At 56.3% G+C, this 57,671-nt stretch carries 50 protein-coding genes, 2 tRNA genes and 1 pseudogene (1 of these 53 running past the window's edge); 34 read left to right on the top strand and 19 right to left on the bottom strand.

The features are described from left to right. Nucleotides 1-388 precede the first annotated feature (388 nt). The 7 genes from QPL95_RS16980 to QPL95_RS17015 all read left to right on the top strand — a co-directional run bounded on the left by QPL95_RS16980 (nt 389) and on the right by QPL95_RS17015 (nt 3,864). The gene (locus tag QPL95_RS16980; protein WP_247062703.1) at nt 389-667 is read left to right on the top strand and encodes a type II toxin-antitoxin system RelE/ParE family toxin; all 279 of its coding nucleotides are present in this window, start codon (nt 389-391) and stop codon (nt 665-667) included. Continuing rightward, entirely contained in the window at nt 667-960 is a 294-nt protein-coding gene (locus QPL95_RS16985) for a HigA family addiction module antitoxin (RefSeq protein ID WP_247065344.1), read from the top strand. The genes QPL95_RS16980 and QPL95_RS16985 overlap by 1 nt, the downstream gene beginning before the upstream one ends. A gap of 422 nt (nt 961-1,382) precedes the next feature. Beyond that, nucleotides 1,383-1,682, top strand: coding sequence for a DNA-binding transcriptional regulator (locus QPL95_RS16995; RefSeq protein ID WP_303292117.1), 300 nt, complete (start codon nt 1,383-1,385; stop codon nt 1,680-1,682). 4 nt (nt 1,683-1,686) lie between these two features. Next, nucleotides 1,687-1,932 (top strand): type II toxin-antitoxin system RelE/ParE family toxin, encoded by a 246-nt coding sequence (locus QPL95_RS17000; protein WP_303292118.1) that lies wholly within the window; start codon nt 1,687-1,689, stop codon nt 1,930-1,932. Nucleotides 1,933-2,058: 126 nt separating this feature from the next. After that, the gene (locus QPL95_RS17005) at nt 2,059-2,445 is read left to right on the top strand and encodes a VOC family protein (protein ID WP_303292119.1); all 387 of its coding nucleotides are present in this window, start codon (nt 2,059-2,061) and stop codon (nt 2,443-2,445) included. 343 nt (nt 2,446-2,788) lie between these two features. Next, nucleotides 2,789-3,418, top strand: a complete 630-nt coding sequence (locus tag QPL95_RS17010) for a hypothetical protein (RefSeq protein ID WP_303292120.1) — start codon at nt 2,789-2,791, stop codon at nt 3,416-3,418. Between the two features lie 44 nt (nt 3,419-3,462). After that, entirely contained in the window at nt 3,463-3,864 is a 402-nt protein-coding gene (locus QPL95_RS17015; RefSeq protein WP_303292122.1) for a GFA family protein, read from the top strand. Nucleotides 3,865-3,934: 70 nt separating this feature from the next. Here the strand turns inward: QPL95_RS17015 and QPL95_RS17020 are convergent. Further along, nucleotides 3,935-4,213 (bottom strand): annotated as a pseudogene (locus tag QPL95_RS17020) (methyl-accepting chemotaxis protein); the annotation flags it as partial. Between the two features lie 120 nt (nt 4,214-4,333). Between QPL95_RS17020 and QPL95_RS17025 the strand changes: the two are divergent. Then, nucleotides 4,334-4,627 carry a YkgJ family cysteine cluster protein gene (locus QPL95_RS17025; RefSeq protein WP_303292123.1) on the top strand — a complete coding sequence of 98 codons (294 nt, stop codon included), beginning with the start codon at nt 4,334-4,336 and terminating at the stop codon, nt 4,625-4,627. A 61-nt stretch (nt 4,628-4,688) separates the two neighbouring features. On the opposite strand, the gene QPL95_RS17030 is transcribed toward QPL95_RS17025, so the two are convergent. The 3 genes from QPL95_RS17030 to QPL95_RS17040 are packed head-to-tail and all read right to left on the bottom strand — an operon-like array spanning nt 4,689 to nt 9,026. After that, nucleotides 4,689-5,897, bottom strand: coding sequence for an efflux RND transporter periplasmic adaptor subunit (locus QPL95_RS17030; RefSeq protein ID WP_303292124.1), 1,209 nt, complete (start codon nt 5,895-5,897; stop codon nt 4,689-4,691). 26 nt (nt 5,898-5,923) lie between these two features. Further along, the gene (locus QPL95_RS17035; RefSeq protein ID WP_303292125.1) at nt 5,924-8,302 is read right to left on the bottom strand and encodes an ABC transporter permease; all 2,379 of its coding nucleotides are present in this window, start codon (nt 8,300-8,302) and stop codon (nt 5,924-5,926) included. Nucleotides 8,303-8,306: 4 nt separating this feature from the next. Further along, entirely contained in the window at nt 8,307-9,026 is a 720-nt protein-coding gene (locus QPL95_RS17040; RefSeq protein ID WP_303292126.1) for an ABC transporter ATP-binding protein, read from the bottom strand. 132 nt (nt 9,027-9,158) lie between these two features. Here QPL95_RS17040 and yghU point away from each other — a divergent pair, with 132 nt between their 5' ends. Genes yghU through QPL95_RS17055 form a run of 3 tightly spaced genes read left to right on the top strand, consistent with a single transcriptional unit; the run spans nt 9,159 to nt 13,299 of the window. Continuing rightward, nucleotides 9,159-10,031: a glutathione-dependent disulfide-bond oxidoreductase gene (gene yghU / locus QPL95_RS17045; RefSeq protein WP_303292127.1), complete on the top strand. Its 873-nt coding sequence runs from the start codon at nt 9,159-9,161 to the stop codon at nt 10,029-10,031. A 9-nt stretch (nt 10,032-10,040) separates the two neighbouring features. Then, nucleotides 10,041-12,452, top strand: coding sequence for a Lon protease family protein (locus QPL95_RS17050; protein WP_303292128.1), 2,412 nt, complete (start codon nt 10,041-10,043; stop codon nt 12,450-12,452). Continuing rightward, on the top strand, nt 12,430-13,299 hold the full coding sequence (locus QPL95_RS17055; RefSeq protein ID WP_303292129.1) for a universal stress protein: 870 nt from the start codon (nt 12,430-12,432) through the stop codon (nt 13,297-13,299). Before QPL95_RS17050 ends, QPL95_RS17055 begins: the two co-directional genes overlap by 23 nt. A gap of 14 nt (nt 13,300-13,313) precedes the next feature. On the opposite strand, the gene ftsH is transcribed toward QPL95_RS17055, so the two are convergent. Beyond that, nucleotides 13,314-15,203 (bottom strand): ATP-dependent zinc metalloprotease FtsH, encoded by a 1,890-nt coding sequence (gene ftsH, locus QPL95_RS17060; RefSeq protein WP_303292130.1) that lies wholly within the window; start codon nt 15,201-15,203, stop codon nt 13,314-13,316. A 15-nt stretch (nt 15,204-15,218) separates the two neighbouring features. Then, complete coding sequence (ggt, locus tag QPL95_RS17065) at nt 15,219-16,979, bottom strand: gamma-glutamyltransferase (RefSeq protein ID WP_303292131.1); 1,761 nt, start codon at nt 16,977-16,979, stop codon at nt 15,219-15,221. 143 nt (nt 16,980-17,122) lie between these two features. Here ggt and purU point away from each other — a divergent pair, with 143 nt between their 5' ends. The 12 genes from purU to pyrF all read left to right on the top strand — a co-directional run bounded on the left by purU (nt 17,123) and on the right by pyrF (nt 31,493). Further along, nucleotides 17,123-17,977 (top strand): formyltetrahydrofolate deformylase, encoded by an 855-nt coding sequence (gene purU, locus QPL95_RS17070; RefSeq protein WP_303292132.1) that lies wholly within the window; start codon nt 17,123-17,125, stop codon nt 17,975-17,977. A 126-nt stretch (nt 17,978-18,103) separates the two neighbouring features. Further along, nucleotides 18,104-20,713: a DNA gyrase subunit A gene (gene gyrA, locus QPL95_RS17075; RefSeq protein ID WP_303292133.1), complete on the top strand. Its 2,610-nt coding sequence runs from the start codon at nt 18,104-18,106 to the stop codon at nt 20,711-20,713. Beyond that, the gene (serC, locus tag QPL95_RS17080) at nt 20,710-21,792 is read left to right on the top strand and encodes a 3-phosphoserine/phosphohydroxythreonine transaminase (protein ID WP_303292134.1); all 1,083 of its coding nucleotides are present in this window, start codon (nt 20,710-20,712) and stop codon (nt 21,790-21,792) included. The genes gyrA and serC overlap by 4 nt, the downstream gene beginning before the upstream one ends. Before the next feature lie 2 nt (nt 21,793-21,794). Further along, a complete protein-coding gene (pheA, locus tag QPL95_RS17085; RefSeq protein ID WP_303292135.1) occupies nt 21,795-22,892 on the top strand; it encodes a prephenate dehydratase in 1,098 nt (365 codons plus the stop codon). 32 nt (nt 22,893-22,924) lie between these two features. Next, the gene (hisC, locus tag QPL95_RS17090) at nt 22,925-24,049 is read left to right on the top strand and encodes a histidinol-phosphate transaminase (protein ID WP_303292136.1); all 1,125 of its coding nucleotides are present in this window, start codon (nt 22,925-22,927) and stop codon (nt 24,047-24,049) included. 1 nt (nt 24,050) lies between these two features. Beyond that, nucleotides 24,051-26,279, top strand: a complete 2,229-nt coding sequence (locus QPL95_RS17095; RefSeq protein ID WP_303292137.1) for a bifunctional prephenate dehydrogenase/3-phosphoshikimate 1-carboxyvinyltransferase — start codon at nt 24,051-24,053, stop codon at nt 26,277-26,279. Continuing rightward, the gene (gene cmk / locus QPL95_RS17100; protein ID WP_303292138.1) at nt 26,279-26,959 is read left to right on the top strand and encodes a (d)CMP kinase; all 681 of its coding nucleotides are present in this window, start codon (nt 26,279-26,281) and stop codon (nt 26,957-26,959) included. The genes QPL95_RS17095 and cmk overlap by 1 nt, the downstream gene beginning before the upstream one ends. Nucleotides 26,960-27,090: 131 nt before the next feature. Beyond that, entirely contained in the window at nt 27,091-28,782 is a 1,692-nt protein-coding gene (rpsA, locus tag QPL95_RS17105; RefSeq protein ID WP_303292139.1) for a 30S ribosomal protein S1, read from the top strand. Between the two features lie 132 nt (nt 28,783-28,914). Next, complete coding sequence (locus QPL95_RS17110; protein WP_303292140.1) at nt 28,915-29,211, top strand: integration host factor subunit beta; 297 nt, start codon at nt 28,915-28,917, stop codon at nt 29,209-29,211. Between the two features lie 68 nt (nt 29,212-29,279). After that, the gene (locus QPL95_RS17115; protein ID WP_303292141.1) at nt 29,280-29,582 is read left to right on the top strand and encodes a LapA family protein; all 303 of its coding nucleotides are present in this window, start codon (nt 29,280-29,282) and stop codon (nt 29,580-29,582) included. Then, entirely contained in the window at nt 29,582-30,751 is a 1,170-nt protein-coding gene (gene lapB, locus QPL95_RS17120; protein WP_303292142.1) for a lipopolysaccharide assembly protein LapB, read from the top strand. Before QPL95_RS17115 ends, lapB begins: the two co-directional genes overlap by 1 nt. A gap of 31 nt (nt 30,752-30,782) precedes the next feature. Further along, complete coding sequence (gene pyrF / locus QPL95_RS17125; RefSeq protein WP_303292143.1) at nt 30,783-31,493, top strand: orotidine-5'-phosphate decarboxylase; 711 nt, start codon at nt 30,783-30,785, stop codon at nt 31,491-31,493. A gap of 487 nt (nt 31,494-31,980) precedes the next feature. Here pyrF and QPL95_RS17130 read toward each other — a convergent pair. Beyond that, nucleotides 31,981-32,056, bottom strand: a tRNA-Asn gene (locus QPL95_RS17130). A gap of 70 nt (nt 32,057-32,126) precedes the next feature. Then, nucleotides 32,127-33,311, bottom strand: a complete 1,185-nt coding sequence (locus QPL95_RS17135) for a pyridoxal phosphate-dependent aminotransferase (RefSeq protein ID WP_303292144.1) — start codon at nt 33,309-33,311, stop codon at nt 32,127-32,129. A 187-nt stretch (nt 33,312-33,498) separates the two neighbouring features. Between QPL95_RS17135 and uvrB the strand changes: the two genes are divergently transcribed. Next, nucleotides 33,499-35,556 carry an excinuclease ABC subunit UvrB gene (uvrB, locus tag QPL95_RS17140; RefSeq protein ID WP_303292145.1) on the top strand — a complete coding sequence of 686 codons (2,058 nt, stop codon included), beginning with the start codon at nt 33,499-33,501 and terminating at the stop codon, nt 35,554-35,556. On the opposite strand, the gene rimI is transcribed toward uvrB, so the two are convergent. After that, nucleotides 35,557-36,672 carry a ribosomal protein S18-alanine N-acetyltransferase gene (gene rimI, locus QPL95_RS17145; protein WP_303292146.1) on the bottom strand — a complete coding sequence of 372 codons (1,116 nt, stop codon included), beginning with the start codon at nt 36,670-36,672 and terminating at the stop codon, nt 35,557-35,559. 199 nt (nt 36,673-36,871) lie between these two features. On the opposite strand from rimI, the gene QPL95_RS17150 reads away from it, so the two are divergent. Next, the gene (locus tag QPL95_RS17150; protein WP_303292147.1) at nt 36,872-38,371 is read left to right on the top strand and encodes a RimK family protein; all 1,500 of its coding nucleotides are present in this window, start codon (nt 36,872-36,874) and stop codon (nt 38,369-38,371) included. A 16-nt stretch (nt 38,372-38,387) separates the two neighbouring features. On the opposite strand, the gene QPL95_RS17155 is transcribed toward QPL95_RS17150, so the two are convergent. Next, a complete protein-coding gene (locus QPL95_RS17155) occupies nt 38,388-39,551 on the bottom strand; it encodes a cation diffusion facilitator family transporter (protein ID WP_303292148.1) in 1,164 nt (387 codons plus the stop codon). Between the two features lie 407 nt (nt 39,552-39,958). Between QPL95_RS17155 and QPL95_RS17160 the strand changes: the two genes are divergently transcribed. After that, nucleotides 39,959-40,996: a quinone-dependent dihydroorotate dehydrogenase gene (locus QPL95_RS17160; protein ID WP_303292149.1), complete on the top strand. Its 1,038-nt coding sequence runs from the start codon at nt 39,959-39,961 to the stop codon at nt 40,994-40,996. Nucleotides 40,997-41,167: 171 nt separating this feature from the next. On the opposite strand, the gene rmf is transcribed toward QPL95_RS17160, so the two are convergent. After that, nucleotides 41,168-41,380, bottom strand: a complete 213-nt coding sequence (gene rmf / locus QPL95_RS17165; protein WP_303292150.1) for a ribosome modulation factor — start codon at nt 41,378-41,380, stop codon at nt 41,168-41,170. A 322-nt stretch (nt 41,381-41,702) separates the two neighbouring features. Here rmf and rlmKL point away from each other — a divergent pair, with 322 nt between their 5' ends. Then, nucleotides 41,703-43,877 carry a bifunctional 23S rRNA (guanine(2069)-N(7))-methyltransferase RlmK/23S rRNA (guanine(2445)-N(2))-methyltransferase RlmL gene (gene rlmKL, locus QPL95_RS17170; protein WP_303292151.1) on the top strand — a complete coding sequence of 725 codons (2,175 nt, stop codon included), beginning with the start codon at nt 41,703-41,705 and terminating at the stop codon, nt 43,875-43,877. Nucleotides 43,878-44,043: 166 nt separating this feature from the next. Here the strand turns inward: rlmKL and QPL95_RS17175 are convergent, their stop codons facing one another. Both QPL95_RS17175 and QPL95_RS17180 read right to left on the bottom strand, forming a co-directional pair. Next, entirely contained in the window at nt 44,044-44,646 is a 603-nt protein-coding gene (locus QPL95_RS17175; RefSeq protein WP_303292152.1) for an outer membrane beta-barrel protein, read from the bottom strand. A gap of 104 nt (nt 44,647-44,750) precedes the next feature. Continuing rightward, entirely contained in the window at nt 44,751-45,236 is a 486-nt protein-coding gene (locus QPL95_RS17180; RefSeq protein WP_303292153.1) for a hypothetical protein, read from the bottom strand. A 114-nt stretch (nt 45,237-45,350) separates the two neighbouring features. On the opposite strand from QPL95_RS17180, the gene QPL95_RS17185 reads away from it, so the two are divergent. Then, the gene (locus tag QPL95_RS17185; RefSeq protein ID WP_303292154.1) at nt 45,351-46,640 is read left to right on the top strand and encodes a M18 family aminopeptidase; all 1,290 of its coding nucleotides are present in this window, start codon (nt 45,351-45,353) and stop codon (nt 46,638-46,640) included. Nucleotides 46,641-46,693: 53 nt separating this feature from the next. Here QPL95_RS17185 and QPL95_RS17190 read toward each other — a convergent pair. Continuing rightward, nucleotides 46,694-46,769: transfer RNA gene (locus tag QPL95_RS17190), tRNA-Asn, on the bottom strand. 73 nt (nt 46,770-46,842) lie between these two features. Here QPL95_RS17190 and QPL95_RS17195 point away from each other — a divergent pair. Next, entirely contained in the window at nt 46,843-47,808 is a 966-nt protein-coding gene (locus QPL95_RS17195; protein ID WP_368389761.1) for a YheT family hydrolase, read from the top strand. A gap of 171 nt (nt 47,809-47,979) precedes the next feature. Here QPL95_RS17195 and QPL95_RS17200 read toward each other — a convergent pair whose 3' ends face one another. Beyond that, nucleotides 47,980-48,612: an arylesterase gene (locus QPL95_RS17200; protein ID WP_303292155.1), complete on the bottom strand. Its 633-nt coding sequence runs from the start codon at nt 48,610-48,612 to the stop codon at nt 47,980-47,982. A gap of 67 nt (nt 48,613-48,679) precedes the next feature. Here QPL95_RS17200 and QPL95_RS17205 point away from each other — a divergent pair, with 67 nt between their 5' ends. Beyond that, on the top strand, nt 48,680-49,399 hold the full coding sequence (locus tag QPL95_RS17205) for an ABC transporter ATP-binding protein (RefSeq protein WP_303292178.1): 720 nt from the start codon (nt 48,680-48,682) through the stop codon (nt 49,397-49,399). Further along, nucleotides 49,399-51,885, top strand: a complete 2,487-nt coding sequence (locus QPL95_RS17210; protein WP_303292156.1) for an ABC transporter permease — start codon at nt 49,399-49,401, stop codon at nt 51,883-51,885. The genes QPL95_RS17205 and QPL95_RS17210 overlap by 1 nt, the downstream gene beginning before the upstream one ends. Before the next feature lie 22 nt (nt 51,886-51,907). Here QPL95_RS17210 and QPL95_RS17215 read toward each other — a convergent pair whose 3' ends face one another. From QPL95_RS17215 to QPL95_RS17230, 4 genes are all read right to left on the bottom strand, one after another. Then, nucleotides 51,908-52,687 (bottom strand): ABC transporter substrate-binding protein, encoded by a 780-nt coding sequence (locus QPL95_RS17215; RefSeq protein WP_303292157.1) that lies wholly within the window; start codon nt 52,685-52,687, stop codon nt 51,908-51,910. A gap of 170 nt (nt 52,688-52,857) precedes the next feature. Beyond that, nucleotides 52,858-54,045 (bottom strand): iron-containing alcohol dehydrogenase, encoded by a 1,188-nt coding sequence (locus QPL95_RS17220; protein WP_303292158.1) that lies wholly within the window; start codon nt 54,043-54,045, stop codon nt 52,858-52,860. After that, nucleotides 54,045-54,590, bottom strand: a complete 546-nt coding sequence (locus QPL95_RS17225) for a hypothetical protein (protein ID WP_368389764.1) — start codon at nt 54,588-54,590, stop codon at nt 54,045-54,047. Before QPL95_RS17225 ends, QPL95_RS17220 begins: the two co-directional genes overlap by 1 nt. Nucleotides 54,591-54,759: 169 nt before the next feature. Continuing rightward, nucleotides 54,760-55,995, bottom strand: a complete 1,236-nt coding sequence (locus tag QPL95_RS17230) for a M48 family metalloprotease (protein WP_303292179.1) — start codon at nt 55,993-55,995, stop codon at nt 54,760-54,762. A gap of 167 nt (nt 55,996-56,162) precedes the next feature. Here QPL95_RS17230 and QPL95_RS17235 point away from each other — a divergent pair, with 167 nt between their 5' ends. The 3 genes in view from QPL95_RS17235 to QPL95_RS17245 are tightly spaced (at most 18 nt apart) and all read left to right on the top strand, a layout consistent with a single transcriptional unit that may run on beyond the window. Continuing rightward, nucleotides 56,163-56,903: a DUF599 domain-containing protein gene (locus tag QPL95_RS17235; protein ID WP_303292160.1), complete on the top strand. Its 741-nt coding sequence runs from the start codon at nt 56,163-56,165 to the stop codon at nt 56,901-56,903. Nucleotides 56,904-56,921: 18 nt separating this feature from the next. Then, a complete protein-coding gene (locus tag QPL95_RS17240; RefSeq protein WP_303292161.1) occupies nt 56,922-57,392 on the top strand; it encodes a PaaI family thioesterase in 471 nt (156 codons plus the stop codon). After that, nucleotides 57,389-57,671: the 5' portion of a PaaI family thioesterase gene (locus tag QPL95_RS17245; RefSeq protein WP_303292162.1), read on the top strand. 152 nt of this gene lie beyond the right edge of the window; the window shows 283 of its 435 coding nt (coding positions 1-283); it begins with the start codon at nt 57,389-57,391; the stop codon falls past the right edge of the window. The genes QPL95_RS17240 and QPL95_RS17245 overlap by 4 nt, the downstream gene beginning before the upstream one ends.

Genomic DNA, 57,671 nt, shown 5'->3' on the forward strand with positions numbered 1-57,671 from the left:
GCGGCGTTGGTAGGGCTTGGTTACGCTTAAGTCGTTCATGTTAAGTGTCCACTAGAAAATAAGTGGACACTATCCTGACGGCGGCAGCGCCTGGCTCAAGATGGGATTACCGGACGCTTACGGTTCAGTTTCAGAACAGTGTAGCTACTGTGGCAAGAGTCCAGCTTATAAGTCTACTGATCAATATTGGGTTTGTCGGTCGTGCGCCCTCAGAGCTCTGGCGGCTGCAAGAGATTGGTACAAGTGGCAAAAGTAGGTGGATTGCGCTTAACCAATGTAGGCACGGCGACGCCCATTACATTGCGCCTTCGGCTCCATTCCACGGGCGCGCATGCTGCAGGCGTTAAGCTTGGTTGTTGCGCGGTGCGCAACATGCTAGCATTCCCTTATGATTAAATCATTCCGTCACAAAGGACTGAAGCGGTTCTACTCGACCGGCAGCACGTCTGGCATACAGCCCGATCATGAAAAGAAACTGCGCATGCAGCTGGCAGCGCTGGATACCGCCACTTCGGTGGATGATATGGATATCCCTGGTTTTCGGCTTCACTCATTGAAGGGGCGAGACAAAGGGCGGTGGTCGATTCGTGTTAACGGAAATTGGCGCATGACGTTCGAATTTCAGGACGGCAACGCCTACATTCTTGATTATGAGGATTATCACTAATGACTATGCATAATCCGCCGCATCCTGGTGAATTCATTCGCGAGGTGTACCTGGAGCCTTTTGGTATCAGCTCTCGTCAGCTTGCTTCCAGTCTGGGCGTTTCACCTTCCACTTTGTCTCGGCTGCTCAAAGGGGATAGTGGTATTAGCCCGGAAATGTCTCTTCGGCTGTCCAAAGTTCTTGGGCGTACTCCTGAGAGCTGGTTGGCGATGCAAGATATGTACGATCTATGGGTGGCCCGCCACACGGTCAACCTGGATGGAATCCATCCCCTGGACTTCGAGGCAGCTTAACCAATGGCTTTTGTCGGACGCGCCTGCGCTGGCGCTCCGGCACGCCGCAAAGCCAGGCGTTAACCCTTCCATCCGCCACCTTGCAAAACTCCGTCAATGACGTATATTAATCGTCATGTTTACCATCATCGAAACCCCTACATTCGAAGCAGATGCCAGAAAGATTTGGACTGAGGAGGAACGGAATGCGTTCTTTGCCTGGCTGGCAGCCAATCCGGAAATTGGCGATCCCATTCCAGGTAGCGGCGGATGTAGAAAGGTTCGATGGTCGGTGGCGGGTTCAGGGAAGCGTGGTGGAGTGTGAGTCATCTACTTCACCAGATTGGCAAATGGTGAGATCTGGCTGTTGGTGATCTACAAGAAGGCCGTCAAGGAGAACATATCCGCGCATATCCTGAAGTCGATTCGTGAGGTACTGGAAAATGAGTAATGAGACTCTGAGTGCTGAGGAGCTTGGCAACAAGCTGCTCCAATCCGTTAAAGAAATGAAAGCGGGCAAAGCCGCACGGGCCAGTTGTGTGGAGCCAAACGAGGTCGCAGAGGCGCGCGGCAAGACTGGCCTCACACAGCGAGAGTTTGCCGAGGCACTCCATATATCTCCACGTACGTTGCAGGAATGGGAGCAGGGGCGACGTAAACCTTCCGGGCCGGCAAAGGCGCTCATTGAGATTGCGTTTCGCCATCCGGAGGTTATTCGGGAAGACCTCGAACTCAGGGGTTAACAAGGTGGCCAACGGGACGCCAACTACGCTGCGCTCCGTTGCCGCTCATGCCAAGAGGCTTCGGCTCATTTTCGGTAGACTGAATGCAGCGGCGAATGCCAAAGATATGGACTTACCCGGTCTTCGTTTGCACGAACTCTCTGGCAATCGGGTCGGCATCTGGTCAGTGACAGTCAGTGGTAACTGGCGAGTGACCTTCCAGTTCGAAGACGGAGATGCCGAGATTGTGAACTACGAAGATTATCACTGAGGTACCGTCAATGTTAATGCACAACCCTCCGCACCCGGGTGAAGTACTGCGAGAGCTTTGTATTGAGCCCCTCGGCCTCTCTGTCACCGGTGATGGCGGGCGTTATGTTGCTAGGAGAGCCTCGTTGTGATCTTGAAACTTGACCATTTTGTACTCACTGTGCGCAGCATAGAGGATACGGTTCGCTTTTATACGGATGTCCTCGGTATGGAGCAGGAAATTTTTGGTGAGGGAAGAGTTGCGCTGAAATTTGGTGCCCAGAAGATCAATCTGCACCAATCGGGTAAGGAGTTTGAACCAAAAGCTCGCATTCCCACGCCGGGTTCGGCAGATGTATGTTTTATTACCGATCTGCCTATCCACGAGGCTTACGATCGAGTTTCAGAAAAAAAGGTTCAAATCGTAGAAGGCATTGTTTCGCGCACAGGGGCGGTAGGGCCAATACAATCCTTTTACTTCAGAGATCCGGATCAAAATTTGATCGAGGTTTCGTCGTACGGAACCGCAACATAACCAGTTATTCAAGTTCGTTCCCGGCCTTCGGCCTACACCGGACGCCCGTGTCAGGGCGCCGAACAGGAACCCGATACGAGGTGTGGTACATCCGGGGTGAGCGGGCACGTGACCGCGAAGCCGAAGTACTGAGCCCGCTGCGGGACCTGGACAAGTGGATACGGCGGAGAATGAGAAGTTACGTGTGGAAGCAATGGGGCCGAAGGGGGTATCGTGAGGTGCCTCCCTATCCCGATTAGGCACTGACAGGGGATGCTTCTTGGATAGTAAACTTATGAGCTTAGTCCAACGGTTACAGGTACCTGACCGACCCCAAAAAAACAGCCGCTATTCCGGTCCACGAGTGGCGGTGATTTATGGCTTTATGGCCCGACGACTGATGCAACGCAATTTGCTGCATTACCTCAGAAGCAAGGGCCTGTCAGATGTGACAATGTACGGTCACCTGCACTCGGTTGATTCGATATCAGATGACTTACAAACATCATTTAGCGAGGGGCGAAGTCTCGTGATTCTCGGGTATAGTCAGGGCGGGTTCCAAGCGGTCAAGGTTGCACGCGAGCTTGAGCAGCGAGGTGTGGATGTTGCCCTGCTCGTCAGCATCGCCGCAGGAGGGCTGGGTCGAGTATTCCCAGGACGGTGGGGTTTCGATCCTCGCACCGTACCGACAAATGTTGATGTGTGCCTTAACTTCTTCTCGAAGGGTGACCTGCTCGGGTGCGACCGAAGTCACCAAATGAACGAGGCTGTTGGGAGCAGAGCCTCGCAACGGGTCGAAAACCACATGTTTCATGCGCGGGAGGGCATCAGTCATATTGATCTTGTGAGGTGCTATCCGGAAAAAGAGATCAAACCTGCTGTGCGAACACATGTAATTGAAAGGATCATGACGGAGATTAGCGGGCTCGAAGGGTCCGGCGCCCAACCAGGCGCTCAAGCGGACAGTCCCGCGTTCAGCCAGCCTACCGCTTAGCTTCGCTACATGGACTCCCCCTTTAGGCCACGGAAGAGGTTCTAATGACTGATCATTTCGGTTCTTGTTTGTGTGGCATGGTGAGTTTTCAGGTAGAAGGTGATTTCGATAGCTTCTACCTGTGCCATTGCCGGCATTGCCAAAAGGATACGGGTTCGGCCCATGCGGCAAATCTATTCTCTCATTCCGCTAAGTTGGTCTGGCAATCGGGTGCAGATGCTGTAGCTTCTTTTACGCTTCCAGGTACTCGTCACAACAAGAGCTTTTGTAAGTTGTGTGGTTCAGCATTGCCAAATACACAGATCGCGGGTTTACTTGTCGTTCCTGCAGGGTGTTTGGACTCTCAAATAACGATGTTGCCTACGGCGCATATCTTCTCATCCGGCAAAGCTGTTTGGGATGAGCGGTTGGAGGAGGTGCCAAAGTTCGAGGGTCTGCCAACGTAGCCGGCACCACATAACCCGTGCATTGAATTCGTTCCGGGCCTGATGACCCTCCACCTACTTTAACCGACCGCTACTGCAGTTCGTTAGCAAAGCGCTCGACAGCTTCTACCACCTGTTTTGCGCCTTCCTGGATTTCTACAATCACTGCACCCGCCTGGTTGGCTAATTCAAGACCTTGCTCTGCTTTTTCGCGGGTGCTGAACATCTCGCGCATTACATCATCTGAGAGCACCTGGTTCTTTTCGACGACACCGACTATCTCTTCTGTGGCTTTGCTGGTACGAGCGGCCAACTGCCGCACTTCGTCAGCAACCACCGCAAATCCGCGCCATTGTTTCAGAGCGTTGGCCACGCCATTCACCCCTGCGACATCAACAGGATTGAAGTGGGGGGTGGTTTGGAGGGTGTGTCGCGCATAAACTGGCATCAATGAAGCCCTGTGCAATCAACGAGACCTGTATAGTTAGCCATGACCATCCCGATCAAGAACGTATCGAGCCCTGAGGTTTCCTGCTCAAACTGTCAGGCTTGTTGTTGTCGTTTAGAAGTGATGATTATCACAGACACAGGCGTGCCTGAGCGGCACATCGCGTTCGATGAGTGGGGCGGCGAAACCATGCTGCGTCTGGAGGACGGTTGGTGCTCGGCTTTAGACCGTGACACGTTTATGTGCACCATCTACGAGAATCGCCCCTGGATTTGCCGGGAATTTGAAATGGGTTCCTATGAGTGCCGTGAGGAACGAGCAGAAGGTTTGTGGTAGCGCCTGCTGCTAACCCAATGGAATTTTGCCGGGGTTTTGCTGTTGGGCTTGAGTAGGCCCGTTACCGAACCCTGACCCGGTCGCCATCGTTCAAGCCCCGCCTCGGGTGCCTCACTACACGATCACCAGCTTTCAGCCCATCAGTTACAACGGTTGCGAGACCGCTACTGGCACCAATGTCGACTGACTGTATGTTGGCAACATCGCCATTCACCAGGAATACTGCGTGGCCGCCTTCGTGGCGGAACAGCGCCGACGCGGGTACCTGCAGGGTGTCTTCGGACTGCCAGAGGATGAATTCGGCGTCTACCCGGTAGCCATCGCCCAGAAGTTCCCATCGTTCGTGTTGGCTGACCATGTCGACAATCACTTTCACTCGTTGCTCTTCCACGCCCAGTGCGGAAACGTCTACGAAACCTACTGGCTCCACGCGTTTGATCACCGCCTGCAGCTCCGGTCCGCCCCAGCCGGTCAGGCGAGTTTGCAGGCCGGGCTTCAGTTTGATGGCATCAAAGCTCAAAACGTCGACCACCACGTCCAGCGCGCCGGGGTCGCCCACTTCCAGAATGGCTTCGCCGGTGTGAATGACCCCTTCGCTTTTTCGAACGATGTTGAGAATGGCGCCACTGACCGGCGAGCGGATTGCCACGCGCTCGGCAGGCCTGTCGCCGTTCTGGCTTGCGGACGACAACTGCAGCCGGGTGCGGGCGGCTGCCAACTCATGGACGGCGACTTCTTCATCAAACGTTGCCGAGCGCAGAATGGCCTGCGCCCTGGCGGCGGCGGTTCTGGCCTGCTGGAGCTGTTCGCTGGACACAAAACGGGAGGCTTCCAGCGATTGCAGGCGTTGGTATTCCTGCCGGGCAAATTCCGCATCGGCCTGAGCGGCGGCGACTTGCTGCCGGATCGATTGCACCATGGCGTTGGCCGCCGCAACACGGGCTTCGGCCTCGGCACGGCTGCGGGTATCGAGAATGCTGGCTGGTATGGGCGCCAGGTAGGTCAGCAGTTCACCGGGGATGACTGGGTCACCCACTTCCATTGGTAACCGGTGCAAGTAGCCAGTGACCGGGGCGGAAATCTGGTATCGATCTTTTACCCGGGTTTTGCCTTCTTCAAGGACGGTTACCTCCATCGGACCACGTTCTACCGTAGCCAGATCTACCCAAACCGGGTCGGGGCGCAAGATGAAGAAAAAAACGGTGATGGCGAGCAAGGCAATGACAGACCAGAAAATCCATTTTCCTAACGCGCTTGTGTGTGTTGCCATGGCAGGCCTCTTTCTTAAGCGATCGGTTATTCCCGGGTTTTGAGTACGGCGACGAGATCCAGCTTGCGGAGCCTCAGCCAGGTAATGAAACCTGATAACAGGGCGGACGCCACCACGACATTGGCGGCCAGCGCGAGGGTTTTCCCTGTGATGACCAGCGGCACCCGGTACAGCTCCGTTTGCAGTGCTGTAATCACGAGGTTTGCCAGGCCAAAGCCGATGCCCCAGCCCAACGGTATACCGAGGATGAGCAGAATCGCCAGCTCGCCTAACAGAATGTGGGACACCTCGTTATGGCTGTAACCCAATACTCGCAAACTGGCCAGGTCTCGTCCCCGTTCGGCCAGGGAGATTCGGGCGGTGTTGTAGATCACACCAAAGGCAATGATGCCTCCCAGCAGGCTGATGATAAAGGTGTAGGTAAGGAAGGTACTGGCCAGGGTTTCAAAAAAGCTGTCCAGCATGGCCTGGCGCAGGGCAGTGCCGAGAACTCGGGGGGTGTTGCGAAGGTCTCGATACACCGTATCCACGAGGTCGGGGTCGAGGTTGAGTAGTACCTGGTTGACCACGGGGCCTTCTCGCAAGGCCTGGTTCATCGCGGCTAGGCTCATGTAGGCACCGACACCCAGAAACTCACTGCTGATGCCCGCCACTGGAAGTTGCAATGAGAGGCGCTGGCCGTCAAGTACACGCACCTGTACCTGGTCCCCTGGGCTGATGTTAAGCGCGACCGCCAGATAATCGGTAAGCAGCAGGCCGACCGGGGGTATGCTGACGGTGTTCAGGTTTTTGTCCACAACAAACTGGAGCTCTGCGTGCTCGGGAATGCCGGTGAGCGCCGTGCGCCAGCGTCGGTGCCCGTTAACCAGTTCAATCGCAACCTGGCGTCGGCCTTCGGTATAGAGCACCCCGGGTTGTCTGGCCATGGCATAGAGCGCGGACTGGTTGACCGGATCGGTCAGGGTTACCGTCAGGTCCTGTTGCTGAACTCGGCCGAACTGGGTGTGAACCATCAAAGACACCGAGCTGAACTGGAAATTGCCCACCACCACAATCGCCGTGGCCATTGCGATTCCGGCAATAGACAGAGCCGTGCGGCCCGGGCGTCGGGCCAGTTGTCGCACAATCATACGTGACGGTTGTTGGAATCGTACCCAGGACAGCCAACGCTCGGGGAGGGTGACCTGGTATCTGGCGGGCGCCTCTGGTTGCATGGCCTCGGCCGGTGGCAAGGAGGCGGCTTGACGGATAGAGCGCCAGCCGCCGAGCCAGGCCGCACTCAGGCTTACGAAGGCCAGTGCGAGTACCCAGAGTGGGCTGATCCGGAATAGCAGTTCCGGAAAGCGGTAGTACTCGATGTACAGCCCACCCAACATACGGCCAAGCCAGAGCCCGGCCAGGGTGCCGATGAGCAAGCCGGCCAAGGCAATGCTGAGCACCAGCTGACTGTAATGCCAGCCAATCTGTCGGTTGCTGTAGCCAAAGGCCTTAAGTACCGCAATGACTTCCCGTTGGGTGCTGATCAGGCGGCCAACCACCACGTTAAGCAGGAACATGGCCACGCCCATGAAAATGGCGGGGAAAATTATTGCCATGGCTTTTAGTTGTTCCAGCTCATCGCTCAGAAAACGATGGGAGAACTGATCCGCCCTGGCGTAGGCGCCGGTAGTGCCGTAACGCTCTAGCAAGCGGTCCAGCTGGTCAATCACGTCCTCCACGGGGCGGTTGGGCGCTGTCTGCAACACCAGGCTATTGAACGCACCTTTCATGTCCATGGCCGCTGCCAGGCCCGCCTGCGACATCCAGAGTACTCCGAAACGCTGATAGTCTGGCAGCATGCCGCCTGGGGGGATCACGTAGATGAATTCGGGAGATTCGGCGATACCGACAATGGTGAGGGTCTGTCGGCGGCCGTTGATGATGGCGTTTAATTGATCGTCCAGTTGCAGGCCGTGGGCGTCTGCAAAGCTGCCGATGATGGTGACCTCATCACTACGGCTGATCTCAGGTAGGCGGCCGTGGCGCAAGTAGAGCTGGTTCACTTCAGGCTGACCTGTTTCCGGAACTGAGACCAGGTGCGCCGATACAGGATCATCAAAGCCCGCAACCTCGAGTTTGGCGCCGCCTTCCACCCGGCCACTAACCCGGGTAACGCCGGGGATCTGGGTTACCTGTTGCAGCAAATGGCGAGGAGCCCGTTTCAGCGAGACAAACACATCGGCAAACTGGTGCTGCTGATAGTATTGGCTTCGGGTGGCGCTGAGCGACGAGTAATTCACCAGTGACATCAGGCACACGGCAATGCCACCGGCGATTACCAGGGCAATCGCCAGCATCTGGCCGCGCATCTGCCAGAGCTCCCGTCGGAGTTTGGTGTGCAGCACGCTGGTGCGGAAGCCCGGCACGGAATTACCAGCTCAAGGAGCGCGGATCTTGCCGCGTTGCGTTGTGATGCTCACCACTGATGGTTCCGTCAGAGAGGGTGATGACTCGATCGGCCATCTGCGCAATAGACGCGTTGTGGGTAATGATAACGGTCGTAGTGCCGGTTTCTCGGTTGGCTTTTTCCAGTGCGGCCAGAACCAGAATGCCAGTGGCGGAATCCAGGGCGCCGGTAGGCTCATCACACAGCAGTACGTTGGGCTGTTTGGCGATGGCCCGGGCGATTGCGACCCGCTGTTGTTCGCCGCCAGAGAGCTGGGCCGGAAAGTGATCCGCCCGGTTGGCCAACCCGACCAGTTCGAGCGCGGCATCCGGCTCCATCGGGTTGCGGGCTATTTCGGTCACGGCGATTACATTTTCCCGCGCAGTCAGGCTGGGGATCAGGTTGTAGAACTGGAACACGAAACCCACATAATCCCGTCGGTAGCGGGTGAGCTCTTTGTCGGTAGCCCGGGTGAGGTCGGTGTCCAGGTATTTCACTTCGCCGCTGGTGGGTACATCCAGCCCGCCTAATATATTCAACAACGTGGATTTGCCGGAACCCGACGCACCCAGCATCACCACCAGCTCACCGGCGTAAAGATCTAGATCCACGCCGCGCAGGGCGTGCACTTGTACCTCGCCCTGATGGTAGGTCTTCGTCAGGCCGGAAGTGTGGAACACAGGTTGGTTCGGCTGGGTGATCATGGGGTTGAGTATAGCCCAGCGCCAGAACCCCGGTTTGAGAGGGCTCAATAAAACGGCAAACGTGCGCAGGCATGGGGGATTCAGGTAAAGTCAGTGAAACGCGTATCCACACCCACGTACTAGAGGTATTCCATGAGCGATCCGACTTACACCCCGCCCCAGGTCTGGAAGTGGAATCCGGGAAATGGCGGAAGGTTTGCCAACATCAACCGCCCGATAGCCGGCCCGACTCACGACAAAGAGTTGCCGGTGGGTGAGCATCCGTTCCAGCTGTATTCCCTGGCTACACCCAATGGAGTCAAGGCCACTATCATGCTGGAAGAGCTGCTGGAAAAAGGCATCAAAGACGCCGAGTACGATGCCTGGTTGATCCAGATTATGGAGGGCGATCAGTTCAGCAGCGGCTTTGTGGACGTTAACCCCAATTCCAAAATACCGGCGTTGCTTGATCGCAGTGAAAGCCCGGCTGTGCGGGTTTTCGAATCCGGCTCAATCCTGTTTTATCTGGCCGAAAAGTTTGGTGAGTTTTTGCCGACCGGTCGTGCTCAGCGCTCGGAAACAATGAACTGGCTGTTCTGGCAGATGGCCAGCGCGCCAATTCTGGGCGGCGGTTTCGGGCACTTTTACGCCTATGCGCCGGAAAAATACGAATACCCGATCGACCGCTACACTATGGAGGTGAAGCGGCAACTGGATGTGTTGGATCGCCAGTTAGCGAAAAACGAATACATTGCCGGTGATGAATACACCATTGCGGATATGGCGATCTGGCCCTGGTACGGCGCTTTGGTGAAAAACATGGTGTATGAGGCGGCCGAATTCCTGGAGGCCCACACCTACACCAACGTTGTGCGGTGGACTAATGAGCTGGCCCAGCGGCCGGCGGTTAAGCGCGGCCGGATGGTCAACAAGGCATGGGGCGAGCTGTCCTCCCAGTTGCATGAGCGCCATGATGCCAGCGATTTTGAATTGCGCACCCAGGACAAACTGGGCGGTGGTGAATAAGGAGCAATAATGGTTGTGCCTGCGGCGTTAACAGAAGACCAGATTTACCACCGCTGTCCGCCTGAGATGCTGGACTTTGACACCACTGAGGCTCTGGAGAATGTGGACCTGCCGTTTGGGCAGGAGCGTATGCTTCGTGCTCTGGAATTTGGTGCGGGCATGCGCGCCAGCGGTTTTAATCTGTTTGTTCTGGGGCCGTCCGGCGCAGGTAAGCATGAACTGGTCAAACGGTTCCTGGCCAGTCATGCCGCAGGCAAACCGGTGCCTTCAGACTGGTGCCATCTCTTTAACTTTCAGCAGTCAGACAAGCCTGTGGCGATCACGCTACCTCCGGGTGAAGGCAGGGTCTTCAAAAGTGACATGAGCATCCTCGCCAGTGAGCTGAAAACCGCGATTCCGGCTACGTTTGAAAGTGAGGAATATCAGGCCCGCATTCAGGAGTTGCAGGAAGAGGTCACCCGGCGTCAGCAAAAGGGCCTGTTTGCCATCCAGGAAGAGGCTAACGCCAACCATATTGCCATGCTGACAACCCCCGCCGGATTTACCTTTGCGCCGATGCGTAACGGCGAGGTGATCGAGCCCGAGGAATACAAGACCTTCTCCGATGAAGAAAAAGAGCTGGTGGAAGCCAAGGTGGAAGATCTTCAAAAGAAACTCCAGCAGGCGATCCAGCAGGTGCCGAGATTGCGCAAGGAAGTTCGCGAGCGAATACACGAGCTGAATGAAGAAATGGTGCAGCTGACGTTGGGCGGCCCGATTGGTGAGCTGCGCGAGAAATGGTCTCATGTCCCGGCGGTGGTCGCGTATCTGGATGCTGTGCGCGAGGATGTCGTGGAGCACGCTGAAGCGTTCCAGGACAACGAAAACGGTGCCCCCGCAGGGCTGCTGAACCGCTACCGCGTTAATCTGCTGGTCGATAACGCCGATACCCGCGGTGCCCCGGTGGTCTACGAGGATTTGCCCAACCACCAACATTTGACCGGGCAAATCGAACATCGGGCCCATCAGGGTAACCTGTATACCGACTTCACGTTGATTCGCGCCGGCTCTCTGCACAGGGCCAATGGCGGATATCTGGTACTGGATGCCCGCCGTATTCTGACCCAGCCCATGGCCTGGGAGAGCCTTAAACGCATCTTGTTCTCCGGCGAGATCCGCATTGAATCGCTGGAACGATTGTATGGCCTGGCGACCACCGTCAGCCAGCAGCCGGAGCCGATTCCCCTGAATGTGAAAGTGGTGTTGCTGGGCGATCGCACGCTGTATTACCTGTTGTCCCATTATGATCCCGACTTCCTGGACCTGTTCAAGGTAGAAGCGGATTTTGAGGATGACCTGGAACGGGACGACGACAGTTACCTGCTGTATGCCCGCATGATTGCCACCATGGCTCGGGCATCCGGCATCAAAGCGCTGGACCGCGCGGCCGTTGCCCGGGTGATCGAACATGCCAGCCGCCTGGCTGGGGATCAGAAAAAGCTGACCGCCCACGACCGTGTGCTGAAGGATTTGCTCAGCGAGGCTGACCATTGGGCCAGCGAGGCCGGCAGTGCCCGTATTGAGGCCTGTCACATACAGCAGGCCATCGATGAGCGGGAGTATCGCGCCAGTCGAATCCGGGAACGCAGTCTGGAGCAGATTCGCCGCGGCTTGATGATGATTGCCACGACAGGCGAGCAGGCCGGGCAAGTGAATGGTTTGTCGGTATTGCAGATCGGTGCCACCCGGTTTGGCCAGCCCACCCGCATTACGGCCACCGCACGCCCGGGCAAAGGGCAGGTGGTGGATATCGAACGAGAAGCGAAGCTTGGCGGCCCGATCCACAGCAAGGCGGTGATGATCCTCTCGCGCTTTCTGGCCAATCGGTATGCCCCGATGGGGGAGTTGTCGTTGTCTGCCAGCCTGGCATTCGAGCAGTCCTACGGAGGTGTGGAGGGCGATTCGGCCTCGGTCGCAGAAACCTGCGTGCTGCTGTCGGCCATAGCCGGCGTGCCGCTAAAACAGTCGCTGGCGGTTACCGGTTCGATGAATCAGCACGGCGAGGTGCAGGCAGTGGGGGGCGTGAATGAAAAAATCGAAGGTTTCTTCAACGTCTGCCAGCAGGCAGGAGGTGTTAACGGCCAGGGTGCCCTGCTACCGGCCAGCAACATTGAACATTTAATGCTGAACGACGATGTCCGTGGCGTGGTGCGCGACGGGCGCTTTGCCATTTACCCGCTTACCCGAATCGATCAGGCCATTGAGTTGCTGACCGGGATGGAAGCCGGCGAACCGGATGCCGATGGCCAGTTCCCCGAGAACAGCTTCAATCGCCTGGTGGCTGAGCGTTTGGCGAAGTTTGCCGAAGTCGGCAAGAAAAAGGATTCGGAACAGGAGAACGGTAACGGAGGCAATGGCGATGGCAGCGACGGAGATCGCTGAATCAAAGTCGACGGCGAAGGCTGCAGGCCGGGTTCTGATCTTGCTGGACGGCTCCCGCCTGAGCCTCGCCGCTCTGGAGGCTGCGGCCGAGATCGCGGCCGCCCGCAAGGCCGAAGTGCTGGGTATCTTTGTGGAGGAGGTTAACCTGTTGCGCAGCGCGGGCTACGGCTTTGCCCGCGAAGTTGGCGGCAGCTCCGGGTTGGCCCGTCCCCTGGATGTAGCCGCGTTGGAGGCACGAATGCATTCGTTGGCGCAACAGGTGCGTCGCTCTCTGGAGCAGGCTATGGCGCGACGGGGCTTGGTGCAGGCGCTGAAGTTGTGCCGAGGACGTGTGGCGGATGAGGTGCTGAGCCTGGTCGGGCCGGAGGATCTGGTGGTCATGGGCCGGGTGGGCTGGTCCGGGATTCCTGGTGCCCGTCTCGGCTCTACTGCTCGCATTTTGGTGCGACAGGCGCCGGGAGATGTGCTGCTTTGGGTGGAGCCCCGGCCACGCCGGCAGGAGCGTGTGGTGGTATTGCTCAACCACGATCAGGGTGCCAATCACCGGGCGGTCAAAGTGGGTGCAGAGCTAGCCCGGAGACACCATCAGCCACTGACGGTGCTGGTTCGGATGGCAGCTGGTAAGGGTCAGCCGATTACTGAAGATTTGATGGCCTATCTGCGCCACGAAGGTATTACCGCCAGGGTGAAACTGCTGCCGATGGCCAGTGCCGTTGCGGTGGCAAGAGCAATGCGGGAGGAGGGGATGGCACAGTTAGTGATCAGTCGCCAATGCAGTTTGTTTGGCGAGCAGGGCGCAGAGGCCCTGCTGGCGGCCATGGATGTGCCGGTGACGGTAACGCCTTGACGCTGGTTTGAAGGTCAGGCAATTTCCCGGTCGCCGGCTTTATTAAGTACCTGCGCAATGGCATCTGCCTCCAGCGTTTCATGCTCCATGACCGCCTTGGCCAGCGCTTCGAGCTCTTTGCGGTGCTCTTGCAGGAAGTTGACTGTGAAGGCTTCCAGCTTCAGTAACTGGGTCTGAATTTCGGAATCAATCATCTCGGCCAGTTTTTCACTGTATTCCCTGGGCGCCCCCATTTCCCGGCCCAGGAAAACGTGCTCTTCACCAATCCCCAGGCCCAGTGGCCCGACAGTTTCACTCATGCCCCATTGGCCGATCATACGGCGCAGTAACTTGGTAGCTTCTTTCAGGTCGTTCTGGGCACCGGTACTCACTTCTCCATAGATGATTTTTTCCGCCGAACGGCCGCCCAGCATCACCTTGATGCGATCCCTCAGATAGCTTTCTGTATAGTTGTATTTGTCTTCTTTGGGCGTCTGTTCGGTAACGCCCATGGCCATGCCGTGGGGGATGATGGTGATTTTGGTGAGTGGGTCGGCCTTGGGCATGTAATGGGCCATCAATGCGTGGCCGCATTCGTGGTAGGCCACCACTTCTCGTTCTTCCGGTGTCAGATGGGCATCACGCTCTTCTCCGAGAATAATGCGATCTCGCGCCAGCTCGAAGCAATGGGCATTCACCTCCTCCAGATTTTCCCGGGCAGCCGTGAGGGCTGCTTCGTTTACCAGGTTTTTCAGGTCGGCGCCGGAGAAGCCGGTGGTGCGGGCCGACAACTGCTCCAGGTTTACATCGTGGGCCAGGGGTACTTTGCGCACGTGGACCTGCAAGATGGCCTCCCGGGCCTCTTTGTGGGGCAGATCCAGAGTGATCTTGCGGTCAAAGCGGCCGGGCCGAAGCAGGGCAGAGTCCAGTACGTCCGGGCGGTTGGTGGCAGACAGCACCAGAATGTTTTCGTGGGCCTCAAAACCGTCCATTTCGGTGAGAATCTGGTTCAGGGTTTGTTCCCGCTCGTCGTGGCCACCGCCCAGACCGGCCCCCCGTGAGCGCCCGATGGCGTCCAGTTCGTCGATAAAGATCAGGGCCGGCGCCTCTTTTCGGGCGGTCTGGAACATGTCCCGCACCCGGGCCGCGCCGACGCCGACAAACATTTCGATGAATTCCGAGGCGCTGATGCTGAAAAATGGCACTTCGGCTTCTCCGGCAATGGCTCTGGCCAGGAGTGTCTTGCCTGTGCCTGGCGGGCCCACCAACAGCACGCCTTTGGGCATGACCGCGCCCAGTCGGCGGTATTTTTCCGGCGCTTTCAGGAAATCAATGATCTCGGCAATGTCTCGCTTTGCGGATTCGATGCCGGCGACGTCTGCCAGTGTGGTGCTGGAAGTTTCTTTGCGGGCCCGCCGAGCTCTGGATTTGGCGTAGTCAAAGGGGCTGCCGCCGCCTGTCATACGCTTTTGAGCGGCCCCCCAGAACCAGAACATCAGTCCCAGCAACAGAATCCAGGGTAGAAAGCCCAGGATCAGCTCTTGCCACCAGGGCCGCCCGGATGCGGCTCCGCGGATGAGCACTTGTTGCTGTTCCAGCAGCGACAACAGGTCTGGATCCTCCACAGGTGGTCGCACGGTGAGGAATCGGGTGCTGGTGGATCCGGTATCAGAGCTGAAGCGGCCAGCGCCGGAATCGGTAAATTGGCCCCGAATTTCCTCGTTCTGCAGGGTGACCTCGGCCACCTGGCCATTCAGCACGGCTTCCTTGAATTCGGAATAGGCCAGTTCCCGTTGCTGGGGCTGGCCACTGTCCTGAAGCCACAGAAACATCAGAAAAATGGCCGCGCTCAGCCAGATGAACGACAGCTGGTTAGGCGCCGCAGGCTGAGGGCTTGGGTCTTTACTTTGTTTCTCCGGTTCCATGCCTGCTTTCCTTTATTAATAGCCTTTGGCGGATGATGTGCTGCGCCTTGGGTCTGCGCCACCGTAAAGCGTACCATCAGCGCCAATCAGGATGCTCTGGATTGCCCCCATGGCGGTGCTGGTGCTTACTTTGTGACCTCGCGCTTCGAGCAGTTTGATTGTGTCCGGGCTAATGCCCTGCTCGATGCGGATTTCGTCGGGTAGCCATTGGTGGTGAATGCGGGGTGCATTCACCGCGGTTTGTATATTCATATTATGGTCGATCACGTTCATCACCACTTGCAGCGTGGTGGTGATAATCCGGGAACCCCCGGGGCTGCCGGTCACCAGAAAGTTGTCGCCGTCTTTACGAACAATGGTCGGCGACATCGAACTGAGCATGCGTTTGCCCGGCTCGATCTTGTTGGCGTCACCGCCGATCAGACCATAGGCGTTGGCCGTACCCGGTTTGGCGCTGAAGTCGTCCATTTCGTTATTGAGCAGAAAGCCCGCTCCGGCGACAGTAATGCCTGAGCCATAGCTGAAATTGATGGTGTAGGTGTTGGAGACGGCGTTGCCCCATTGGTCCACTACAGAGAAATGTGTGGTTTCCGGGCTTTCCCACCCGGGAGGCTTGCCGTGTTGGATGTCGGTGGATGGCCGAGCCCTTTCCATGCGAATGGTTTTGCGCAAGTCGTTGGCGTAATCCTTACTGGTCAATCCCTTGAGCGGAACCTCTACGTAGTCCGTATCGCCCAGATAGTGGGAGCGGTCGGCATAGGCCAGTTTCATGGCCTCGGCCATAAGGTGAATCGTGTCGGCGGCGTTATGGCCCATGTCACCGATTGGGTAACCCTCAAGAATATTGAGTATCTGCACAATGTGGATGCCACCGGAAGAGGGCGGCGACATGGAATAGATGTCGTAGCCCCGATAGCGACCGTGGACGGGCTGGCGCACGGCTGGCTGGTAGTTCTTCAGGTCGTCCAGTGTGATCAGGCCACCGTTGCGCTGCATTTCGTTGACGATCAGCTCGGCCGTTTTGCCCTGGTAGAACCCTTTCACCCCCTCATCAGCAATGCGCTGAAGGGTGTCGGCCAGTTCTGGCTGCCGGAAAATCTCACCCGGCTGTGGGGCGGAACCATCGTCCTTGTAGAATGTGCGCTTGGTTGCTGGCCAGCGCTGAAGCCGGTCTTTTGCCTGCTCCAGGCCTTCGGTAAAGCGGTGTGGAACCACAAAGCCGTCGCTGGCCAGGTGAATCGCCGGCGCCAGGGCTTGTTTCAGTGAAAGCGTTCCATGACGCTCAAGTGCGAGGGCCAGGCCGGCTACGGTGCCGGGCACCCCAGCCGCCAGATGGCTGAACCGACTGCGTTCGTTGACCACTTCGCCGTTTTGGTCCTGAAACATGGTTTCTGTGGCCGCTGCCGGGGCCGTTTCACGGTAGTCGATGGCCTCCGGGGTTGTGCCGTCGCCGGGGGCATAGAGCAGAAAACCGCCGCCGCCAATGTTGCCCGACCGTGGCTGGGTCACGGCCAGGGCAAAACCTGCTGTTACGGCGGCGTCGACGGCATTTCCGCCGCGCTTGAGCACATCAAGTGCCACCTCGGTGGCCAGTGTGTGACTGGTGGCGACCATGCCTTGAGCGCCCAGGACCGGATGGAAGCGCTCGCCTTCAAGGATGGCCTGGTTGCTGGCCGTGGCTGACCCGACAGGCAATAAAATCAGTAGCGCGGCTGTTGCGCCCCACAGGCGTCTCAGCGGGATTTTTGAAAGGGGGCTGTGGTGAACTCTGTCCATGATTGCATTCCTCGTTTCTGGCTGCCAGATAGGCTATCATAGCCGGTCATTTTTACCGGCGCGTACCGATTCTCTGCTACAAACGGTCGTTTGTGGTTTCCTGTCGCGCCCGCTTTCCCGGATTCAGATTAAGGAAAGGCTTAATGGAGCATACCTATCGTCTTGTTATTTCCTGCCCGGACCGGGTAGGGATTGTTGCCAAGGTGAGTAATTTTCTGTCCACCTACAACGGCTGGATTACCGAGGCGAGCCATCACTCAGATACTCAGTCCGGCTGGTTTTTCATGCGCCATGAAATCAAGGCCGAGTCGATACCGTTCGGGCTGGATCAGTTCCGCGCGGCGTTCGAGCCTATTGCCCGCGAATTCAACATGAGCTGGCACATTGCCGACTCTGCACGCCCCAAGCGAGTGGTGCTGCTATGCAGCAAAGAGTCCCATTGTCTGGCGGATCTTTTGCACCGGTGGCACAGCAAAGAGCTGAACGCCGAAATGGTGGCGGTGATCTCCAATCATGACGACCTGCGCAGGATGGTGGAATGGCACGACATTCCCTATCACCATATCCCTGTGGGCAAAGAAAACAAGGCGGAAGCCTTTGGTCAGATCGAGGAGTTGCTCGCTCAGTATGAGGTGGACGTTGTGGTGCTTGCCCGCTACATGCAGATTCTGCCGGCGGAGCTTTGCGAGAAGTACGCCGGCAAGGTGATCAACATCCATCACAGCTTTCTGCCGTCGTTTGCCGGTGCCCGTCCGTACCACCAGGCTTACAGCCGCGGTGTCAAACTGATTGGTGCCACCTGTCACTACGTGACCCAGGATCTCGACGAAGGCCCGATCATTGAGCAGGACGTGATCCGTATCAACCACAGCGACTCCATCGAAGACATGGTTCGGCTGGGTAAAGATGTCGAGAAAAACGTACTGGCCCGTGGCTTGCGGTCTCATATTGAAGACCGCGTGATTACCTATGAAAACAAGACCGTAGTATTCGATTAAGGCTGTACCACAGTCGCCCCTCGGGGCCGTTGACTGTGGTATGCTTGGCGGCTTGTTGAAGAATAAAGACGGGGCCCGAAATTGGCCCCGGGACGACTTCCAGATAACGCAAAGGAACCTTTCTCGATGGGTGAGTTAGCCAAAGAGATCCTGCCGGTCAATATTGAAGACGAACTGAAACAGTCCTACCTCGATTACGCCATGAGCGTTATTGTGGGCCGGGCATTGCCGGATGTGCGAGACGGCCTCAAGCCGGTGCATAGACGGGTGCTGTTCGCCATGTCCGAGTTGGGGAACGACTGGAACAAGGCGTACAAGAAATCTGCCCGTGTGGTGGGTGACGTTATTGGTAAATACCATCCTCACGGTGACTCTGCGGTATACGACACCATCGTTCGTATGGCTCAGCCGTTTTCGCTCCGCTATCCGCTGGTGGACGGCCAGGGTAACTTCGGTTCCATTGACGGCGATAACGCGGCGGCCATGCGTTACACCGAAATTCGCATGGAGAAGATTGCCCACTCCTTGCTGGCGGATCTGGACAAAGAAACCGTCGATTTTGTTGATAACTACGACGGTACCGAACGGATTCCGGAAGTACTGCCCACCCGAGTGCCAAACCTGCTGGTAAACGGTTCCTCCGGTATTGCGGTGGGGATGGCCACCAACATCCCGCCTCACAACCTGACGGAAGTCGTTAACGGTTGCCTGGCGCTGATTGATAACCCGGATCTGTCCATCGATGAGCTGATGGAATTCATTCCCGGCCCGGATTTCCCGACTGAAGGCATTATTAACGGTCGCGCCGGCATTGTTGAGGCCTATCGCACAGGCCGTGGCCGTATCTATATCCGTGCCCGCCACGAGATTGAACACGACGACAAGACCAATCGCGATGCCGTTATCATCACCGAGCTGCCGTATCAGCTGAACAAAGCCCGCCTGATTGAAAAGATCGCCGAGCTGGTGAAAGAAAAGCGTCTGGAAGGCATTACCGAGCTTCGTGATGAGTCGAACAAAGAAGGTATTCGGGTTGTGATCGAGCTGCGCCGTGGTGAAAACCCGGAAGTTGTGGTCAACAATCTGTTCGCCCAGACCCAGTTGCAGACCGTGTTTGGTATCAACATGGTGGCGCTGATCAACGGCGAGCCGAAGATTCTCAACCTCAAGGAAATGCTGGATGCGTTTGTGCGTCACCGCCGCGAAGTGGTGACCCGCCGGACGATCTACGAGCTCCGCAAAGCCCGTGAGCGTGGTCACATTCTTGAAGGTCTGACCGTTGCTCTGGCCAACATCGACGAGATGATTGAGCTGATCAAGTCTTCTCCGACCTCGGTTGAGGCAAAAGAGAAGCTGATGGCGAAAGGCTGGGCGCCGGGCAATGTCCTGGCGATGCTGGAGCGTGCTGGCGAAGACGCCTGCCGCCCGGACGACCTGCCGGAGATCTTTGGCCTGCGCGATGGCCTGTATTACATGTCGCCTGAGCAAACCCAGGCGATCCTGGATATGCGCCTGCATCGCTTGACCGGCCTGGAAACCGAAAAACTCCAGAACGAGTACAAAGACATTCTCGAGAAGATTGCCGGCCTGTTGGAAATTCTGGGCGATCCCGATCGTTTGATGCAGGTTATCCGTGAAGAACTGGAAGCCGTGGTGACCGAGTTTGGCGACGTGCGCCGCACTGAAATCACCAGCTCCCAGCGTGACCTGACGATTGCCGACCTGATTGACGAAGAAGATCTGGTGGTGACCATTTCTCACAGTGGTTATGCCAAAACGCAGGCAGTAGAAGATTATCAGGCTCAGCGCCGTGGCGGTCGCGGTAAAGCCGCAACGTCCATGAAGGATGAAGACTTCATTGAGAAGCTACTGGTGGCCAATTCCCACGACACCATTTTGTGTTTCTCCAATAAAGGCAAGGTGTACTGGCTGAGAGTGTTCGAGATTCCGCGCGGAAGCCGCGGCTCACGTGGTCGTCCGATGGTCAACATTCTGCCACTGGACGAAGACGAGCGGATTACCACCTTCCTGCCGGTGCGGGACTATCCGGAAGATCAGTTTGTGCTGATGGCAACCTCGGCCGGTGTCGTGAAGAAGACCCCGCTGCCCAATTTCTCCCGTCCGCGCAGCAGTGGCCTGATCGCCTTGAATCTGGATGAAGGCGATACGCTGATCGGCGCTGCCATCACCGACGGTAACGCTGAGATTATGCTGTTCTCTACCGCCGGCAAAGCGGTGCGTTTCAGTGAGGATCAGGTGCGGCCAATGAGCCGGACCGCCCGTGGTGTTCGTGGCATCAAGATGCAGGGCGATCACCATGTGGTGTCGCTGATTATTCCACAGGAAGGCGGCGTTCTCCTGACTGCCAGTGAACACGGTTACGGAAAGCGTACAGCCATTTCCGAATTCCCGGCATACAGCCGTGGTAGCCAGGGTGTTATTGCCATGCAATGCTCTGACCGTAACGGAAACCTGGTGACCGCGTTGCAGCTGTTCGAAGGCGACGAGATGATGCTGATTTCCGATAAGGGCACGCTGGTACGAACCCGAACGGACGAAGTGTCTGTGCTCAGCCGCAACACTCAAGGTGTTCGCCTGATTCGCCTGGCCCAGGAAGATGAGCGGCTGGTAGGCGTTGAGCGTATTGCAGAATCTGATGACGACGATGTGGACGCAGTTGCGGGCGTAGATGTGGATGCGGACGCAAGCGCAGAAGGCGAGGAAACCGAAGAATGAGCAGGGCGTTTAATTTTTGTGCCGGTCCGGCCACTTTGCCGGAGGCTGTGCTAAAGCAAGCGCGGGACGAAATGCTGGACTGGCGCGGCACGGGTATGTCGGTGATGGAGATGAGTCACCGCAGTGATGAATTTGTGGCCATCGCCGATGCGGCAGAGAAAGACCTGAGAGAACTGGCCGGGATTTCAGACGATTACGCTGTGCTGTTCATGCAGGGTGGGGCGTCCAGCCAGTTTTCCACCATCCCGCTGAACCTGCTTGGTAGCAAAGGGTCGGCGGATTACGTGAACACCGGAATCTGGTCAGGCAAGGCGATTGCCGAAGCGAAACGCTATGGTGATGTGAATATTGCGGCCAGCTCTGATGAGAGTGGTTTTACCACGATACCGGACCAGGCTGATTGGAACACCAACGCCGACGCCGCCTACCTGCACTACACCACGAATGAAACCATCGGTGGCCTGGAGTTTGATTTTATTCCGGATACTGGCGATGTGCCTTTGGTGGCCGACATGTCATCTGACATGTTGTCTCGCCCGGTCGATATTTCAAAATACGGTCTGATCTACGCCGGTGCGCAAAAGAACATCGGGCCGTCCGGTCTGGTGGTGGTCATCATTCGCAAAGACCTTCTGGGCAAGGCCCGCAAGGAAACTCCGACCATGATGAACTATCAGGTAATTGCTGATAATGGGTCCATGTATAACACCCCGGCAACCTATTCCTGGTACCTGGCCGGCCTGGTGTTCAAGTGGCTGAAGGAGCAGGGTGGCGTCAAAGCCATGGGCGAGATGAATGCTCGGAAAGCCAGAAAGCTTTATGACTTCATCGATACCAATGACTTTTATGCTAACCCTATTGCGCGGCGTTTCCGCTCCTGGATGAACGTGCCCTTCACCCTGGCAGACGACGCATTGAACAGTGAGTTTCTCAGAGGGGCAGACGCGCGCGGTTTGCTGAACCTTCAAGGCCATCGTTCAGTAGGTGGTATGCGTGCCAGCATCTACAACGCCATGCCGGAAGCGGGTGTGGATGCTCTGATCAAGTATATGGCGGAATTTGCGAAGGAGCGGGGCTGATCATGACGGATGAGAAGACCCGCCTGAGCGAGTTGCGAGACGAAATCGACAGCCTTGATCAGCAGATCATGCAGTTGATCAGCGCCAGGGCTAAATGTGCCCAGGAAGTGGCCCATGTGAAAATGGCGGCCAACCCCGGTCAGGACGTGTTTTTCTATCGTCCGGAACGGGAAGCTCAGGTTCTCCGTCGCATCAAGGAGGAGAATCCTGGCCCTCTGCCCGCTGAGGAAATGGCACGATTGTTCCGGGAGATCATGTCGGCCTGTCTGGCGCTCGAGAAGCCCATGCACATCGCATTTCTTGGGCCTCTTGGTACGTTTACTCAAGCTGCCGCGCTCAAGCATTTTGGTCATTCCGTTATCAGCGTTCCGCTGCCGGCCATTGACGCGGTGTTCCGAGAAGTGGAATCCGGCGCGGCACAATACGGTGTGGTGCCGGTGGAAAATTCCACCGAAGGCATGGTCAATCACACGCTGGACATGTTTATTGGCTCGCCGCTGAAGATCTGCGGTGAAGTCCAGTTGCGGATTCACCACCATTTGCTGGTTTCGCCCAAGCACAAAGACCAGGACATTACCCGCATTTACTCCCATCAGCAGTCGTTTGCCCAGTGCCGGCAGTGGCTGGACACGCACCGCTACGGGATTGAACGAATCACCGTTTCGAGCAACGCTGAGGCGGCCCGTCGTGCTGCGGAAGAGCCGGGGTCTGCAGCCATTGCCGGCGACATGGCTGCTGAACTCTACGGTCTGGAAAAACTGTCCAACAGCATCGAAGACCGGCCCGACAACACCACTCGTTTCCTGATCATCGGGCGCGAAGAGGTCGCTCCCAGCGGCCAGGACAAGTCTTCTGTATTGGTTTCGATGCGCAATAAGCCTGGTGCCCTTTATGCGGTACTGGAGCCGTTTCATCGCCACGGCATCAGCCTGACTCGCATTGAAACCCGGCCATCTCCCAGCGGTACCTGGGCCTATGTGTTTTACATCGATTTTGAAGGCCACATGGACGATGAGCTGGCGCGCAAAGTTTTGTCCGAAATTGATGAAGAAGCGGTAGAGCTCAAGCGCCTGGGTTCTTACCCCATTGGTGTGCTTTAAGCTCACACAGATTTGACTCGGAGGAATGTTGAATGGCAGTCGATTATCAGAGTCTTGCGGTAAAAGGTGTTCAGGCTCTGTCTCCGTATCAGCCCGGAAAGCCCATTGAGGAGCTTGCCCGTGAGCTGGGGTTGAATCCTGCTGAGATCATCAAACTTGCCAGTAATGAAAATCCGCTGGGCCCCAGCGAAAAAGCACTGTCAGCGGCGCGAAAAGCACTGGATGAACTTTGCCTGTACCCGGATGGGAACGGCTTTGAACTGAAAAATGCGCTGGCGAGTCGCTTTGGTGTGGGTATGGATCAGATCACACTCGGCAACGGATCAAACGATGTACTTGAAGTGATTGCCCGGTGTTTTGTGGACACTCAGAGCGAAGTGATTTTCTCCCAGTATGCGTTTGCTGTTTACCCCATCGTCACTCAGGCCATTGGAGCCAAGGGCCTTTCGGTGCCGGCGAAAGACTGGGGTCACGACCTTGACGCCATGGCGGCTGCTATCAGTGACCGCACCAAGTTGATCTTTATCGCTAACCCGAACAATCCCACCGGAACCGTGCACACCGCAGAGGCAATCGAGGCCTTTCTGGCACAGGTCCCAGAGCGTGTGCTGGTGGTTCTGGATGAAGCATACTGCGAGTATCTCACCGGCGACGAATTTCCGGATGGCATTCAGTTACTGAACCGTTACCCCAACCTGATTGTGTGCCGCACATTCTCCAAGGCCTGGGGTCTGGCCGCCCTGCGGGCAGGTTACAGCATCAGTTCACCGGCCATTGCCGACATCCTTAACCGGGTTCGCCAGCCGTTTAATGTGGACTCGGTTGCGCTGGCAGCGGCGACGGCCGTCCTGGAAGACGACGCCTATCTCCAGCGCTCCCGTGAAGTGAACCAGGCTGGCCTGCGCCAACTGGCGGAGGGTTTTGATCGCATGGGCCTGCCCTATATACCGTCGTTTGGTAATTTTATCGCGGTTGAAGTGGGCGAGCAGTCAGCCGGAATCTATCAGGCCTTGTTGTCCCATGGCGTTATTGTGCGACCCGTGACCGGGTACGGCATGCCTCGTCATTTACGGGTTTCAGTTGGCTTGCCCGAAGAAAATGAGCGTTTTCTGGATGCCCTTGCCCAGTCCCTGGTCTCCGCAGGGCAGGGAGCCTGACGTGGCTGATCGCCAGCCTTTGTTCAAGCGTGTTGCCGTTATTGGTCTCGGCCTTATTGGTGGCTCGTTGGCCAGCGCCATTCGTAAGCACAAGCTGGCTGAAAGAGTGACCGGCTTCGATCAGAGAGCGGACGAGCTGGCCATGGGTGTCGATCTCGGGGTTATTGACGAGGCGGCAGCCAGCCTGGAACAAGCGGTAAAAGGCAGCGATCTGGTGGTTCTGGCTGTGCCGGTAAGGGCAACCAGAACGGTGCTGGAGCAGATCCGGCCCTGGCTGGGGCAAGACACAGTGCTCTCCGATGTGGGCAGCACCAAATCCAGTTTTGTGCATGATGTAAAAGAGGTCTTCGGTGAGCTCTCACCAAGAGTGATCCCTGGGCATCCAATAGCCGGCTCCGAGAAAAGCGGCATCCGTGCCGCCAACCCTGACCTGTTTGCAAATCATAAGGTCATCCTGACTCCGGCTGATAATGCCGACGGGGTCAGTGTGGCCCGTTTGAAAGACTTGTGGGAGGGCACCGGCGCAACCGTTCTGACCATGTCGGTGGCTTACCACGACGAAGTGCTTGCGGCCACCAGCCACCTTCCACATCTTATCGCCTTTTCATTGGTCGATACCCTGGCCGGTGAAGACGAGAATATGGACATTTTCCGGTACGCGGCGGGTGGTTTCCGGGATTTTACCCGCATTGCCGCTAGCGACCCGGTGATGTGGCATGACATTTTTCTGTCAAATCGCGATGCCGTGTTGCGCGTGATTGACCATTTTACCCAGGACCTGGATCAGCTCCGGGGCGCCATTGCAAGTGGTGATGGTGCAACCTTGCTCCGGGTTTTCAGTCGCGCCAAAGCGGCGCGGGAACATTTTTCGAAGATGCTTTCAGGGCAGGCGTACGTGACTAACAACAGTGATCATCAGGTAATCTTTCACATGCAGCCCGGCGGCTCCGTCCGTGGCGATATCCGTGTCCCGGGCGATAAGTCCATGTCTCACCGGTCCATTATGCTGGGTGCACTGGCGGAAGGGACCACTGAGGTCAAAGGGTTTCTCGAGGGCGAAGACAGCCTCGCAACCTTGCAGGCCTTTCGGGACATGGGCGTAACCATCGAAGGGCCGGAAGATGGCTTTGTCCGGATTCATGGCGTGGGTATGCACGGCTTGCAAGCGCCACGTGGCCCGCTTTACCTGGGTAATTCCGGCACCGCCATGCGCCTGTTTTCCGGTTTGCTGGCAGCGCAGCCATTCGACTCAGAACTGACCGGTGATGCCAGTCTGTCCAAGCGCCCGATGGGTCGGGTAGCCGACCCCTTGCGTGCGATGGGGGCTGTGATCGATACCGCTGAGGGCGGTCGACCTCCGCTGAAGATACGCGGAGGCCAGGTGCTCAACGGTATCCATTATGATATGCCCGTGGCGAGCGCTCAGGTTAAATCCTGCCTGCTGTTGGCCGGTCTTTATGCTGAAGGTGTGACCTCGGTAACCGAGCCGGCACCTACCCGGGATCATACCGAGCGTATGCTGGAAGGTTTTGGTTATCATGTGCATCGTGATGGAGCGACGGCCAGTGTCTCAGGTGGCGGAAAGCTTACCGCCTGCGCCATCGACGTGCCTGCGGATATATCCTCGGCGGCCTTCTTCCTGGTGGCGGCCACGATTGCTCCAGATTCTGACCTGACCTTGCGCCATGTGGGGATGAATCCGACCCGGGTAGGGGTGATCAATATTCTTCGCCAGATGGGCGCCAATATCGAGGTGCTCGAAGAGCGTGTCATTGGCGGAGAGCCGGTTGCGGATCTGCGCGTGCGCTCGGCCGAGTTGAATGGCATCGACATCCCGGAAGATCAGGTACCGCTGGCCATTGACGAGTTCCCCGTGCTGTTCATTGCCGCAACCTGCGCCAAGGGCCGCACGGTCCTTCGTGGTGCGGAGGAATTGAGAGTAAAAGAAAGTGATCGTATTCAGGTGATGGCTGATGGCCTTGCCGCACTGGGTGTTGAAACCACGGTGACACCCGACGGCATCATCATTGAAGGTGGCCAGACTATCGGTGGCGGCACCGTTGAAAGCCATGAGGATCACCGTATTTCTATGTCTTTTGCCGTTGCCTCTCTACGAGCGAATGGCCCGATCAGAATTAACGATTGTTCGAATGTCGCCACCTCGTTTCCGGGTTTTGTTGAGCTCGCAAAGCAGACAGGTATTCATATCAGTACAGAAGGCACTTCCTGATGGTAGATAGCAAGGCACCGGTCATCGCAGTTGATGGCCCCGGTGGTTCCGGCAAAGGCACCATAACTCAAATGTTGGCTCGTAAGTTGGGCTGGCATCTGCTGGACAGCGGGGCGCTTTATCGACTGACGGCTCTGGCGGCCATGCGTCAGGGTGTGTCGCTGAAAGACGAGGCGGGCCTGGTCGAAGTTGCCGCGACACTCGATGTGGCGTTTGAACCGAGCCACGAAGGGCAGCCGGTTCGAGTGGTTTTGGCGGGTGAAGACGTTACTTCCGAAATCCGGACGGAGACTTGCGGCGACAACGCGTCTCAGGTAGCGGTTATGCAGCCCGTTCGGGACGCCTTGCTGCAGCGCCAGCGGGATTTCCGGAAGTTACCTGGCCTGGTGGCGGATGGTCGGGACATGGGAACCGTGGTGTTTCCCGATGCGCCTGCAAAGATTTTTTTGACCGCGAGCGCGGAAGAGCGTGCCCGGCGGCGGTACAATCAGTTGAAGGAAGCGGGTGTCGATGTTAACATTGACGCCGTTTTGGAAGAGATACGGGTACGTGATGAGCGGGATATTAACCGTTCTGCTGCCCCTCTCAAGCCTGCAGATGATGCGCAAGTCATTGATTCTACGGGTTTGAGTATAGAAGAGGTGCTAGACAGGTGTATGGCCGCAGCAGGTCAGGCCTGACTACACCTTTTTGTCGTTGGAATGCCGGAAACAGCGCAAATTTGCCAGCCGCTGGCTGATTCCGGAAATCACTAACAGACCGTGTTGCTGGCTACACGGAGCACACTTGCGTTGATCATATAGGGCACATAATGAGCGAGAGCTTTGCGGATCTTTTCGAAGAAAGTTTGAAAGAAATCGACATGCAACCGGGTTCCATCGTCCAGGGAACCGTAGTTGATGTTGATAACGACTGGGTCACCGTTAACGCCGGACTTAAGTCCGAAGGCGTTATCCCCGCCTCCCAGTTCCTGAACGAAAAAGGCGAGTTGGAAGTACAAATCGGCGATGTTGTCGACGTGGCTCTCGATGCAGTTGAAGACGGTTTCGGTGAAACCCGTCTGTCCCGTGAGAAGGCCAAGCGCGCTGAAGCCTGGAAGGTACTCGAGAAGTCCTTCGAAGCTGAAGAAGTGGTTAAAGGCATCATTAATGGCAAGGTCAAAGGTGGTTTCACTGTTGATCTGGCTGGCATCCGTGCCTTCCTGCCGGGTTCCCTGGTAGACGTTCGTCCGGTTCGCGATACTGCGCACCTGGAGAACAAAGAGCTCGAGTTCAAGGTTATCAAGCTGGACCAGAAGCGTAACAACGTGGTTGTTTCCCGCCGCGCCGTTCTGGAAGCAGAAAACAGCGAGCAGCGTGAAGCTCTGCTGGAAACCCTGACCGAAGGTCTGGAAATCAAAGGTATCGTCAAGAACCTGACTGACTACGGCGCGTTCGTAGATCTGGGCGGTGTTGACGGCCTGCTGCACATCACCGACATGGCCTGGAAGCGCATCAAGCATCCGAGCGAAATCGTGAATGTGGGCGACGAAATCAATGTTAAAGTCCTGAAGTTTGACCGTGAGCGCAACCGCGTTTCTCTGGGTCTGAAGCAGCTGGGCGAAGATCCCTGGGTAGAAATCAAGGCTCGTTACCCGGAAAATGCCCGCGTTACTGCGCGCGTAACCAATCTGACAGACTACGGCTGCTTTGCCGAGCTGGAAGAGGGTGTTGAAGGTCTGGTTCACGTATCCGAAATGGACTGGACCAACAAGAACATCCATCCTTCCAAGGTTGTTCAGGTAGGTGACGAAGTTGAAGTTATGATCCTGGATATCGACGAAGAGCGTCGTCGTATTTCTCTGGGTATCAAGCAGTGCGTCTCCAACCCCTGGGAAGATTTCTCCGGCAACTTCAATAAAGGCGACCGTATCTCCGGTAAGATCAAGTCAATCACTGACTTCGGTATCTTCATCGGTCTGGACGGTGGCATCGACGGTCTGGTTCATCTGTCTGATATCAGCTGGAACGAGACTGGCGAAGAAGCTGTTCGTGAATACAAGAAGGGCGACGAAGTTGAAACCGTTATCCTGTCTGTTGATCCGGAGCGTGAGCGTATTTCTCTGGGCATCAAGCAGCTGGAAAGCGATCCGTTTGCCGAGTTCGTTCAGCTGAACGACAAGGGCTCCATCGTTAAGGGTACTGTTTCTGCAGTTGACGCCAAAGGCGCCACCATTGCCCTGAACGAAGAAGTTGAAGCGGTACTGAAGGCTTCCGAAATCAGCCGTGACCGCGTTGAAGACGCGCGTAACGTTCTGAAGGAAGGCGAAGAAGTTGAAGCCAAGATCATCAGCATCGATCGCAAGAACCGTGTCATCAACCTGTCTGTGAAGTCTAAAGACGTTGAAGACGACAAGCAGGCGATTGAAACTGTTCGTGGCAAAACCGCTGAATCTTCTGGTGCGACCACCATTGGTGATCTCATCAAGGAGCAGATGCAGCAGCAAAACGCCAATAAGGAATAAAATTCCTGTTGGTATCAAAAAAACGGGCTCTAAGAGCCCGTTTTTTTTGTGTTTTTTTCTGGTTTGGCTAAACTAGAGGCACTAGAGTCCGGTATTTGACTACGGAATAATAATGATAGAGGGAATCGCCTCATGACGAAGTCCGAACTGGTAGAACTGATTGCGTCAAAGCAGACTCAGCTCTCCGTAAAGGATGTTGAGTTAGCCGTAAAGACCATCATTGAGCATATGTCTCAATCGCTTGCTGATGGACAACGCATTGAGATCAGAGGGTTTGGCAGTTTTTCTCTGCATCACAGAGAGGCAAGAACTGGCCGTAACCCGAAGACCGGGGAAGCGGTGCAGTTACCGGCAAAGTTTGTTCCTCACTTCAAGCCAGGCAAAGAGTTAAGAGAGCAGGTAAACGACAGCTTGAAGAAAGGCTTCTGAATACCTGTTGAGCACTGGCCAAAGAACACCGTAAGATCGGGCATGATGCCTGTCTGGAGCGCATACACATGGCGGGACTACAAAAGATCCTACTGATAGTTTTGGTTCTTGTGCTGATACTTATTGCTCTGGTGTTCTCGCTGAATAATCAGATGGCGGTATCGCTCAACTTCTTGCTGTTTGAAACCCAGCCACATGGGGTAGCCGTCTGGATTATTATGTCTTTTGTGATAGGTGCCTTAGTGGGCGTTCTGATCACGATGCTGGCTACCTTCCGTTCGGCGGTTTCTCAACGTAACCTGAGAAAGCGGCTTGATCGCGCTGAGCATGCGCTAGAGAAATCCAAGGCTCAGAACGACCAGGCGCTTTGATGGACATAGTGTTTAACTGGCTGCTCTTGACGGTAGCTGTTGGGCTAGGCTGGCTGGCCGGAAGGTTTGGAAGTCAGTCTCGACGGTCCCGAAAAGCCATTTCTGATGAAGACTCTGTCCGGGATCGGCTGCAATTTCTGTTTACCAACTACTCTGATCAGGCCGTAGAAAACTTTGTTCAGTCATTGCCTGTCAACAAAGATACGGTCAGCCTTCATTTATCCATCGGTAGCCATTTTCGCAATAAAGGCGAAACTGATCGTGCCACCCTGATTCACCAGAATCTGCTTGCCCGCCCGGAGTTGCCGGCCCGTTATACGCCCCAGGTTACTCTGGAACTGGCCATGGACTATCTCAATGCGGGCTTGCTCGACAGGGCAGAGTCACTTTTTCACCAGCTCATGGGCGACCGTGAGTACGGGCGGAAGGCCTCGGGTGAATTAATCGATCTGTATCAGCAGGAAAAAGAGTGGCAGAAGGCGGCGCAGGTTGCCCGAACGCTCACGCGAAATGACGCAGACCCTGCAATGTTTAAAACCTTGGCGTACATCACTTGTGAGTTGGCAGATCAGTCATTAAAACTGGACGATCGATGGGCCGCTCAGAAGCTTGCCAAGGAAGCCTTGGATTATGATCGTTCTTGTGTCCGCGCCACCTTGTTATTGATGAAGCTTCAGATCCGCCAGGGCAATTATCGGGATGCAGGCAACCAGAGCTTGAAAGTGTTTGACCAGAATCCAGCGTTCGGCCCGGAGGCGGTAGACCGGTTGATGAAACTGGAGCACGAACACGGCGATGTCGGGCGCCTGGTCAAAAAGCTGAGAAAGCTGTATGAGCAGTACCCCGGCACTAGCCTTTTGCTGGCGCTGGTCGAGTCGGTGGAGCGCTCTTCCAGTCGCCCCGCTGCCATTGATCTACTGCGTCAGGAGTTGGAGGTAAGGCCTTCTGTACGTGGGCTGCTGCGGCTGGTGGAAATGGCGGGTTATGAAAAAGGCATGACCACCGACGAAGGCCGATTGGTCAGTCGTATTGGTCACCTGATTCTCGCGAATCGGCCTGTGTATCGCTGCGTAAGCTGCGGGTTTGCTGGCCAGCAGTTGCATTGGCTGTGCCCCAGCTGCAAACAATGGGAAACGGTGCGGCCTATTCAGGGCGTAGAAGCCGAATAACGTTTTAACCTACTGATCCGGAAACCTGACTGTGCAAAACACGAATGACCCGAAGATTATCGTCGCCCTGGATTTTCCCTCTCAGAGTCCGGCTCTGGCCCTGGCTGAGCAGCTGGATCCTGCGAAATGCCGTTTGAAGGTGGGTAAGGAGCTGTTCACCCGCTCTGGCCCGGCTTTGGTAAAGGTGTTGCAGGGCAAAGGTTTTGATGTATTCCTGGACCTGAAATTCCATGATATCCCGAACACTACATCCTCTGCTGTTGCGGCAGCTGCTGACCTCGGGGTTTGGATGGTGAATGTGCATGCGTCTGGCGGCGAAAAGATGATGGTTGCCTGCCGTGAACGTCTGGAGGCATTTGGTGCTGACAAGCCGCTCCTGATCGCTGTAACGGTGCTAACCAGTATGTCGGACGCAGATCTGACCGGTATCGGCATCACCGGGGGGGCGGAAGCCCACGTATCCCGTCTGGCTACGCTGACCAAAAACTGTGGCCTTGACGGCGTAGTCTGTTCCGCCCAGGAGGCCCCGCGCCTGAAAGCAGAGCAGGGCACCGACTTCCAGCTCATCACCCCTGGGATCCGTCCGCTGACCGCCGACAAAGGCGACCAGCAACGCATCATGACCCCCACGGACGCCCTCAAAGCCGGCTCTGACTACCTCGTCATCGGCCGCCCAATCACCCAGGCGCCTGATCCTCTGGCCGCCCTCGAAGCCATCCACGCTGAGGTGGTCTCGGTCTAGCTGTGGTTTTGGGGCAAAGCCCGCTACTAGCCTGTTGGTTTTGCAATGTGGGGCTGTGGGGGCTGGCTCCCAAAAACCGCTACAAGCACATCCATGTGCGCTTGGGCTCCGCCATCCATGGCTCCGCACATTTTTGGGAGCCAGCCCCCACAGCCCCATCCCCGGTTAAGGTGAAATAGTCCTATCAAACCTGCTATGAATTGGACGTGTCGGCCTAACGAGTTGTCGCGGTTCTGTAATGACTATACTGGCGCTGCTCAAGTGGCAGGGTGGGAAGGCCTTTCCAAAAATCTCGGAGGCCATGGATGGCCGGAGCGAAGCGCACATGGATGTGCTCGTAGCGTTTTTTGGAAAGGCCTTCCCATCCTGCCACCCCGCCAATCCAATCAGGCTAGGGCCGGAGACCAACCAAACCACCAAATCTCGCAGGAAAATCAGGCAAGAAAAAAGCCCGCTAATTCAGAGAACTAGCGGGCTTTTAAAATAGTGGCTCCCCGACCTGGGCTCGAACCAGGGACAAACGGATTAACAGTCCGTTGCTCTACCAACTGAGCTATCGGGGAACGTCGTCATGTGACGAGGCGCGTATATTAAGTTGGCTATACCGCCTCGTCAAGTCTCTGGCTAAAATTTTTAGCCAAGTGCCTTTTGCAAACGCTCAATGGCCTTCTGCAGGTTATCCATGCTGGTGGCAAAGCTCAGGCGCATGTGGCCCGGGCTGCCAAAAGCAGAACCTGGAACCAGGGCAACACCGGCTTCGGTCAGTAGCTTCTCGGCAAACTCCACATCCGAGCTCACGCCGTCAGTCGCATCAATTGCGCCCTGAAAGCTCGGGAATACGTAGAAGGTACCGTCGCCGTAAGGGCATTCAACGCCTGGGAGCTTGTTGAGTGCCTCTACCAGCCAGTCGTGGCGCTCCTTGAATGCTTTGACCATGTCACCCACGCACGCCTGATCACCGTCCAATGCAGCAGTGGCAGCTGCCTGGGAAATAGAGCAGGGGTTTGAGGTGCTTTGGGACTGTACCTTCTTCATGGCGCCGATGATCTTCGCCGGGCCGGCCGCATAGCCGATACGCCAGCCTGTCATCGAGTAGGCCTTGGAGACACCGTTCAGCACAAAGGTGCGGTCATAAAGCTCGGGACACGCGTTCAGGATGTTGCAGAACGGCTTGCCGGTCCACAGGATCGGCTCGTACATGTCGTCGGTGGCGATCATGATGTTCGGGTACTTTTTCAGTACCTCGCCAATCGCCTGCAGCTCTTCCAGAGAGTAGGCCATGCCGCTCGGGTTGGAGGGGCTGTTGATCACGAACAGGCGGGTGCGCTCTGTGATGGCGTTTTCCAGCTGTTCCGGAGTGATCTTGAAGCGGGTGTCCACCGTGGTCTCGATGATGACCGGTTTGCCTTCGGCAACCAGAACCATATCCGGGTAGGATACCCAGTAAGGCGCAGGGATGATGGCTTCGTCACCGGCGTTCAGCGTGGCCAGTGCAAGGTTGAAAAAGCTCTGTTTGCCTCCACTGCTTACCAGTATCTGGTTGGCTTCGTATTCCAGGCCGTTGTCACGTTTGAACTTCGCAATAATCGCTTTCTTCAGAGCGGGCGTACCATCAACGGCAGTGTACTTGGTCTGGCCGTTGTTGATGGCCTCAATCGCTGCCTGTTTGATGTGCTCTGGGGTATCGAAGTCCGGCTCGCCAGCACCCAGGCCTATGATGTCCTGGCCGGCAGCGCGAAGTTCGGCTGCTTTGTTGGTAACTGCGAGGGTAGGGGAAGGCTTGATCGCCTGTACTCGGCTGGAAAGTTGAAGGTCCAAACTTGAGCTCCTTAAAGCTGCGTCTTATGGGCGGCGATCGGCAGGGCAGGAGCCAGACGTCCTGGCTGATAATTCACCCAGCCGTCGATCGCACAGATGGTATCATGAAGCAGCGCTATCGCTAAATTTCTTATACGTACTGCCCGTATTCATGGCAGTGCCGATTCTTGGAGGTTCGTTGCCAGTTATGGCCAGTAAAACACCCAGTTCCGTCAAAGAAGGTGCGTTTCGCGTTGACTCGCCTTACCAGCCCGCAGGCGATCAACCCAAAGCAATCGCAGGACTGGTCGACGGTATCCATTCTGGCCTGGCGCACCAGACTCTGCTGGGGGTAACCGGATCGGGTAAAACCTTCACGATTGCCAATGTCATCCAGCAAGTCCAGCGGCCAACCATCGTCATGGCTCACAATAAGACCTTGGCTGCCCAGTTGTATGGCGAATTCAAGGAATTCTTCCCGGATAATGCCGTGGAATATTTCGTGTCTTACTACGATTACTATCAGCCGGAGGCCTATGTGCCTTCGTCAGATACGTTCATTGAGAAAGATGCGTCGATCAACGAGCACATCGAACAGATGCGGCTGTCGGCGACCAAGGCGCTGCTTGAGCGGCCAGATGCGATCATCGTGGCCTCTGTATCGTCTATCTATGGCCTGGGTGATCCGCAGTCCTACATGAAAATGATGCTGCACCTGGATAGGGGTGATCCGGTGGATCAGCGGGCCATTCTGCGCCGGCTGGCTGAACTGCAGTACACCCGTAACGACATCGAGTTTCATCGAGCTAATTACCGGGTGCGGGGGGATGTGATTGATGTGTTCCCGGCTGAATCCGAGCGCGAGGCAATTCGCATTGAATTGTTTGACGATGAGGTGGAACAGCTAAGTTACTTCGATCCTCTGACCGGAGAGGTGCTGCGTCGGGTGCCCCGGGTGACTATCTATCCAAAATCTCACTACGTTACGCCGCGACAAAAAGTGCTGGATGCGGTTGAGCATATCAAGGTAGAACTGGATGAGCGGCTGAAAGTGCTGCGTGATAACCACCGATTGGTGGAGGCGCAACGGCTGGAGGAGCGCACCCGATATGACATTGAAATGATGCTGGAGCTGGGTTACTGCAACGGCATTGAGAACTACTCAAGATACTTGTCCGGACGTGCGCCGGGCGAGCCGCCACCCACGTTGTTTGATTATCTGCCGCCTAATGCCTTGCTGGTGGTGGATGAGTCCCACGTGACTATATCCCAGATTGGCGCCATGTATAAAGGCGACCGCTCAAGAAAAGAAACTCTGGTGGAATACGGGTTCCGACTGCCTTCGGCACTGGACAACCGCCCCATGCGTTTCGAGGAATGGGAGCGAATTGCACCGCAAATGATTTTTGTGTCCGCCACGCCTGGCAACTACGAAGCGGAGCATGCTGGCCAGGTGGTGGAGCAGGTCGTCAGGCCCACGGGCTTGCTGGACCCGGTGATCGAAGTGCGGCCGGCGTCTACCCAGGTGGACGACCTGTTGTCTGAGATTCATAGCCGTGTGGCTGTCGAAGAGCGTGTGCTGGTCACGACGCTGACTAAACGCATGGCGGAGGATCTGACCGACTTCCTGATGGAGCACGAGATCCGTGTGCGCTACCTGCACTCAGACATCGATACCGTGGAGCGGGTGGAAATCATTCGCGATCTTCGTCGGGGTGAGTTTGATGTGCTGGTGGGCATTAATCTGCTGAGGGAAGGATTGGACATGCCCGAGGTGTCCCTGGTGGCGATTCTGGATGCAGATAAAGAAGGCTTCCTGCGCAGTGAACGTTCGTTGATCCAAACCATTGGTCGCGCCGCCCGCAACGTCAACGGTAAGGCGATTCTGTATGGCGACCGGATTACCGGTTCCATGCAGCGGGCTCTGGATGAAACCGAGCGGCGCCGGGCCAAACAGCAGGCTCATAATGAAGAGCATGGAATCACGCCCACCGGTCTGAACAAAAAAATCGCTGACATTATGGAAGGCGCCACTGGTGGCGGCCGTGGGCGTCGCAAACCGGAGCGGCCGGGCCAGAAAGCGGCGGAAGAAGCAGAGGATTATCTGGTCAAGGCGGGCAAACGGTCGCCACAGGATTTGCTCAAGGAAGTGGCAAAGCTGGAAGACGATATGTACAAAGCCGCCGCCGATCTGGATTTCGAAACCGCCGCCCGGCTTCGGGATCAGATTTCCGAGCTCAAGGAGGCGGCGATTCGCACCGGCTGATCAGTTCCTTTTCGGGCCAACGATAACGGCGGCCTGTAACGGCTGGTTGCGACCGTAGCTCGACATCTTTCCGAATACCCGTTTGTCGATGGGCAGATACTGCTTGTCGGCAACGGTTTCCCCCTCTTCGACGTCGATCTCCGGGTCGTGCAAGTAGACGAAATCCTCATCCATGGCGCACACGGTGACCCAATGGGGTACCCGGCTGCGGTTTAGTTGCCAGGTGCTGATCAGGATGACGGGAATCTGGCCCTTGTGCAGTGCAGCTTCCATGGCCTCCAGCGTGAGCGGGTCATGGTGGAGCTGAATGCCGGTCTGGCCGATGTCGTGCAGAAAGCCTTCATGCACCAGTTCCAATACCCGCTTTTTATCGTCATTGCGGACCGTGTCTTTGAACAGTGCTCCTTCCTGGCTGATCCAGGCGCTGGCTTCAAAACCACGATGCCAGGCTGACAGTGCCAGGCCGTGGGGGCCACAGCCTCCGTGTCCGGCCAACATGAAAATGGTGGTCGCCTCACGCCAGATTTTCAGTTCCTCCAGCGTGTTGAGTGTTTGCTGCTCATCCAGCGCCGCCATGGCCATAATCAGCGCCGAGGGGCCACAGGTAAATTCGGTCGTTTGCGGATAATAGGGCACCGCCAGGTATTCATGGGATGGCTCGTAATACAGGATCCGGCGCTCAAAACGCAGTGCCGTGCCATGGTCTTCATAGTAGTCCCGATAAGTGCCGAACTGGCGATAACCCAGGCGACGATAGAGGTTGATGGCACCGGCATTGTCTTCCCGGACTTCGAGGCGCATTACGATGCGATCAGCGTCGACGGCTTCTTTTTCGGCCTCACGTACCAGCCTTTCGCCCACCCCTCGGCCACGCACCGAAGGCGAGACCGCAATCGAGTAGATTCTGGCCAGGCGGGTGGCCGCGTTCATCAACACCAGGCAATACCCCACCAGCTCGGAGTCTTGCTCCGCAACGATCAACCGGTCTCTGGGCATTTCAAGAAATCGCCGGAAGCTGCGGCGCGAAATACGGTCTTCGCTGAAGCAGCGGTTTTCCAGTTGCACCAAGGGGCTCAGGTCGTCGGAGACGGCTTGTCGAAGCAGTACATCAGGCATAAACATCAAACCCCGGGGTGTAAAAAGAGCAGGAAGCTGGTGGCCACTTCCACTGCAGCTATTATGGTAGAGAGCACAGGGTTTCGATAGCGGCTAATCATGCGTAAAAGCACGCATCACGGCCTGATTGTGGAGTTGATTGCTACGGCGTATTGTTGCGCACATTATCCGGCTGAACCTTCAGGGAGGAATGCCATCTATGTCCCGTTTGTTAATCGTTGTGGATCGAGCCAAAGATTGGGCGCCTTACTATCCGAGTGAAGATGTTCTGACGTTTGATGAGTATCTGAAATTTACGGCACCGGCCAACAGTCGTGTGCGTGTCATCAATTTGTGTCAGAGCGCCAAATATCTGAGCCGTGGCTACTACTGTTCCCTTCTGGCTGAAGCCCGGGGCCACCATGTGGTGCCGTCGGTCATGACTCTCAATGATTTGAGCCGCAAGGGGCTGTTTTCTCTCGAGCTGGAGGAGCTGGACCACAGCGTTATCCATTGGTTGGAGAAAGAGGCTGAGGAAATTGCCCCGGGTACCGATGATCGTGATGCTACCCATGAGGTGCGGATTCGAACCTACTTTGGTCAGGCGGAACACCCGGATCTGAAGCCGGTTGCCCGTGCGCTTTTCGAACGATTCCCATGTCCGCTCCTGGAGGTAGTGTTCCGGCATCGCAAGCAGTGGCAGATCGAATCGATGAAACCGGCCAGTCCGGCTGATCTCGATGAACGCGAGCAGGATCTGTTTGCAGCCGCTCTGGATCGTTTCAGCAGTATGGTTTGGCGCAAGCCCCGGACACGTCGTCGTTACCGCTTTGACCTGGCAATGCTGGTCAATCCGGATGAAGAGATGCCGCCAAGCGATGAAGCCGCGCTGAAGCGCTTCGAGCGGGCCGGGCGTAAGCTCGGCATTAATGTGGAGCGGATTAGCCGCCGGGATTACATGCGCTTGCCTGAATACGACGGTCTGTTTATTCGGGAAACCACCGCCATTGACCATCACACCTACCGTTTTGCCCGCAAGGCGGAGGCTGAAGGTATGGTGGTGATTGACGATCCGGTGTCTATCCTGCGTTGCACCAACAAGGTGTTTCTGGCGGATCTTCTGAAGAACAATAAGGTACCCACGCCCAAGACGCTGATTCTTTCAAAAGATCAGAAAGACGCCGTAGAACAGGTGGTGAGTGAGCTTGGTTTTCCGGTGGTCATCAAGATACCTGATGGAGCATTTTCCCGAGGTGTGGCCAAGGCCAAGGATGAAAAAGAGCTCAAGGCCGGTCTGAAAGAGTTGTTTAAACAGTCTGCTCTGGTGCTGGCTCAGGAGTATTTCTACACCGATTACGACTGGCGGATTGGTGTTCTGGGCGGCCGGGCCATATACGCCTGCAAATACCTGATGGTGAAAGGTCACTGGCAGATCTACCAGCATGGTGGTGCGTCGGTAGAGAGCGGCGGTTTTGAAACCATGCCGACCTACGAGGTGCCACGGAACGTTATTCAGGCTGCTCTTAATTCCACTCGGCTGATCGGAAACGGCTTGTATGGGGTGGATATCAAGCAGTCCGGTAACCGGGTGGCCGTGATTGAGGTCAACGACAACCCCAGTATCGATTCCGGTGTCGAAGATAAATTCCTGGGGGGTGAGCTCTATACCCTGGTCATGCAGGAATTCCTTTCCCGCATGGAAGAGAATCGGCGCCGGTAGGATCGGCGCCGATCTCTCAGTTGGCCGCCACCCAAACTCGAACGCTGCCAAACCAGGGATGGTCAGCCAGTAACTCCCGCACGCGGCTGTTGGTCAGCTCCGGTGCAGGGTGGTGTTCATCCACAAAGATTTCCAGGTGTACCCGGTTTTTCAGGTAATGCAGGCGAAGTTTACTGTGGGGCGGCAGATCGCCCAGTGCCTGTGAAATCTGATCGCGAATCTCCTCCCTGGATGGCAGGTCGGGCTCGGTCGGATGCGGGTACTTCTCGTCGTTCTCAGCGTCGATGTGGAAGTTGATGTCTTTTATGTTGCCCATCGCATCGCGCATACCGGCTACCACTTTCATGCCGATCTGATGGCCTTCAGAAACGCTGATCTCCGGGCGAACCACCAGGTGAACATCCAGCAGGATGTCATGTCCCATTCGGCGACTGCGAAGTTCGTGTATGTTGCGTACTCCGTCGGTTTCCATGGCAATGGATTTGAGCATATCTGTGTCTTCTGCGGAAAGTCCTGTATCAACGAGTTCCTTTACGCTGTCCCAAGTGAATTTCCAGCCAATATGGATGATGATGATGGCAATGACCACGGCAGCAACAACATCAAGCCACACGAATCCAAGCATGGCACCAGCGGTAGAAACCAGAACAACCACTGACGAGAATGCATCGGTCCGGCTGTGCCATGCATTGGCAATAATCAGATCTGACCGGATGCGAATACCCACGCGCCGGGTGTAGCGGTATATCCATTCCTTGCCTATGACAGACACGGCAGCGGCCACAAGAACCGGCCAGCCTGGCACTTTGAGGTCCTCTCCTGCTAACAATCGAAGAATGTTTTCCCAAGCCAGGGCCGCGCCCACCGCAATCAGAATGCTGCCCAGCAACAGGGTGCCCAGCGTTTCTATTCTCTGGTGGCCATAGGGGTGGTCGGCGTCCGGTTCTTTTCGGGACAAGCGCATGACCGCGAGAACGACCCAGTCTGACGCAACATCGGTAAAGGAGTGAATACCATCAACCAGTAAGGCCTGCGAGTTAAAAAGAGTGCCGCCAATAACCTTTATGATGCCAAGGACGGCGTCCAGAAACATGCCGATAATGGTAACCCGGGTGGCTGCGTGCTTCTCTGTCTCGAGGTCGCGCTGAGGCCTGTGATGGCGCTGGGAAGATTGTTCCATTTAGTATGGCTCCGGTGTCTTGCGGTGATGCCAAGTATAACGTTAACCGCAATCCAATAGGGGGGTGATTAACCTGCAATCCGGGAACTATTTATGCACATGGTGACAAACGGGTTACCGGCTAGCATTTTGTTACAAGAACCGTCAATTCCTATTTTTAACTTTATAAACCATTGATAAATAAAGATAAAAACACTGGTTAAAAAATGATCAATCTGTAGGCTGGCGCAGTTATCAAGGGGTAGAAACGGTTGCCCCGACCTTTTCAACAGGGTTATCCACAGATTCCGTGGAAAAGCCTCGCCAGCCTTGTGAATATGGGGCTTCAGGATACATTTGCTTGTTCCGGAGGATGGTGTGGAAAACTTCCGGTATACTCCTGCCACCCTTAGGCAAGGAATTTAATAATGTACGGCGTTCTGCGAAATTTGCTGTTTCGGTTACCCCCGGAGCAGGCTCACAATGTTGCACTTAAGAGCCTCGATATTGCTCAGAAACTGGGTATTTTGAATGCATTTTCAAAGCATCCGGCCCCTTGCCCGGTGACTGTGATGGGCCTTGAGTTTCCGAATCCGGTCGGCCTGGCGGCAGGTCTCGACAAGAATGCCGACCATCTGGATGCCTTGGGTGCCCTCGGTTTTGGGTTTATTGAAGTAGGCACTGTCACGCCGTTGGCCCAGCCCGGTAACCCGAAACCGAGAATGTTCCGCCTCCCTGAGCATCAGGCCATCATCAACCGGATGGGATTTAATAACGAGGGCCTTGGTCATCTGGTCAAGAATGTTGAAGCCCGACGTTATAAAGGCGTCCTTGGTATTAACGTTGGCAAAAACAAAGACACCCCGAATGAACAGTCGGAGCTGGACTATCGTAAGGGCATTTCTGCCGTTTACTCCCATGCCGATTACATCACAGTGAATGTGTCTTCGCCCAACACGCCCGGGTTGAGGGATCTGCAGTTCGGTGATTCACTGAAACGGCTTCTTGGTGGTATCAAAGATGAGCAGGCCCGCTGCCACAAGGATCAGGGGCGTTATGTGCCAGTAGCGGTAAAGATTGCCCCGGATATGGACGACGAAGGCATTCGTTTTGTTGCTTCCGCTCTACTTGAGGCGGGTCTGGATGGCGTGATTGCTACCAACACCACCATCAGTCGCGAAGCCGTCAAGGGGCACCGGCATGAACAGGAGGCTGGTGGGTTAAGTGGTGCGCCGGTTCGGGAGGCTTCAGTAAGGGTTATAGAGGGGCTTTACGCTGAGCTCGGTGATCGGTTGCCAATTATCGGCGTGGGTGGCATTACCGATGGTGAGAGTGCGGCTGAAAAAATCCGGGCGGGTGCCAAACTGGTACAGATCTACACGGGCTTCATTTATAAGGGGCCGGGTTTGATTTGTGAGGCGGTGGAAGCGATCAGAGCAGAGCAGAAAAAAATTCAGGGGCGGTAAAACGAAGGTGGGCCCGCTGAGCGGGCCCTTGCGGGGAACGAACCCCGTAGCGCTTCTTCGCATGGTACGGGGCGGGAGGCCCCGTTTCGGTTACTCGGAATACTGCGTCAAGCTGTGTTGTTGATGTGTAAAAAAACAGATCAAGTTAAACGGGGTAGGCCAACACCGACTTCAGGTTGCGGTTACGTTGGCTAACTTGTGGATGCCGGAGACGCCGGTCATGCCCTCCCAGTTATCTGTGCGGCCTTCTCGCCACCCACTCAACCATTCCTGGCGCGCTTCTGGTTGATCAATCGGGCAGCTGTCTTTGGATTTGCCGGACACGCCAGCGAGATAACCCCGCTTGAATGCACGAGCGTACATGTCTCTCTTCTGTCTTTTCATGCCGTTCCTCACTGATGGATTAACAGAACAAGCGTGTACACATCTGCAGTGGCCACGACATGTGGAATCCCTCCGGGATAACCCACTATTGCCAGCTCCGGCCAGAGCAGTCAGGATCCTGTTAATGGAAGCACTTTTTACTCGCTTCCAGAACGACGCGTCATGTACAAGGTAAGACGAAGGTTGAGCGGAAGTACACTATTTATTTCATCTATGTGAAGCTTTTTTTATAGGTTTATGAAATAACGATGATGGCCCTACCACGGGTTTTGCTGCTATTCCGGCGGCTTACCGGCTTTATCCAGAAAACCAGGAGTTGATTTTGTCCAAGCATGTCTTTTTCGTAACCTGCCCTAAGGGCGTTGAGTATCTCCTGGGTGATGAGCTTGAGAGCTTTGGCCTGGCACAGGTGCGTAATGCACCGGCGGGTGTCTGGGTAGAGGGTGAGCTGGAAGCCGGCTACCGGGCGTGCATGTGGTCCCGTCTGGCCAACCGCGTGATTCTGCACATTGCCGAGGTGGATGCCCGCAGTGCCGATGAGCTCTATGACGGTGTTGTTGCGCTGGATTGGCAAGCGCATATCCCGGCCGGTGGCAGCTTTCGGGTGAACTTTTTGGGGCAAAACGAAGAGCTCCGCAATACCCAGTTCGGCGCCCAGAAAGTCAAAGACGGAATTGTAGACAGCATACGGGGTGCCGGCGCGCCAAGGCCTGCGGTCGCTCAGAAAGACCCGGATGTAACGATCTCAGCCCGCCTGAATCGAGGCCGGCTTGCGGTGGGTCTCGACCTGAGCGGGCACAGTCTGCACATGCGTGGCTACCGTACCGAGCAGGGTTTGGCACCCTTGAAAGAGAATCTGGCCGCAGCACTGTTGTTGCGTGCCGGCTGGCCGGAGATCGCAGCGGCCGGTGGCGACTTTGTGGACCCCATGTGTGGCTCCGGCACCTTGCTGATTGAAGCGGCACTGATGGCGCTGGACATTGCACCGGGGCGCAAGCAGGAACACTTTGGCTTTGAAAAGTGGCCGGGGCACCAGCCGGAGCTCTGGCTTGCCCTGCGCCAGGAAGCTGAGCGCAGGGCTCACGAAGGCAAGCAGGGCCGGATACCGGTGTTTGCCGGATTTGATCAGGACAGTCGTGTACTGGATACGGCCTGGAGAAATATCCAGCGTGCGGGGCTTGATGGCATCGTTAACGTGGAGGTTCGCCCGCTGGAACAGTTTGCCCGTCAGGAAGCCTGGGCAGAGCAGGGGCTGGTTCTCACCAACCCGCCATACGGTGAGCGTCTGAGTGAGCGTAAAGAGCTTGCAGGGCTTTACCAGAGCCTCGGTGAGGTCGTTCTCCGCGAATTGTCTGGCTGGCGCCTTGGTGTGTTCACCGGCGCCCCGGAATTTGGTAAGTCCGTCGGACTGCGTAGCTTCAAACAATACAACCTGTTCAATGGCAAACTGCCGGCGCAATTGCTGCTGTTTGAAGTGCGCGCCGAAAACGCCATGGTGCCGCGAGATCCGGCCGCGGCTGGTCAGATCATGCCGCGCATTGCCAACCCGGAGCGCGCAGACATGCTGCGCAACCGTCTGAAAAAGAACATGAAAACCATTGGCCAATGGGCCAGAAAACAGAACATAGGCTGCTACCGCCTGTACGACGCCGACATGCCGGAATACGCCCTGGCGATCGACATCTACGAGGGCAGGGTGCATGTTCAGGAATACCTGGCACCCAAATCCATCGACGAAAAAGCGGCCCGAGAGCGCCTGGCTGAGGCTATGGCGGTTATCCCGGACGTTCTGGGAATCGACCCGCAAGACATGGTGTGCAAACAGCGCCAGCGCCAGAGCGGCACCAAACAGTACGAAAAGCAGGCTGCGTCGGGTGAATACCTCAACGTGCAGGAGCATGGCTGCACGCTGAAAGTGAACCTGAAAGACTACCTGGACACCGGCCTGTTCCTGGATCACCGCCCGGTGCGCCACTGGATACAGCAACACGCTCAAGGAAAACGCTTTCTGAACCTGTTCTGCTACACCGGCGCGGCGACGGTACATGCAGCCGTTGGCGGTGCCAGCCGGTCCCTGAGCCTGGACATGTCCAAGACTTATGTAAACTGGGCCATCGACAACCTGGCGCTGAACCGTGCGGATTTGCGAAAGCACGTGGTAGAGCAGGCAGATTGCCTGGCCTGGCTGGCAGACAGAAAAACCGCAAACCAGACCTTCGACCTGATCTTCATGGACCCTCCGACTTTCTCCAACTCGGCCAGAATGGCGGGCGTACTGGATGTTCAGAGGGATCACGGTGTGTTGGTGAGGCAGTGTATGGAGCGGCTATCCAGCGATGGCCTGCTGATCTTTTCCAATAACTTCCGCAAGTTCAAACTGGATGACGACCTGGCGCAGGAGTTCGAAGTCAAAGACGTAACAGGCAGCACCCTGGACAAAGACTTCCAGCGCAACCAGAAGATTCACAGCTGCTGGCATATCCAACACCGAACGTGACATTCGGGGAGGAGGCAGGTGGGGGCCTCTTTCCTGGAAACGCTACGAGCACATCCCTGTGCGCTTCGCTCCGGCCATCCATGGCCTCCGAGATTCCAGGAAAGAGGCCCCCACCTGCCTCACCGGACTTCAGAGCGGGAGTCGTGCAGGCAGGAAGTCCGTTCGTTCAGAACTCGTAACGAATCCCAGAAGAAAACTGAAAAGCATTGGCACTGGTGTCAGTGTCTTTGAACAACTTCCCGCCTTCAAGCACCAGATAAGTGCCGTCGAGCAACTCGAAATCAATGCCGGCAATCCAGCTGAAGCTGAAGCTACTGCCAGGGTAATCCCCATCCAGTTCCTCAAACTGCTGGTTGCGGTTTTCATCAATATTATCGAGCGTTGCCTCACCACTAATATGGGTAAACCCGGCTTGAGCGTACACATTGCCCAGTTCACCAAGAGGATAATGCAGGCCCATGTACCAGCTGCCGTAGTAATCCACGGCCAAACTCAGGTCACTGGTTACGTCGGCATCCTTGTAGCCACCACCAAAACGGACTTCCGCATGGATCAGATCACTGAGGTGGCCGCCAATGACCAGTGTGCCAGCCTGACCCCAGGCATCCTCCTTGGTGATTTCGCCGATTGAACGGTGTTCAATAGCGGTCGCCAGCAAGCCCACATAATGTTTGTCGGAACGGGGTGTTTCCTGAGCATGGCCAGCCATTGGCAGCAGGCAAACACTCATCAGGCTGGTGGTAAGGAAACGAGCTGCGACTTTGTTCATTATTATCCGGCTTCCTGTCAGTAATGATGCTGACGCAAGATTTTGCCTTGTGTAACGCTTTGTTACGCAGACACCTGTCACACTTCATCGTGTCGGCGAAGTGTTTACATATCCTCAAGCAAACCAGCTTCCCGGGCCAGCAGGAGCAGAGCATAGACGCCGTTTTCCGGAAGTTGGGGCTCCAGGCCTTCATCGAACAACAGTTCACGCCTGCGATCCTCCAGTATCTCGGAATCGGCGTTGTTGATGAGTTCGGAGACCGGCGCGATTTCGAAAGGGGCGTCCTGCTGCACCGCACTGAAAATCAGATCGACCAGGATCTCGTCCGGGTCCATGCCATCAACATAAACGGTCTGGTCGGGCAGGTCCTCATGTAGCTCCCGGACCAATTCCAGAAGCGGCACACCCTGCTCTTCCAAATAGAGCAGATCTGTATCGCCGAGGTCACCGTCTTCCGGTATCCAGGCATCATCCGGTGCGATCACCACAGACTTCATTTGTCCGTCCCCCAGTGACCAGGCAATGGCGGTCGGGAAAAGTACGTCGTCGGTCTGGCAGTATTCGATGTCCAGAAAGCGGGGTATCGACACAGTGAACTCCGGATAAAATCGATGGGTGAGTATAGGGACAATCCGTCGCCCTGTAGGAGAGGCTGCGGCTTCATGCCATACTGTAGCAGCCATTATCAAGCAATCAGGAAGATCATGGAACACACTGAATTTAATAATGACTTGATTGAATTTCTGAATGCCTCGCCTACGCCCTGGCATGCGGTAAACACGATGAAATCCCGTCTCGATAGCGCGGGTTTTCAACCGCTGGACGAGCGTGAAGAGTGGGCGCTGGAGCAAGGTAAAGGCTATTACGCCATCCGAAATGGCTCATCCATCGTTGCCTTTCGTACCGGCACCAAAGACGTTGTCACGTCTGGCATTCGAATGGTCGGCGCCCACACGGATAGCCCTTGCCTGAAAGTGAAGCCGAACCCGGAACTTCGGCGCAAAGGGTTCTTCCAGCTCGGCGTTGAAGTTTATGGCGGCGTGTTGCTGAACCCCTGGTTTGACCGGGATCTATCGTTGGCCGGCCGGGTAACCGTGCTGGATGATTCCGGTAAGGTGCAGGATACCCTGGTTAACTTCCGCAAACCGGTTGCCATTATTCCAAGCCTGGCCATTCACCTGGATCGCGAAGCCAACAGTAACCGATCAGTGAATGCCCAGACCGATCTGCCACCCGTGCTCATGCAGGTGCCGGAAACCGACACCACCGCGTTCAGTGATCTGCTGCGGGAGCAGATTGCCAGTGAATCCGGCCTGAAAGCTCGCAAGGTTCTCGGTTATGAGCTCAGTTTTTATGACGCGCAGGGTGCCTCGTTTGTCGGCCTGAGGGAAGACTTCCTGGCTTCTGCGCGGCTGGATAACCTGCTCAGCTGTTACATTGGCCTGCAGTCACTGCTGAATACATCGGGTGAGGAAGCGGCACTGCTCGTGTGCAATGATCACGAAGAAGTCGGCAGCATGTCAGCAGAAGGCGCTCAGGGGCCGTTCCTGGGTGCTGTACTGGAGCGTTGGTGTGGCGCCGGAAAGGGCAGGGCAATTGCCCGTTCCATGATGGTCTCTGCCGACAACGCCCACGGTGTACATCCGAACTTCATGGACAAGCACGACGAAAACCACGGTCCCGTTCTGAACCAGGGCCCGGTGATCAAGGTGAATCACAATCAGCGTTACGCCACCAACAGCCGATCAGCTGCGCTGTATCGCCACATCAGCGACGAGCTCGGCCTGCCGCACCAGACCTTTGTGGTGCGCAGTGACATGGGCTGTGGCAGCACCATTGGCCCACTGACGGCCGGGAATCTCGGTGTCACCACGCTCGATATAGGCGTACCGCAGTTTGCCATGCACTCCATCCGGGAATTGATTGGCGCGCAGGATGGTTACACCCTGTACCAGGTATTGAAGGAATTCATGCAGCGGAAAGAAGTATTCTGAGGGTGAAAGCAAAAAGCCGCTGATTGAGACAATCAGCGGCTTTTCAGAATAAGTGGCTCCCCGACCTGGGCTCGAACCAGGGACAAACGGATTAACAGTCCGTTGCTCTACCAACTGAGCTATCGGGGAACAGCATCAATGTGCGGCGCATATTAAGGGCTTTGATTTGGTTCGTCAACCCCATGAAATAAAAGGTCAAAATTTGCACAGGGGTATCAAATACCCCTACCGTCCGCCGGTCTGGCTGCGTAACGGACATTTGCAGTCTATATGGCCGACCTTGTTCCGAAAGGTCGAAATGCCGGCCCCGCAAACCGAAGTTCTGGCCACCCCGGACGACGACGAGCTTCACCTGGACTGGTACCGCCAGAGCAGCGGCCGGCTGGCTGTCATATCCCACGGTCTCGAAGGCCACAGTCGCCGACCCTACGTCCTTGGCCTGGCCAAAGCACTGTTGGCGGACGGCTGGGACGTACTGGCCTGGAACTTCCGATCCTGCGGCGGCGTGATGAATCACCAGCCGAGGTTCTACCACAGCGGTGCCACTGAAGACCTGCACACCGTCGTCAGCCACGCCCTGGCGGGAGGCTACAACAACGTGTTTCTATCTGGCTTCAGCATGGGCGGCAACCTCACACTGTTGTACCTTGGCCAGCAAAGCGAACAGATTGACAGTCGAATCAGCGGCGCCGTTACCTACTCCGTCCCCGCAGACCTGGCCGGCAGCGCAGACATGCTCGCCTTGCCCAGCCGCAAAATCTACATGCAGCGATTCCTGAGAGACCTGCACGGAAAAATGCAGCAAAAAGCCGAACGATTCCCGGATCTGATCGACACCACCGGTTACGAAAACATCCGCAACTTCCACGAATTCGACAACCGGTACACAGCTCCACTACATGGCTTCAAAGACGCCCAGGATTACTGGGCCAACTGCTCGGCACTGTTCAGATTAAAAGACATTCGGGTACCGGCCCTGATGGTCAACGCAGCAGACGATCCATTTTTGTCCCCCCAATGCTTCCCGGAATCCCGAAAAGTGCTGGGTGCGTATGTAAAGGTAGAAGCGCCCAAGTGGGGAGGGCATGTGGGGTTTGTCGAACATGCAAAAGATGGCTATTACTGGTCAGAAAGAAGGGCGCTGGATTTTGTAAAAACGATATATTAAATAATAAGTTGTATTAGGTAGTTTAAGTCAGCTAAGAAGTTTGGGTTGAGGGGGTCCAGAGTCGCTTTCCTGGAATCTCGAAGGCCATGGATGGCCGGAGCGAAGCGCACAGGGATGTGCTCGTAGCGTTTCCAGGAAAGCGACTCTGGACTCCCTCAACTTGAACCAAAACTAAGCGCCAGTAAGAAGCGGCTTCAACCGATCCCAAAGATTATCCAATAAAACAGGCTGAGCCTCCTCAGTAGGATGAATGCCATCCTCCTGCATCATCCCGTTCTGGTTGTAGATCCCCTCGAGAAAAAACGGAACCAAACCCACCTCATACCGGTCAGAGAGCTTCGGAAAGATCTCCGCAAACATCTGCGTATAACGCTGCCCGTAATTCGGCGGAATCTGCATGCCCACCAAAATCGGAGTAGCACCGGCATCCACCACCAACTCAATCATCCCGGCCAGATTCGACTCAATGACATTCGGCGGAAACCCCCGAAGGCCATCGTTACCGCCAAGCTCAATCACCACGACATCCGGCTCGTTCTTCTCAAGCAGCCCCGGCAGTCGTCGCAGTCCGCCATCCGTCGTTTCACCGCTGATGCTGGCATTAACCACCTTCCACGCCAGCCCCTTTTCCTCCAGACGCTCACGGAGCAACTGAACCCACGCCGTATCAGAAGGAACGCCGTAGGCGGCACTCAGGCTGTCACCGACCACCAGGAGTGTGCTCTGGCTGGCGGAGGCCGGCCATGCGACCAGCAAGAGGGCGAGGACTGCGAATGATCTGATGTACGTCGATACCGTATGCATAATAGATTCGTGTACCCTTAAAAATTGAAAAACCGAACGACCAGACAATGGAGCAACCGTGAATCAGATGACGGATCTCAGAAAAGCCGATGCCAGCCCCATGTTGCGAGTAGCCGGCCTGACCCACAAAGTCAGACTGGAAACAGATACGCTGACGATCTTGCAGGGGGTCAATCTGGAAATCAATCGGGGAGAGTCCGTAGCCATCGTTGGCCGGTCTGGTTCCGGAAAAACCACGCTGCTCGGTTTACTTGCGGGCCTGGACACGCCCAGCGAGGGAACCGTGGAACTGGACGGCTCTGAAATCAGTGGCCTGAGTGAGGATGAACGGGCAAAGCTCCGCGCCCGCCGAGTGGGCTTCGTATTCCAGTCGTTTCAGCTCCTGCCTGCATTGAGTGCGCTTGAAAATGTCATGCTACCCCTTGAGCTGGCGGGTATCGAGGCACCGGAAAAGCGCGCGCGGGACTTGCTCGAACGGGTGGGTCTGGGCGAGCGCCTGACCCATACGCCTAGGCAACTGTCCGGTGGCGAACAGCAACGGGTTGCGATTGCCCGCGCCTTCGCGTCGGACCCCGCCATTCTGTTTGCTGACGAACCCACCGGCAACCTGGATAACCGAACAGGCCAGTCTGTCTCAGACCTGCTAATGGATCTGAACCGGGAACAGGGAACCACCCTGGTCATGGTCACTCACGATGAGCGCCTGGCCGCCCGCTGTGGCAGGCAGTTGCATATCGAAGCCGGGGTGCTGACAGAGCCTGATACGGCTCGGGAGATGGCAGACTGATGGCGGCCGCAAAGAAACTGATGTCCGTTAGCCGCGATTGGCGGGAGCGGGATGTTCGTGTAGTCCTGGTTGCGCTGATTATTGCGGTGGCGACTGTGGCAACGATCGCCCTGTTTGCCAATCAGTTGCAGCGCACACTGGTCTCCTCAGCCAGCTCTTTTCTGGCCGCTGACCGACAGCTTGAAGCCGAGAATGGCCGCCCGGTGCCCGTTGAGTGGCTAGAGGAAGCCAGAAACCGTGGCCTCGAAACCGGCCAGATGATCGAATTTTCGACGATGGTGTTCGGTGAAAGCGGCTTTCAGCTGGTCTCGGTGAAGGCTGTCAGTGACGAATACCCTCTGCGCGGCGAGATTGAAATCCAGCCCTCCCAGGATGCGCCCCGAGAAATTGTTGGCGGCGGCCCGGGCCAGGGCGAAATCTGGGTAAACCCGCGTTTGCTCCGGCTTCTGGCGTTGAACATTGGCGATACGCTGGAAGTCGGTAGCCGGAAGCTCGAAATCACCCGTTTGCTGATTCGTGAACCCGACGGCGGGTTCCGGCTGTCCTCTCTGGCCCCCCGGGTCATGATGCATGTCGATGATGTGTCCTCGACCGGTGTGCTGCAGGAAGGCAGTCGGGTGGAATTTGTTTATTTGTTCGCCGGGGCGGACCCGGTGCTGGAGGATTACTATCAATGGCTTGAGCCTCAGCTGGAGCCCAGCCATGAATGGGAAGGGGTTCGTGATGGTGAAACCTTCTCTCGCTCTCTGGAACGGGCTGAGCGCTTTCTGCTCCTCGGCGGCAGCCTTGCCGTGCTGCTGGCCGCCGTTGCCGTGGCGGTTGCCAGTCGCCAGTATGCACTGTCACAGCGTGATACAGTGGCATTGCTGAAAACGCTGGGCCTCACCGGCAAAGGCATTGGCCGGCTTTACTTGCGCCGGCTGGCGCTGTGGGGGATTGTCGGTATTGTTGGTGGGCTGGCGGTTGCACTGCCGCTGTTCTGGCTGCTGGTCCGGCTGCTCAGCGATGTACTGGAGCGCCCCGTAGACTTCTATCTGGACCCGGCAGCACTCACGCCCGCCCTGATGACGGCTCTGGTTTCGCTGTTCGCTTTTGCTTATCCGCCGATACGCCGATTGCGGAGTGTGCCTGCCATGCGGGTGTTGCGCTCCCAGCCCGGTGAAACCGGCCGCGAAGCCATTCCGGATATGGTCCTTGCCGTCGTGGCCATTTTCGGGCTGGTCTGGCTCTATGCCGGCGAGCTTGCTCTGGTGGTGTCGCTTCTGGGCGGTCTTGTCCTGTTGTTGACCGTATTGGCGCTGGTGGGCTGGCTCATGGTGTCTGTGCTGCGCCGTGTACGCGGCGGTGGCAATGCCTGGCGTCTTGCACTGGTGGGGCTGTACCGACACCGGCAGGCCAGCATGGCGCAGATGGCGGTCTTTGCGATGACCCTGATGCTGGCAGCCACTCTGGTCCTGGTGCGCTCCTCGCTACTGGATGACTGGCAGGCCCAGCTGCCGGATGATGCGCCCAACCACTTTTTGATTAATATTGCTCCGGAATCCGTAGACGAGGTCGAAACCTTCTGGTCAGAGCGGGGGGCGCCCCTGGATACCGTGTACCCGATGGTGCGTGGTCGCCTGACAGAACTCAATGATCGCCCGGTCAAGGAGGCTGTGAGTAAGGATGAGCGGGTAAACGCTCTGAATCGTGAGTTGAACCTGACATGGATGGCGGAGCTTCCCGATGACAATCGCCTGGTGGAAGGGGAGTGGTTCGCGCCCGGTGTTACCGAAGGCGTGTCGGTGGAGGCAGAGCTGGCGGGTCGTCTTGGTCTGAAACTGGGGGATCGGCTGACGTTCACCATTGGCTCGGAGAAGATAACGGAGCCGGTCACCAGTATCCGTACCGTGCAGTGGGACAGCATGAAACCGAACTTCTATATGGCGTTCCCGCCCAACGGTGGACTGACAGACATGCCGGGCACCTGGATCACCAGTTTTCATCTCGCCGAAGGCAACAAGCTTTTGTTGAATGAGTTCTCCCGGCAGTACCCGACTGTCTCCGTGCTGGAAATTGATCACATCATCACGCGCATTCAGGAAATCGTTCGCCAGGTGACTCAGGCGATTGAGGCCATCCTGGCGCTGATTCTTGCCGCCGCACTGGTGGTGATGGCAGCGGTGGTCAGCGCCACGCTGCGTGACCGGCAACGGGAAGGCGCTCTGCTCCGCACGCTGGGTGGCCAGCAGTCACTGCTGGTGCGCAGTACGATGCTGGAATTTGCGTTGCTGGGATTCGTTGCGGGCGTGCTTGGCGTGTTAGCGGCAGAGGCTGCTGTTTATGCACTTCAGGTCAGGATGTTCGAGGGCACGTTCCGGTGGCACTGGCAGGTGATTTTGCCGATTCCTGTGCTCAGCGCCGGATTACTTGCGCTGTTCGGGCGCTGGCAGCTCAGGCCGGTGCTGAGTGTTTCTCCGATGTTGCTGTTGCGCCGGCTGGAGTGATACCGGCGCAGTCCACAATGCTCTAGCGGTAGTTCGCGAGAATGGCGTCCAGTTCGCCGTTGTCGCGCATTACGGCAAGCTCCCGATTAAAGTCCTCGGCAAAGTCGCTCCAGTCTTTGCGTAGCATCAGACGGAAACCGTATTGACTGATGCCCTCCGTTGACGACCGGAACTGGTCCGAGAGGCCTTCATTGCGCAGAATCCACTGCCCCGCCAGTTTGTCTGCCAGTGCCGCATCGAACTGTTCGCCCAGCAACACAAAACGGAACATATCCCTGTCGCGAGAGACATCGAAACGCTTGATCTTACCGTCAGCAAAATAGGGCTCAAGGGTGGGGTAAAGATAGCCAAGGTGGGCGACCACCGTTTTCCCGAACAGATCAGTGGGGTGCTCAAAGTCCAGCCCTGAATCCTTGGGAAAGAAAAAAACTTCTTCTACGTTCACAACGGCATCGGTAAACAGATAGTTTTCTGGATTTTCGGTCCACTCAACCGCTCTGGGTGTGCCGTCCAGGTAGTCATCTGCCAGCATCTGGTCGACCCGCTTACGGGGAATTTTGCGCGGCATCACCTTGTATCCGAGGCGGGGAACGATGGTGTTGATAACTTCCCACATGATTCCGGACGGTTTTGCCCCGTCAACGATCAGGTAGGGTGGATAACCGTTGGGCGAAATGTTGAAGCGGAATGCCGGGCGGTCACCCGTGGCGGCCTGGGCCATTCCTGCAGTTGTTAAGGCAATAATCGATATCGCAAGAAGCCTTGCAAAGCACTTCGGCGACGGGAGACGAGGTCTATTCATTGCGAGAAACTCTGGATAGGTCAGGCCTATGATGTTGGTTGAAGGGTTACCCGGCCAACTCCCTGCCAGAATGCTCGCTAAATATTACCGTTTTGTTGAATGATTTCAAACATTCTGAATCTAACAATTGGCTGCCCGCTTGAAAAAACGGGCAGCCTGGCTTGCTCAGATCAGGCCCACGCCCTGCGCAGCACAGCCATCGCGTCTTCAAGGCTGACTTCTTTCGGGTTAAACATGATGGAGCCATCGTCGAGCGCCATCTCTGCAATGGATTCCAGCTGGCTTTCCAGCACTTTGCCGGTTTCTTTCAACGTTCTGGGCAGCTGGCAGCGCTTATAAAGCGCATCGCGCAATTTTCGGATAGCCGAGATGCTGGCTTCCGCACGGCGCGAGGCTGGGGTGGCGGAGTAGACTTCCGGGCCTTCCAGATACAGCAGCAGTTCGCCCAAGGGACCGCGGATGTCCTCCAGATTGAATTCCAGAACGTAGGGCAGGTACAGGCTCATGCAAAGGCCGTGGGGCAGGTGGCATATGGCACCGGTGGCGTGGCCCAGAGAATGCACCAGCCCGACCATGGAGTTGGAAAAGGCGATGCCCGCCATAGTAGATGCCTGGGCAAGTTCCAGCCGGCCGTCTTCGTCTTTGGGATTGTCCAGTACCTTGAGCAAGGACTGGCTTATCTTTTTCACCGCAGCGGTGGCGTAAGCATCGCTGAGGGGGTTTTTGGCCATGCAGGTAAAGGCTTCGGTGGCGTGGGTCAGTGCGTCCATGCCGGTGGCTGCCGTGATGTGCGGCGGCAGCGTGAGGGTCATTCTCGGGTCGATAATGGCCGCGTTGGGAAGCAGGAACGACGAAGAAAATGGCAGTTTTACGCCTTTCTTCTCATCGGTAATCACCGCGATAGAAGTAACCTCAGAGCCTGTGCCAGCGGTTGTTGGCACCACGAAAAAAGGCTTCAGCGGGTGCTTGAGAATCCCGGCACCACTGTACTTGGCGATGTCATCGCCGCCTTCGGAAACAAGAATGTTCACGGCTTTGCCGGTATCGATGGCAGAGCCGCCGCCCACGGCGATGATGGAATCGCACTTTTCCTTGCGGTAAACCTTAGCAATATCGCGTACCACGGTGGTGGAAGAGTCTGGTGGCACGTCATCGTAAATGGAGACGATTTCCAGGCCGCTTTCTTCGCAAGCGGCAATAACCGGGTCCAGCAGGCCTGCTGCGCGAACGCCTTTATCGGTAATAATCATCGGGCGCTTGGCAGCCAGGCCGGTCAGCTCAAACGGAATGTGTTCGAGGGCTGCTTTGCCGGCAATGACTTTTACCGGGCAGAAGAACTCGTAGTATTTGTGGGTCATTATGCTCTCGCTGTCTCGACTAAATTGGTGGCGACTTTCAGGTAAATACGCGCTGCGTTCATCAGTTTGTTCGGCAAATGCAGATCCGCCGGATACTCCTTTACCGCTCTCTGGGCAACCAGCTTGGGCAGAATGAAGGTTTCCAATCGGTTCAGAACTCTGGTCATGCGAACGGCAAGGCTGACGTCGCCGTCAACCAGCATGCGGTCGTTGGCAAAGGCGACGGAAGTCTTTTCCTGAAATGAAAGAACCAGAAACGCGTGGGCGATGTGTTTGAACTGAATAGACAGGTCGACCGGCCTCGGCGCGCTGTCGCCGTGGAAGTACAGGCAGCCGTCGCCAGTATGTTCAACGATCAGTTTGGGGCCATTGGGCATAACCTGCATTTCGAACAAAAAGCCTACCGGTAAGGTTCTGGTTTCATTGCGGGTGATGTCGTCCACCTCGCTGATTGCCTGCAGTGCACGGCCCATTACCTGGAACATCAGCTCCACATAGGCCCGCCTTGCCTGAAAAATCATCGGTTGTAGTCGTTTCGAGAGCATCATTGCCATCCGATTGTTATTGGGTTGTCTGATTTTTAGAGTTATTGCTCTAAAAGTCAATGCAATCATTGACAGGCTTTTCGTGTCAGCGGGGCAAAACGGGCTGCCATAAAAAAACCGGAAGCCTGTAACCTCCGGTTTTTGTGGGGGATGCCGCCTTCGCGGTGGCTTAGTTGGTCATATCCGCCAGCTTACGCTTGGCCTCTTCACCCACATCGCCGCCAGCCTCAGCCGCAGCCGAGTAATAGCTGACCGCTTCATCCCTACGGCCCTGCTGGTGGGAAATGTCGCCCAGGCGCAAGTAAGCGATAGACGTTGGCACCACCTCGTTGGCTCGCTCGAGGTGAGTTCTGGCTTTGCTCAGGTTATTGAGGGCCAGTTCATTCAGGCCGTTATAGAGTTGGTATTCAAACATCTCCGGATACAGAGACACGGCCTTGTCAAAGTCTGCCCGTGCTTTCTCTCGCTGGTCCTGCTTCTGATAGATGCGGCCGCGCGTGGCGTAGAACATGGCCTCGCGGGGCTCTGCCTTGATCGCGGTATTCACCGATGTGAGGGCCGAAGCATACTCGCCTTCAGACGCCAGCTTCATTGCTTTGTCGTGGGCGTCGTAAGCGGGCTGCAGTTTCTTTATTTTTGCGATCCGGCGCTGATAGATTTCTTCGCCCCGGAAACCGCCACCGCCAATTTTCTGAACCAGCTCCTGGTTGGCACGAACACGATTGGCCGAAGGAGGGTGGCTGGCGAAAAGACCGTTCAGCCAGTTGGTTTCGCGGCCTTCAGACAGCTCCAGAAACAGTTCCTGAAGTTCCACCGCGGCTTGCGGGTCGTAACCTGCAGCCTTCATGTATTTGATACCGTAGGCATCGGACTCCAGTTCATCGCCCTGGCTGTATTGTGCCAGCGCCACCTGTGCGCCCACCGCTGCGCCGCCCATGATTAATCCGGCCCATTCGTTATCGGAAACCGCCAGCCCGATACCGGCCATGCCGGCGCTGATCAGCATGCCCTGCTGCATGCGCTGGACACTGTGACGGGCTGCTGCGTGGACAATTTCGTGGCCGAGCACGGACGCCAGTTGAGCTTCGTCGTCCAGTTTCACCAGCAACCCGCGGTTGATGGCTATTTTCCCCCCGGGTAAAGCCCAGGCGTTCGGCACGCTGTTGTTCAGCACCACAAAATCGTAGGGCAGGTCGGGGCGGTCACTCACCCTTGCCATTTTCATCCCCACCTCACGTACATAGACCGTGAGCTCCGGGTCAATATAAAACTGCCCGCCTTGGGTTTGCTGGGTTGGTTCGTATTGTTCGGCGCCCAGCGACAGCTCCTGGCTTTCGGGTATGAGTGATAGCTGGCTTTTCCCGGTCACCGGGTTTACTGCACAGCCAGCGAGCATCACACACATCGCCAGAACACTAAAAAGGCTGGGAAAAATTCCTGGTTTCACGCTCAACTCCTGTATCAAACGGCTATTCGTTCCCTGGGAACGTTTATTGGCCCGGCTGGCGGCCATGGCGTATCATAGCAGCACATTTTTACTGCATCTTCATAGCCTGGGCAAACAAATCCCTGATGACCTATTACCTCGAATTTCTGGCACTGATCTGGTTCTCGGCCTGCTGGGGCGGTTACACCTGGTATTCCAGAAACCGGGCCAATTCACGCTCTTGCTTGTCGAACACGCTCGATCTGTATCGGGAAGACTGGATGCGGGTCATGTTGAAACGTGAAAACCGGATTTCCGATGCGTCTGTTGTTGGAAACCTGGAGCGCAACGGTGCTTTTTTTGCCTCCAGTTGTTTGCTGATTCTCGCGGGTATTATTACTGCCTTGGGGTATACCAGCGAAGCCATGGAAGTGTTTGCAAGCATGCCGTTTGGTGTGGTGCCCAGCAGAGAAATCTGGGAAATGCGGCTGGTGGTTTTGTTGGTGGTGTTTGTGTATGCCTTCTTCAAATTCACCTGGTCCATGCGCATGTACAACTTCGTGGCGGTGATGATCGGCAGTGCGCCCATGCCGGATGACAGCAAAACCAGCCCTGCCGCCCGGGAGGCTTTCGCCCGCAGTGCTGGCAATATCTGCAATCTGGCGGGCGATGCCTTTAACCTGGGGCTACGGTCCTATTACTACGCGCTCGCCGTTGTGGCCTGGTTTATTCACCCTCTGGCATTCATAGCCGCGGCAACGCTGGTGGTGTTCGTACTGTACCGCCGTGAATTCCACTCTGATGCGCTGTTCGCACTCCGTGACGGTAAGGTTTTTGAAGAGGCCATACCCGCACGAAAAGAGGCGGACACAAAGACGAAAAGCTGATCAGCAGGACCTTCCTGAATGAATGACGAAACCCGAATCAACCGGGTGAACCGGTTTGTAAACACGCTCAATCAGGCCCGTGAGCTGGGCCTGACCGCAAGGGAAGCGGGTGAGGGGTATCTGGTAATGGAACTGCCTTACAGCGACAAAATTATTGGTAACCCGGACACCGGAGTGATCCACGGCGGGGCCATAACGACCCTGATGGATACCACCTCCGGCTCTGTGATGATCTGCGCTCTGGAAGAGTTCGAGCTCTGCCCGACCCTGGACCTGCGCGTGGACTACATGCGCCCGGCTGAACCTCACAAACCGGTGTTTGCCAGGGCAGAAACCTACAAGATCACCAAGAACATCATTTTTACCCGGTGTGAAGCCTATCAGGAAGGCGGCGAGACGATTGCAAACTGTGTCGGCACCTTCATGCGAATCGGCAAAGAAGCGACGCCTAAATCCTATCGAGACCTGATCACCGGAGGTGAGCAATGACCGATCCGGAAATCCTAAAATACACCCAGGCAACGGGTGATTTCTCCCGCATGCTGGAGAGCATTCCCTATGCCACCTGGATTGGTTTGCAATGCGATCGCTTCGGTGATGATCTGATCTTCCGGTTGCCGAAAAAGGAAGAGAACCTGGGCAACCCAATACTGCCGGCCATTCACGGTGGTGTGATCGGCGGTTTTATGGAAATGTCTGCAGCGATCTACCTGATCATGTCTCAGGACACCCTGCGCATGCCGAGAATCGTCGATTTTTCCCTCGACT

The organism is Marinobacter sp. SS5-14b (assembly GCF_030541005.1).
GTDB lineage: Bacteria > Pseudomonadota > Gammaproteobacteria > Pseudomonadales > Oleiphilaceae > Marinobacter.

What these genes read in the sequence shown, in the direction of transcription:
- yghU (WP_303292127.1), top strand. Translation starts at nt 9,159, where the DNA reads ATGAGCGATCCGACTTACACCCCGCCCCAGGTCTGGAAGTGGAATCCG.
- QPL95_RS17025 (WP_303292123.1), top strand. Translation starts at nt 4,334, where the DNA reads ATGACCATCCCGATCAAGAACGTATCGAGCCCTGAGGTTTCCTGCTCA.
- QPL95_RS17155 (WP_303292148.1), bottom strand. Translation starts at nt 39,551, where the DNA reads ATGGAACAATCTTCCCAGCGCCATCACAGGCCTCAGCGCGACCTCGAG.
- QPL95_RS16985 (WP_247065344.1), top strand. Translation starts at nt 667, where the DNA reads ATGACTATGCATAATCCGCCGCATCCTGGTGAATTCATTCGCGAGGTG.
- QPL95_RS17230 (WP_303292179.1), bottom strand. Translation starts at nt 55,995, where the DNA reads ATGTGTGTGATGCTCGCTGGCTGTGCAGTAAACCCGGTGACCGGGAAA.
- lapB (WP_303292142.1), top strand. Translation starts at nt 29,582, where the DNA reads ATGGACATAGTGTTTAACTGGCTGCTCTTGACGGTAGCTGTTGGGCTA.
- serC (WP_303292134.1), top strand. Translation starts at nt 20,710, where the DNA reads ATGAGCAGGGCGTTTAATTTTTGTGCCGGTCCGGCCACTTTGCCGGAG.
- QPL95_RS17235 (WP_303292160.1), top strand. Translation starts at nt 56,163, where the DNA reads ATGACCTATTACCTCGAATTTCTGGCACTGATCTGGTTCTCGGCCTGC.
- QPL95_RS17040 (WP_303292126.1), bottom strand. Translation starts at nt 9,026, where the DNA reads ATGATCACCCAGCCGAACCAACCTGTGTTCCACACTTCCGGCCTGACG.
- QPL95_RS17110 (WP_303292140.1), top strand. Translation starts at nt 28,915, where the DNA reads ATGACGAAGTCCGAACTGGTAGAACTGATTGCGTCAAAGCAGACTCAG.
- ggt (WP_303292131.1), bottom strand. Translation starts at nt 16,979, where the DNA reads ATGGACAGAGTTCACCACAGCCCCCTTTCAAAAATCCCGCTGAGACGC.
- cmk (WP_303292138.1), top strand. Translation starts at nt 26,279, where the DNA reads ATGGTAGATAGCAAGGCACCGGTCATCGCAGTTGATGGCCCCGGTGGT.
- QPL95_RS17050 (WP_303292128.1), top strand. Translation starts at nt 10,041, where the DNA reads ATGGTTGTGCCTGCGGCGTTAACAGAAGACCAGATTTACCACCGCTGT.
- QPL95_RS17160 (WP_303292149.1), top strand. Translation starts at nt 39,959, where the DNA reads ATGTACGGCGTTCTGCGAAATTTGCTGTTTCGGTTACCCCCGGAGCAG.
- QPL95_RS17210 (WP_303292156.1), top strand. Translation starts at nt 49,399, where the DNA reads ATGGCGGCCGCAAAGAAACTGATGTCCGTTAGCCGCGATTGGCGGGAG.
- purU (WP_303292132.1), top strand. Translation starts at nt 17,123, where the DNA reads ATGGAGCATACCTATCGTCTTGTTATTTCCTGCCCGGACCGGGTAGGG.
- QPL95_RS17200 (WP_303292155.1), bottom strand. Translation starts at nt 48,612, where the DNA reads ATGCATACGGTATCGACGTACATCAGATCATTCGCAGTCCTCGCCCTC.
- rimI (WP_303292146.1), bottom strand. Translation starts at nt 36,672, where the DNA reads ATGCCTGATGTACTGCTTCGACAAGCCGTCTCCGACGACCTGAGCCCC.
- QPL95_RS16995 (WP_303292117.1), top strand. Translation starts at nt 1,383, where the DNA reads ATGAGTAATGAGACTCTGAGTGCTGAGGAGCTTGGCAACAAGCTGCTC.
- QPL95_RS17175 (WP_303292152.1), bottom strand. Translation starts at nt 44,646, where the DNA reads ATGAACAAAGTCGCAGCTCGTTTCCTTACCACCAGCCTGATGAGTGTT.
- QPL95_RS17030 (WP_303292124.1), bottom strand. Translation starts at nt 5,897, where the DNA reads ATGGCAACACACACAAGCGCGTTAGGAAAATGGATTTTCTGGTCTGTC.
- rmf (WP_303292150.1), bottom strand. Translation starts at nt 41,380, where the DNA reads ATGAAAAGACAGAAGAGAGACATGTACGCTCGTGCATTCAAGCGGGGT.
- QPL95_RS17215 (WP_303292157.1), bottom strand. Translation starts at nt 52,687, where the DNA reads ATGAATAGACCTCGTCTCCCGTCGCCGAAGTGCTTTGCAAGGCTTCTT.
- QPL95_RS17115 (WP_303292141.1), top strand. Translation starts at nt 29,280, where the DNA reads ATGGCGGGACTACAAAAGATCCTACTGATAGTTTTGGTTCTTGTGCTG.
- hisC (WP_303292136.1), top strand. Translation starts at nt 22,925, where the DNA reads ATGGCAGTCGATTATCAGAGTCTTGCGGTAAAAGGTGTTCAGGCTCTG.
- rpsA (WP_303292139.1), top strand. Translation starts at nt 27,091, where the DNA reads ATGAGCGAGAGCTTTGCGGATCTTTTCGAAGAAAGTTTGAAAGAAATC.
- pheA (WP_303292135.1), top strand. Translation starts at nt 21,795, where the DNA reads ATGACGGATGAGAAGACCCGCCTGAGCGAGTTGCGAGACGAAATCGAC.
- QPL95_RS16980 (WP_247062703.1), top strand. Translation starts at nt 389, where the DNA reads ATGATTAAATCATTCCGTCACAAAGGACTGAAGCGGTTCTACTCGACC.
- QPL95_RS17240 (WP_303292161.1), top strand. Translation starts at nt 56,922, where the DNA reads ATGAATGACGAAACCCGAATCAACCGGGTGAACCGGTTTGTAAACACG.
- QPL95_RS17225 (WP_368389764.1), bottom strand. Translation starts at nt 54,590, where the DNA reads ATGCTCTCGAAACGACTACAACCGATGATTTTTCAGGCAAGGCGGGCC.
- gyrA (WP_303292133.1), top strand. Translation starts at nt 18,104, where the DNA reads ATGGGTGAGTTAGCCAAAGAGATCCTGCCGGTCAATATTGAAGACGAA.
- QPL95_RS17220 (WP_303292158.1), bottom strand. Translation starts at nt 54,045, where the DNA reads ATGACCCACAAATACTACGAGTTCTTCTGCCCGGTAAAAGTCATTGCC.
- QPL95_RS17055 (WP_303292129.1), top strand. Translation starts at nt 12,430, where the DNA reads ATGGCAGCGACGGAGATCGCTGAATCAAAGTCGACGGCGAAGGCTGCA.
- QPL95_RS17150 (WP_303292147.1), top strand. Translation starts at nt 36,872, where the DNA reads ATGTCCCGTTTGTTAATCGTTGTGGATCGAGCCAAAGATTGGGCGCCT.
- ftsH (WP_303292130.1), bottom strand. Translation starts at nt 15,203, where the DNA reads ATGGAACCGGAGAAACAAAGTAAAGACCCAAGCCCTCAGCCTGCGGCG.
- QPL95_RS17185 (WP_303292154.1), top strand. Translation starts at nt 45,351, where the DNA reads ATGGAACACACTGAATTTAATAATGACTTGATTGAATTTCTGAATGCC.
- uvrB (WP_303292145.1), top strand. Translation starts at nt 33,499, where the DNA reads ATGGCCAGTAAAACACCCAGTTCCGTCAAAGAAGGTGCGTTTCGCGTT.
- QPL95_RS17015 (WP_303292122.1), top strand. Translation starts at nt 3,463, where the DNA reads ATGACTGATCATTTCGGTTCTTGTTTGTGTGGCATGGTGAGTTTTCAG.
- QPL95_RS17205 (WP_303292178.1), top strand. Translation starts at nt 48,680, where the DNA reads ATGACGGATCTCAGAAAAGCCGATGCCAGCCCCATGTTGCGAGTAGCC.